Consider the following 57671-nt stretch of genomic DNA (forward strand, 5'->3'; position numbering starts at 1 on the left):
CAAGTGGCATTGATATTGGCGTTAGCCAAGCCAGTTTCTAGATTACCTTTTTGTTCTTCATTAACAGTAAACAAAAGTTCGTAGTCATCACCGGAACTAAGGGCATATTGAATGGCTTGATCAATATCAACCGTTTCCTTTAAAGCCACCGATAAGGGAAGGTCTTTAACATGAATTTTAGCACCACACTCAGATGCATTGAGAATATGTTGTAGATCTTGTACTAAACCGTCAGAGATATCGATACAAGAGCTTGCCGTGCGACGCAAGGCGGTACCTGCAAGTAATCGTGGAGCGGGATAGTTCAAGCGATTTAATAAATAATTAGCCGCTAGCTCAGAGCTGGTCAGTTTGCCCAATTTAATATCTAACCCAGCACCGGCATCTCCGATGGTACCAGTGACATAGACTAAATCTCCTGGTTTTGCAGTACTGCGCATTAGCGCTTGTTCATTGGGGACAAAACCTTGGGCGGTAATGGTGATTGCTAAAGGACCTTGAACCGTGTCTCCACCAATTAACTGAATTGAATAATATTTGGCAACTTCAAATAGTGATTGAGAAAACGCCTCTATCCAGTCTTCGTCAATGTTGGGCAAAGACAGAGATAAACTAAACCAAGCCGGCTCAGCTCCCATGGCAGCTAAATCACTTAAATTAACAGCCAGGGCTTTGTGTGCAATGGCTTCAGGAGGAGTATCTTCTGGAAAATGTACACCACTGATTAAGGTATCAGTGGTGATGGCTAAGTTTAAACCTTCGGGCACACGAGTGATTGCACAATCATCTCCAATGCCATGAATTACGTCCTTGCGTGTTTCTCGCGCTTGTTTAAAAAAGCGATCAATAATGTCAAATTCTTTCACGTTACTCTTTTGAAGATAATTCGTGTTTTCTAAGGGTTTTAATCGCTTTATCAAGCACACCGTTTATAAACTTATGACTCTCGTCAGCACCAAATGATTTAGCTAATTCAATGGCTTCATTAATCACGACTTTGTATGGGACGTCAATTCGGGCAGTAAGTTCAAAAGTGGCGATACGTAATATCGCTTTTTCAACGACATCTAATTCTTCAGGTAAACGTCCTAGATAAGGTTTCATCGTCTTATCTAAGTTTTCGCAGTCTTTGACGACATTGCGCAACAATTCTTGAAAATAAGCCATATCGACTTTTTCCATATTGTTACTGGTCGCTATTCCTAGTTCAATTTGCTCAACAGGGTTTTTACTCATTTGCCAAGAATAAACAGCTTGTACCGCAAGTTCTCTTGCTTTTCTACGTGCAGATGGCTTCACGTTTATGCCTCTTCTATTTGAGCAATAACATTAACCATTTCCAGTGCACCCATGGCTGCGTCAGCACCCTTGTTACCGGCTTTGGTACCTGAACGTTCTATAGCCTGTTCAATGCTGTCGGTAGTGATAACACCGAAGGAAATGGGTATGCCGTATTCTAATGAAACTTGCGCTAGACCTTTATTGCATTCACCAGCAACAAAATCAAAATGTGGGGTGCCGCCACGAATAACCGCACCTAAGGCAATTATCCCATCATATTTTTTTTGTTCAGCCAATTTCTTAGCAACAATAGGTAGCTCGTAAGCACCAGGAACTCGAACCAAGGTAATATCTTGATCACTGACTTCACCCACACGCTCTAACGTGTCTAATGCCCCGTCAACTAAGCTTTCAACAACAAAACTGTTAAAGCGAGATACAACCAACGCAAACTTTTTACCTGTTGCGCGAACATTACCTTCAATGATATTCATGTTTGTGAAGCCCTGTAAGAAAAACGGCGCGGATTATAGCACAACCCAGTGGAAACCCAAATGGATTAATATATGTAATCCACAACTTCTAAACCAAAACCTGATAAAGCGTGATATTTTTTCGGTTTACTTAACAAACGCATTTTACGCACACCAAGCTTCCGCAGAATTTGACTTCCAACACCAACCGTTCTTGACGTTCCTTGGTATGTACCCGCTACCGCTCGGCTGCCCATGTCTTCAGCCTCAAATTGTTTAACCTGGGCAATCAGATCCTCTTCCTTACCCAACAAAACCAACACGCCACCTTGGTCAGCGATTTTTTCCATGGCTTGTGGTAATCCTAAACTACGTTGAGCTGATCGTTCTGAGCCAAATAAATCGTTAAAAGTATTATGCAAATGCACACGGACTAGGGTCGCTGAATCCCCATCTATTTCACCTTTGCACAAGGCAAAATGCACCTGATCATCAATCACATCTTTAAAGGTATGCAGATCAAATTCGCCATAACGCGTGGGTAACTTACAACTTGCCACCTGTTCAATGGTCGTTTCATTCAAGTTTCTGTATTCAATTAAATCGGCAATAGTGCCCATTTTCAAATTGTGCTTTGCGGCAAATACTTCTAATTCAGGCCTGCGCGCCATGCTGCCATCTTCATTTAATATTTCGACGATGACGGACGCAGGTTCAAGGCCAGCTAACCTAGCCAAATCAACGCCCGCCTCCGTATGACCGGCGCGATTTAATACTCCACCTTCTTTGGCAATTAATGGAAAAATATGACCTGGCTGAACGATGTCTTCAGCTTTCGCGTTTTTATCCACAGCCGCTAAAATGGTTTGCGCTCGATCTGCTGCAGAAATACCCGTAGTCACGCCCTGAGCCGCTTCAATTGATACAGTGAAATTAGTTGAGAATTGGGCGTTGTTATTATCAACCATCAGGGGCAACTTCAAACGTTCGCAACGCTGTGCAGTCATAGGCAAACAAACAAGTCCCCGGGCATGGGTAACCATAAAATTAATCGCCTCAGGTGTCGCATGTTCTGCGGCCATAATCAAATCACCTTCATTTTCCCGATCTTCATCGTCCATCAGGATTACCATCTTGCCTTGTTTGATGTCTTCGATTATTTCTTCGATGCTGTGCATTGCCATTGTAGGGGGTACTCTGTTCTTTTATATTAAATTAGGGTTATTTTAAATAACCATTTTCCGCCAAAAATTGCAGATCTATGCCTTGCGACTTTTGACTATGTGCGGCTTTATCTCCTAAAATCAAGCGTTCCAAATAACGGGCAATCAAATCGACTTCCAAATTCACTAAGCTGCCGACTTGGTAGTTGCCAATAATAGTTTCTTGCAATGTATGTGGAATTAACGTGAGCATAAATTTGGCACCGTCCACGTCATTTACCGTCAGGCTAACACCATCTATGGTTATAGAGCCCTTTTCGGAGATATATTTGGCGAGTTCATCTGGTGCTTGAATCCAAATTTCTAACCAGCGATCGATTGGATTGATAGCCACGATTTTGCCTACCCCATCCACATGCCCACTGACAATATGACCACCAAAGCGAGAACTGGCTTGCATGGCTTTCTCAAGGTTGACTTTGTCTCCCACCGTGTAGTTGGCAAAACCAGAACGTTTAATGGTTTCCGGAGAGACATCAACGCTGTAGTGTTTATCTGAAAAGTCCACAACCGTTAAACACACCCCATTAGTGGCGATACTGTCACCCAACGCCACATCAGACATATCCAGTTTTTGCACTGCAACGGTCAAACGAATATCGTCACCCTTAGGTTGCAATTTAGCGATATGACCAACGTCTTCTATTATTCCAGTAAACATGTTTTATAATCCGATATTTGCAGAAGTTTATTCTTCTATTCAGTAGTTTGATTAAAATGCGCAACCATTTTTAAATCGTCACCAACCATTCTAACGCTAGACCATTTTAATCGTTTAGCTTGATTCATTTGGGTCAGCTCATCCATCACAAACAAATTCTGTCCCTTGTCCCCTAATAGTTTGGGCGCTTGGTATAAAATCAATTCATCCACTAGATTTTGTTGCACTAACGCCCCTGCGAGCATGCCACCGGCTTCAACCCAAACCTCATTTAATTGTTTGTCAGCTAAAACCCGCAACATGGCTGCTAAATCGAGTTTATTCCCCACACTGGCGATCTGCACTTGTTCTACGCTGGCTCTTAATAGCGGGTTGGGTTTACGATTAATAATTAGGTTTTGACCAGGCAGGTCAAACATTTTCAAATTGTCATTCAGTTGATTTTTACCATCCAGAATAATTCGTAAGGGCTGACGAAGTTCAGACTCTTGGATCAGGTTTTTCGCACTATTTAATTCGTTGTACCTGACATTTAAACTTGGATTGTCAGCTAACACCGTTCCTGAACCAGACAATATTCCACAGCTTCTAGCGCGATGTGCTTGCACATCCGCCCTTGCATCTGGACCAGTAATCCATTGGCTGAGTCCATTCGCTAATGCCGTTTTACCATCTAAACTTGCGGCTAATTTTACGCTCACCCAAGGACGATTATTTTGCATGCGTTTAATGAAACCACGATTTAACTCTTGTGCTTGCTCGCTGAGAAGCCCGAAAGAGACATCTATGCCATGTTCGGATAACCGCTTTAACCCACTCCCTGCCACAGTAGGATTGGGATCAACCATAGCAGCGACTACTCGTTTCACACCGGCTTGAATTAATGCATCAGCACAGGGGGGAGTTCTACCGAAATGGCTACAGGGTTCTAAGGTAACGTAGGCAGTTGCCCCTAGGGCTTGCTCCCCTGCTTGCTTAAGGGCATGCACTTCAGCATGGGGAGTTCCCGCTTTATGATGCCAACCTTGGCCTATTACCCCACCATTTGTATTAGCAATAACACAACCAACATTTGGATTGGGTGTTGTCGTAAATTGCCCTTTACGAGCCAACTTAATGGCAAGACTCATCAAATGATGGTCTAGCGTCGAAAAATGAAAAGCAGACATGGTGTCGCAAACTTCCTAAATAAATACGCTAATCAGGGTTTCTCACCTAATTTAGCAATTTCTTCACCAAACTCCCGAATGTCTTCGAAGGAACGATAAACCGAAGCAAAACGCACATAAGCCACCTTATCCAGTTCTTTGAGGGCATCCATGATGAGGCCTCCTAAGAACTCACTACTGATTTCTCGCTCTCCGGTTGCGCGCAACGATGACTTCAATTGACTGATGCAATGTTCGACTTTTTCCGTACTCACAGGACGCTTTTCTAAAGCACGTAATAAACCTGCACGAAGTTTATCTTCATTAAATGGTTCTCTGGAACCATCACGTTTAACCACTCTTGGCATGACTAACTCGGCGATTTCAAACGTCGTAAATCGCTCGTGACAGGTTGTGCACTCGCGTCTGCGGCGTACTTGATGACCTTCGGCAACCAACCTGGAGTCGATAACTTTAGTTTCTTGTTCTGAGCAGAAAGGACAAAACATAGTCGTATTTTCTTTTCACTACCTATAGATGCTGGCTAAACTAGCATAAAAAAGTTAAAAGGTGATACATGCAACGTTTAATTTATCTATTATCATTAGTGATAATAACGCTTAGTTGGTCAGCGACAGCTGCAGACTCGAAATGTGATGGGCTGCTTAAACTGCAATGGATTTTGGGTGACTGGGAAACCCTTCCGGATGGCAACACCCAAGAAAATTGGTTAAAAATCAGCGACGATACCTTCACCGGCTCTGGCAGCAGCCGTGATGTTTCTGGCGTCCTTGAGCAGCAAGAAAGCATGCGTTTAGTACACATGCAAAGGGAAGTCTTCTATTTGGCAAAAGTCGGCCACAATAGTCTACCTGTGGCCTTTAAAGCTAAAAATTGTGACTCGAATACCGTTACTTTCGTCAATCCAAATCACGACTTTCCCAAGCAAATAGTATACTTACGCACAGATAATAAATTGGTCGTCAATGTAACAGGTAGTAATGGCAAGGGATTTACTGTGCATTATCAATTGAAGTCCAATAAAAATGCGCCCTAACAGGCATTTTCTTTACTCATTAATGACGAGCTTGAACCCTTCATCTAACCAGCCTGTTATTCCGCCTATGAGTTTCTTAACAGGGCGGCCGAGCTCAGCAAGTTTAAGGGCGGCTTTATCCGCGCCATTACAATGGGGACCGGCACAATACACGACAAAGAGAGTGTCACTGGGATATATCTGAATGGTTTCAGCCTTGATATTTTTATGGGGTAAGTTTAATGCGTTGGGCAAATGCCCTTCTTCAAAAAGCATTGAGCTTCTCACATCCAGTAACACAAAATCTTGGCGATTATTGCTGATCGCAAAATGCGTATCCCAGCAGTCTGTTTCTAAACTGAGTAAACTTGCAAAGTGGGCTTTAGCAACTTCCGCTGAAGCTGCAGGGACTCTTGACACAACTGATGACATACACGCCTCCATTTAAAGTTGAGTTTTATTATCAACAACTTAATTGAAAGCACCAAGTAGCTAGTCAGCCAATTACCGATTATTTTGAGACAAAAAAGCCGCTTAAAAAGCGGCTAAGTGACGATTAACGTAAATACTACCCGTAAACAGGGAATTTTTCACATAGGTCAACCACTTCTTTCTTGACCCTTTCGATAGTTTCAACGCTTGAGATGTCATCAAGCACATCACAAATCCAGTTGGCGACTTGCTTCGCCTCCTGTTCACCAAAACCTCGACGAGTTATGGCTGGAGAACCAATGCGTAAGCCACTAGTGACAAAAGGTGAGCGAGGATCATTAGGTACTGAATTCTTATTAACGGTAATATTTGCACTGCCTAAGGCCGCATCAGCGTCTTTGCCAGTAATATCTTTATCAATGAGATCAAGTAAAAATAAATGATTATCTGTGCCGTCAGAAACAATTTTATAACCACGTTCTTGCATCACGCTGACCATGGCTTTTGCATTTGCCACCACTTGTTTTTGATATTCTTTAAACTCTGGCTCTAACGCTTCTTTAAATGCGACCGCTTTTGCCGCAATCACGTGACACAAAGGACCACCTTGATTGCCAGGAAACACTGAGCTGTTTAACTTTTTATAAATAGTCTCATCACCGCAAGCAGAAAGGATCAATCCGCCACGAGGACCGGCTAAGGTTTTATGGGTAGTTGTAGTAACAACATGGGCATGAGGTAATGGATTCGGGTAAATCCCCGCCGCCACTAAACCAGCAACGTGGGCCATATCAACCAACAAGTAAGCGCCGACTTTGTCTGCAATCTCACGAAACTTCTGCCAATCAACAATGCCCGAGTAGGCAGAGAAACCACCAATAATCATCTTAGGTTTATGCTCAAGTGCTAAGGCTTCTACTTGTTGCATATCAATTTCGCCAGTGTCTTCATTCAGACCATACTGAACTGCGTTGTATGTTTTACCTGAAAAACTCACGTGGGCACCGTGGGTAAGGTGACCACCATGAGCAAGGCTCATTCCTAATACAGTGTCACCAGCGTCTAATAATGCCATAAAGACCGCCGAGTTGGCTTGAGAGCCTGAATGGGGCTGTACATTAGCATAGTCAGCGCCAAACAACTGCTTCGCTCGTTCTATGGCCAAATCTTCGGCGATATCAACATATTCACATCCGCCATAATAACGTTTGTGAGGATAGCCTTCTGCATATTTGTTGGTAAGTTGAGAACCCTGAGCTTCTAAAACGCGCGGACTACAATAGTTTTCCGAAGCAATAAGCTCGATATGATGCTCTTGGCGTTGAGTTTCATTTACAATCGCATCATATAACTCGGGGTCAAAGTCAGCAATATTCATATTACGTTTCAGCATGGTGTCTCCTCAACAACTCGGCACAAAGTTCGGGTGAAACATCTATCTTCACCTTCGTAGGGATAAAAAATGAGCGCTTATTCTAGTCATTTAGATTATTTTGTACATACCTTTGGGGAAAAATGATCCAAACCCTTAAGTATAATTTATAGCTGTTAGATTGGCGCTATTGAAATTACTCAACTTCGCAACTTGTATGACCAAATATTTAATCAAGGGACTCGATGCATTCTGGATAGTTAAGAGTTATTTGTTGGCGTATGACATCTAAGGTTTGCATCACGTTAATACTGTCTGCATGATTCATTCTTGGGTCGCAGCGTCTGCCGAGCAGGATTGACTCCATGGTGGACTCTATTTGATATTCAAAACCATTCACTGGATGAGGAAAATCCACCGTGCGGATCAATTTCTCGTTTTGGTATAACTGCGCTTGTCGGCCGTTCCAAAAATAGGCTGGAACACAAATATAGCCTTCTTTGCCATGAATACTCATGATATTGGAACACTCGGCCGCCATGGTACAGGTAAATTGGCTAATCACACCGGATGGATAGGTCAAATTCACCATTGTATTTTGGTCTACGCCGTCTGCAGACAGCTTGGCCACAGCCTGAACGCGAGTGGGATACTCGGCCAACAAATACTGACTTAAACTCACACTGTAAACACCTAAATCTAGTAAAGCGCCACCAGCTAAAGCGGGATCCGTCAAACGATGATTTTTCAGGTGCGAAAAAGCAAAGCCGATTTGTGAGTTAATGTATTCTAATTCGCCAATTTCCTGCTGCTCAATCCACTCTTTAAGTTGCTCGAAACAAGGCATAAAACGGCTCCACATTGCCTCTTGAAACACACATTTATGCTGTGCTGATAGACTCACCAGCACCTCAGTTTGCTGTGCATTTACAGTCAGGGGTTTTTCCATAAGTAGATGTTTACCTGCCTGCAAACATGCTCTGGCTATAGGAAAATGATGGGAATGGGGTGTCGCAATATAGATCACATCAATATTGGGATCTGCAATTAGAGATTCATAGTCCCCATAGGCAACAGTGGCTCGGTATTGTTGAGCAAATGCCTCCGCTCGTGCTAGGTTTCGACTGGCAACCCCATATAACTTGCCTTGCACTGAACTTGCCAACGCAGTAGCAAATTGATTTGCAATGCCACCTGGCCCAATGACTCCCCAATTCAACATTCTTCTTCCTAGTTTAAGTCCTGTTGTTAGTTATTCTGAAGTCAGAGAATAAAAATTCAAGCTTTAGCGCCTTCATTTTCAACATTAATCGATTTTAGCTTGGTTAAACAGCGCTCTATTTCTAACCAGATTGCACCTAAGGATATGCAAAAAATTTCTGTTCGCCATTGGACTGTGAGCCGGTCTGGATTACACTATCGTTTTATCCTTCATTAAATTGGCACTATGGCACAATACGTATATAGCATGCACAGGGTGGGAAAAATTGTCCCCCCAAATAGACACATACTAAAAAATATTTCTCTTAGCTTTTTTCCCGGCGCAAAAATTGGAGTGTTGGGTTTAAACGGTGCAGGTAAATCCACCCTGCTGCGCATCATGGCTGGTATTGACCAAGATATAGAAGGTGAGGCTAGACCTGCGCCAGATTTAAAAATTGGTTATCTTCCTCAAGAACCTCAGCTAGATGAAACTAAAGATGTGCGTGGCAACATTGAAGAAGCCGTTGCAGATGTTGCCCACGCGTTAAAACGCTTAGATGAAGTCTATGCAGAATATGCAGAAGAAGATGCAGATTTCGATGCCTTAGCAAAAGAGCAAGGTCAACTAGAAGCCATCATCCAAACCAAAGATGGTCATAACCTTGAAAATGCTTTGGAGCGCGCAGCTGATGCTCTTCGACTTCCTCCTTGGGATGCAGATGTTAGTAAACTTTCTGGTGGTGAAAGGCGTCGAGTCGCCCTTTGTCGACTACTCCTAGAAAAACCGGATATGTTGCTTTTAGATGAGCCAACTAACCACTTGGATGCAGAATCAGTAGCATGGTTAGAACGTTTTCTTCACGATTACGAAGGGACTGTAGTAGCCATAACCCACGATCGTTATTTCCTTGATAATGTAGCGGGTTGGATTTTAGAACTAGACCGAGGTGAAGGTATTCCTTGGGAAGGTAATTACTCCTCTTGGCTTGAACAAAAAGATCAACGTCTTGCCCAAGAAGAGCGTACCGAAAGTGCACGTCAAAAGTCCATTCAACAAGAGTTAGAATGGGTGCGTTCAAATCCCAAAGGGCGTCAAGCTAAAAGCAAAGCCAGAATGGCAAGGTTTGATGAATTAACTACTGGTGATTATCAAAAACGGAATGAAACCAATGAGTTATTTATTCCCCCTGGAGAACGTTTGGGTGATAAAGTTATTGAGGTAACAGGTTTATCTAAATCTTATGGTGATCGTTTGCTGATTGACGATTTATCTTTCAGCATCCCCAAAGGGGCAATAGTCGGTATTATTGGCCCTAACGGAGCAGGTAAATCCACGCTATTTCGCATGCTGACTGGACAAGAGCAGCCTGATTCAGGAGAAATAGTACTTGGCGACACTGTGCAATTAGCAAGTGTTGACCAATTTCGCGATCATATGAACGAGAAGAACACCGTTTATAAAGAAATCTCCGACGACTCAGATATTATTCGCATTGGTAATTTTGAACTAAACAGCCGTGCTTATTGTAGCCGTTTTAATTTTAAGGGGACTGATCAACAAAAATTCATTAAAGATCTTTCTGGTGGTGAACGTAACCGGGTTCATCTGGCAAAATTGCTCAAAGCTGGTGGTAACGTGCTTCTGCTCGATGAACCGACCAATGACCTTGATGTTGAAACTTTACGGGCACTGGAAAATGCAATCCTGGAATTTCCAGGTTGTGCCATGGTTATTTCTCACGACCGTTGGTTTTTAGATAGGGTCGCCACGCACATTATGGATTACCGAGACGAAGGAAAAATCAACTTTTACGAGGGTAATTACACAGATTATGAAGCCTGGTTAAAAGACACCTTAGGCGAAGACGTGGTGGAGCCACATCGACTTAAATACAAAAAAATTAGTAAATAGTCTCAGATCCTTTCATATTGATAGCGTGTAATTAAACACTTGGGTAAAATCTTGGGCGAAATTACACGTTTTTTATGCTTAAATATTGTTATTAAAGGCAACGTTGAGGATCACTATGGAAAAACGTCAATTTAATCGCGTAGACTTTTCAGCTCCTGCCATTTTATTTCAGCAAGATCGCCATTGGCATACCCACATTATTGATATTTCATTAAATGGGGCGCTTATTGGCTATCCAGATGAGTTTATTGGCAATTTAGAGCAAGAATTTGAATTAAATGTAGAAATTGAAGGCACTCGCAAAGTGATCACCATGTTCGGTGAAATTGTGCACAATGCTAATCACTGTTTGGGTTTCCACATTAAGTGTATGGATATCGATAGTATTTCAGATTTGCGCAAGTTAGTTGAATTGAATTTAGGCGATATGTCACTTTTACAGCGAGACTTAACCTCACTAGTTTCCTAATCCTAAGTATAATAAACATTCGGTTAATTTTTAGATAAACTACGCAGAGAATAAGGTTAAAGTTTAATCCACACGTAAAAATGTTTTGTTGAATATGCTTAACAAAGGAGTTTGAGTTATCTTCAAAGTTGTTGATCAGTTATATGAAAAGGATAAAGTTTTAATTCTTATTGTAGAAGATGAACCCATTAGTGCATTAATTGCGGCTAAAGCCCTTTCAGATAATTTTATTACCCATCATGTGAGTTCAGGGCAAGAAGCGCTGGATTTTTGTGATCAAAAGCTACCTGACATCATATTGATGGATATTAATATGCCTGTTATGGATGGGTTAACCGCGTGCAGAAAACTCAAAGATAACGATAATACCCAAGAAATACCGATTATATTTGTCAGTTCTCACAATTCACCAGAAGCGGAAGATGAATGTTGGGAAGCGGGCTGTACAGATTTTATCACCAAGCCTTTTTCAGTCACAACATTACGACATAGGGTTAACTCACATTTAGCAGCTAAGCTGATGTCTGACAAATTAAAACGTTTGGCGACTGTCGATGGTTTGACAGATGTGCAAAATCGCCATTATTTTGATGGTTTCTTAGCGGATCAAATGAAATTATGCACCCGCTTGAAACATCATATAGGTTTAATCTTAATCGATATTGACAATTTCAAGCTTTATAATGATACCTATGGACACATTAAAGGCGATGAGTGTTTGCGGCAGGTAGCAAGTACTCTGAGAACCGTACTAAAGCGCCCTACCGATTGTTTAGCAAGGTATGGGGGGGAAGAATTTGCAGTTGTACTTCCCCATACTGATGCGCGTGGCGTTGAGCACATTGCCAATAGCATGCTAAGTGCAATTCGCGCTCTAAACTTACCTCACAAACTTTCAAGCTTAAGCCGGGTCACTATTAGTGCAGGCGGCATTTGCGTTTCACCTCAAAATCTTAGTCAAATCGCACTCATCCAAAAAGCCGATCAAAATTTGTATTCGGCAAAAGATGCGGGGCGTGACCAATTTGTTGTAGCCTAAACCTTAGATAAAGGTTTTAGAGGGCCTCCAGAGCCTCTGACAGACGTGAGACTGCCACTACTTCTATACCAGGGATGGATTGTTTCGGTTTATTTCCCTTAGGAACAATGGCGCGTTTAAAGCCATGTTTGGCCGCTTCTTGTATACGTTCAGTTCCATTCGGGACAGGCCGAATCTCACCTGCTAAACCGACTTCTCCAAATGCAATTAATTCTCTGGATAGAGTATGGTTTCTAAAGCTGGAGATCATTGCTAGCAGTAAGGCTAAATCAACACTGGTTTCTGCAACACGAACCCCACCCACCACATTAACAAACACATCCTGATCGTTCATTTGCACATTTCCATGGCGATGTAAAACAGCAAGTAACATAGCTAAACGATTCGCTTCAGTTCCCACCGCGATACGTTTGGGGTTTGCCATTTGAGAGTAGTCAACTAAGGCTTGAATTTCCACTAACAATGGTCGTGTCCCTTCCCAAACCACCATAACAATGCTGCCTGGTGACTGTTGCTCTTCGCGACTTAAAAAGATAGCTGATGGATTGCTGACCTCTTTAAGACCTTTGTCTGTCATGGCAAACACGCCCAACTCATTTACTGCACCAAAACGATTTTTATTTCCCCGCAACGTTCGATAACGACTATCACTTTCCCCTTCAAGCATCATTGAACAATCTATGCAATGCTCCAGCACCTTAGGACCTGCCAAATTTCCTTCTTTGGTGACATGTCCGACCAAAAACATTGCAATATGATGCTGTTTGGCAAAGCGCGTTAAAAACGCGGCACTTTCTCGCACTTGGGAAACACTGCCAGGTGCGGATTGAATATCACTCACGTGCATGACCTGTATGGAATCAATTACCATAATGTCGGGTTTGTGCACTAACGCCAATTCACAAATGGTTTCTACATTCGTTTCCGCCAACACTTTTAATTTAGATGTGGGTAATCCTAATCGTTGCGCTCGCATCGCCACTTGTTGTAAGGATTCCTCCCCCGTGACATAAAGCGTATTACGTCCTTGGGCCAAATGACACATTACCTGCAGCAACAACGTACTTTTACCTGCCCCAGGCGAGCCGCCAATTAACATTGCAGCACCAGGCACTACACCTCCCCCAAGAACGCGATCGAGTTCTTTGAAACCCGCACTGAATCGCGGTAATGCTTGTAAGTCAATTTGATCTAAGGTTTCCACTTTCGCGTGGGTTTGCCCTGCGTAGCCTTTTAAATTCCGTTCAGGTGCATGTTTATCATTACTAAGAACAACTTCAGAAATGGTGTTCCATGCCTGACAATCATTACATTGTCCTTGCCAGCGAGGGAACTCTGCTCCACAATCAGTACATACAAAAGCGATTTTACGTTTAGCCATAAGTTATTGAACTACATTAAATTAGGGCTAGTTGATTAATTCAACTAAACCGGTAAGTTGGGATCAAAGGTTATTTATTCGTTGCCGATAAAAGAATATCATAACGACGCCTTAACCATAGCGAACATTTGATTGGCATGAGTCAAGATTTAGAAAAGTATCACGACATTATAGAACAGTTAAAACCAATGATAAATGAACCTGAATTTAATCAGGTTCTATCACAGGTTGCATCTGGCATCCCGAAACAAAAACGCTTTTTAATCAAAATGGAATTAAAGCGCCTATCTCGTCCATGCCTCCGCCTCATCGACCTCAGAGGGCAGGTAGCTGGCGATTGCCGCGAATTTACTTATCAGGATAAAACTCATTTTTTAGACGATACTGCCATTGATGTTTTCGAAAAGCAGGTTCGACTGTTTGGTGAATATACCATGGGAGTATATGAGGCAGTTAAAAATACCGAAAACAGTTATCGTGTTATTTATCAAAAGCAGCGGGAAGAAGCTGAAAAAGAAGGGGTTGTGGTAGAAGAACGTAAACCCCATCACGCCACCGTTTTACGCTTCGGTGAATATGCTAAACGTTGCGAAGAGCGCATGAATTTCGCAGTGAATATTGAGTTATTTACAGAGTTAAATAAAAGTATTCAAGCAACCACAATAGATGTATCAGTAAGTGGTTTAAAAGTTAAAGTGGCGAATGAACACTTATTTAAAGTCGGTGATAGGATTACTGTCCAGTTTCGAGGGTTAGAAGGCGAATACTCAATAGATCGAAAGGCTGGCGTGGGATACAACATTGTTAATGTTGAAAGTAGCAAACGAGAGCAACGTATTTCATTACAGAAAAATGAAGAACACACTCAACACTCGTTTAAAGACTTTTTTGAAAAGTTCATACACGGCAACAAACGTCGCTATAAAGTTAATATGGATAATACGCTCACGGCGATTAACCTAAAGACCTACGAACAGTATTTTATTCCCAATGTGTCCTCTGTCCCCATATACATTGAAAAAATAAAAGATCTTTATGTTCCCAAATACGCCCTAATCAATAACTGCAATAAAGATCCCTTGTATTATTGGAGTGATGAGCTATTTGAATTGCGCCTTGGTTATGTCTTAGGACATCAGCGTATTGCAAGGCTATTAAGCCAACCTGAAAATTATCAGGAAACCATTGTTTATTCGTTCAATCACATTAAAGATGACAAAGTTTATTTTTATTCTGCTACTCAAGAAGAGTTGTTCGACCGTCCAGATTTGATGAAGGTGTTTCTGGGCTATGGCGGTAGGAAAGCAAGTTGGCGGGTTTTCAAATTACAAATTACCAATGTAGATCTCAACCAAGTACATATACCACTGTCTTTACCCGACTCTGTTAGCAGTGCGGTGAAACGTCAAAATCATCCACCCGCACCGAGGTTGATGTCACGCCTTAAAAATGTGAGATACATGGCGCTCCTAACCGATATTACTGATGAAGTTGGTACTCAAAATTATGAAAAAGTACCCATTCGCCGTGGAGAAATCTCACAATTAAAAGTGTTTGGACACCCAAGAAATAAACTGCCTCCAGCGGTGCAGATGTTCAGGTTTAAATATCACAATCAACGCAAAGAGACCCGCTATCAATTGCGAAGTAAAGTGCAATTAAATTTTGGTGATATAACAATTGAAGGAAGCAGTGAAGATGTTTCTACGCGAGGAATGCGCGTTGAGTTGAATGACTTTTTTCATGGTGAAGAAAATGATTTGGTCAAACTCAGTTTTCCACTTTTACAAAATGTTACCAAGAAATTTAATTTGTCTAATCTGCCATACGTCGTCAAGGGAATTTCCTATGGGCGCAATGTTTTGCACCTTCAAGCCGTTGTAGATTCAGTCAACAAAACTGCACAACGATTTTTTGAAGAGCTTATTCGTAATAACCGCGGAAAACTAAAAGCCCATAGTGAAGAAGAAGAAATACCTGGGATTGGCTCAGCATTGCGAAATTTATTTGCGAAGAATGTCTTAAACACCGCATTTTTTATCCGCAAAGAAGGGATTGATTTTCTCCCCGATGCCATTGTTACCAGTAATCCCAATAGTCGTTTGAATAATCTATTGGCTTTCGATGCGGAAAACGGTCAATACAATATGCACTTTTTGTATTCAACTTATGGGGTTGAATTAGACTTTATTCAGTACACGTTAAAACGAATTAAAACCAATAAAAAGCCAGTAATGCGCGAGATATTCGTCGCTTTTGATCCAAGCCGAGAATATATTGACGAAGCTATAAAAAGCCGTTTTTCCGATCAATTCCATGGTGATAAAGAACGTAAAAACTTCATTAATCAAGCTCGTGAATCAGGCCAATTTATAGCGGTGAAAGTGTTCTTAGCCAGAGCGGGACGTCCGGATATTGAACGCTTACAAGCAGAAATTAGTTATGTGGGTATTTATGCAATCCACAAAGCAAAAATACTCGAAGAGCAGCTTTGGAATATTATTGGTGTGGGCGACCTAATTGATGTGACTGATGAAGTATTAATACGACACAATTTCAGCCAACAACAGATTATAGATAATCAGCAAATGCCGGCTTATCACAAAGTCAATTCGGACAAAATTGAAAATTTATTAAAAGCCTAATCTACGGTACTACCAAGAATTTGATTGCATCTACAGGCAAAACTGGTAGACTTCGCGGCGAAATTTTGTGCGGCCTTGAAATCAATTAATAAGCCAAGGCTGCTCGTCCGTTCTTTTAAAAATTGGTGGTAACTTATGCATCCTATGCTGAATATTGCGGTGCGCGCTGCTCGCGCTGCTGGAAATGTGATAACTCGTGGTTTTGAAAATCGTAATGATTTGTTGTTGGAAAAAAAAGGTGAGAACGACTTCGTCACTAAAATCGACAAAGAAGCCGAAAAAATCATTATTGAAAAAATTCAGCAATCTTTCCCCGACCACTCATTTTTAGGTGAAGAAGGCGGCATAGTCGAAGGCAGTGACGAATTTAAATGGATCATTGACCCCCTTGACGGTACCACTAATTTTATCAAAGGTATTCCCCACTTTGCGGTTTCGATAGCCCTAATGCACAGAGGTCGTATAGACCAAGCCGTGGTATTTGACCCAATTCGTGGTGAACTTTTCACTGCAAGTAAAGGCGCTGGTGCACAATTAAATGGTTTCAGGATCCGCACCGGTAAAGCAAAAGACTTAAACAATACTGTGCTTGCCACTGCGTTCCCTTTCAAAGCGAAAGAAACATCTGATGAAGCTATACAACGTTTCTCAAACATATTTAAACAATGTGGCGATGTCCGCCGTTGTGGCTCTGCAGCGTTAGATTTAGCTTATGTTGCTGCAGGTCGATATGATGGTTATTGGGAACGCGGCATCAAACCTTGGGACGTTGCTGCTGGAGAACTACTGGTACGTGAATCTGGTGGCTTGGTTACTGACTATAAAGGCGGTAATGATCCCCTCGATAAAGGTGAGATAGTCGCAGGCAACCCGCGCGTAGTGCAGTCGTTGGTGAAACACTTAAAATAATCGATAATGAAAAAGGCATAGGTTTAATTTCGTTCTCGAAGATCTAAAAAGGAAGCATTTTGCTTCCTTTTTTTGTGCCTCAAGCCAGCAAGTATAAATACAACACAACAGGGTTGCTTGGCATTTTCTGCACGCCTTTTCATTAGATTTTCTGCCTGCGCTACAACTACTAATTTAAAAACGAGGGAATAATCTCGTGAGTACGTTTAGTTGTTGATTGCATTGCACTGTCCAAATCAAGTTTGAAGGGTGTCAACGCTCTTTAGGGCGGGTCGCAGACATAAAAAAAGCCGGGTAAACCCAGCTTTTTTTAAAATCGAAAATCTTAAGGAAGAGGATCTAAATCCGCCCCTTCTTTTTCGACAACAGTAGGCATTAAATCTTCGCGACTGATCCCCAGCATCAATGCAACTAAACTTGCTACATAAATAGAAGAATAAGTACCAATAATAACCCCAAATAATAACGCTGTAGCGAAACCATGTATGAGTGCGCCACCTTTATAAAATAACGCCATCAAAACCAATATAGTGGTTAATGATGTGATGATGGTTCGATTTAAGGTTTGCGTCAATGAGGTGTTAATAATCTCTTCGGGTCCACCTTTGCGAATTTTTCGAAAGTTTTCACGAATACGATCTGAAACCACAATAGTATCATTGAGTGAGTAACCTATTACAGCCAATACCGCAGCCATTACCGTGAGGTCGAATTCAAGTTGTAAGACTGAAAACAAACCTAAGGTTAAAATAACATCATGGGCCAACGCAATAACGGAACCCAAAGCAAATCGCCATTCAAATCGCATTGCCACATAAATGAGAATACAGATCAATGCAACCAACATAGCAAGTCCGCCTTGCTCTGCTAACTCTTCACCCACATTTGGACCAACAAACTCGATTCGACGCATGTCAACATTGTCACCAGAGCTGCGCAAAGTACTCAGTACTTGATCACCCACCTCTTGGGCTTTTACGCCGTCACGCGGAGCTAAGCGAATTAACACATCTTCACTACTACCGAAGTTTTGCACTACCGCATCACCGAAATCGGCAGCTTCCAGTTGCAAACGAATTTGTTCTAATTGAGCAGGTTTATCATAGCCTACTTCGATCAATGTACCACCGGTGAAATCTAATCCCCAATTGAGCTGATTAACCCCCAAAGAGACCAACGAACCGATAATCAGTATTCCCGATATAATCATGGCGGGAATGCGCATTGACATAAAATCAATACTTTCTTTTAGTTTAAAAAATCGCATGTCCGGCTCCTAAATCGACAGTTTCTGAAGACGTTTACCACCCCAAACACCGTTAACGATTACACGGGTTAGAATAATTGCAGTAAACATCGAGGTAGCTATACCTATCATTAACGTGATAGAAAAGCCTTTGATTGGACCGGTTCCAACAGCAAAAAGAATAATTGCTGCGATAAAGGTCGTGATATTCGCATCTAAGATGGTAGAAAACGCACTATCATAACCGTAGTGGATAGCTTGTTGAGGGCTTCTTCCTTCACGAATTTCTTCGCGAATACGCTCAAAAATCAATACATTGGCATCAACTGCCATACCCACAGTCAGCACAATACCGGCCATACCAGGTAAGGTTAAAGTTGCACCGGGTATCATTGACATAACGCCAACAATCATGACCAAGTTGGCCGCTAGCGCAAGATTTGCTACTACGCCAAATGATCGATAATAAAACAGCATAAAGGCTAATACTAAGGCAAATCCCCAAATAATGGCTTGCATACCCAAGTCGATATTTTCTTGACCTAAGCTAGGCCCAACTGTACGTTCTTCAACAATAGTAATGGGCGCAATCAAGGCTCCTGCACGCAGCAACAATGATAAATCCCGAGCTTCTTTTGGTGAATCTAAGCCAGTAATTTCGAATCGACTTCCAAGTTGAGCTCGAATAGTCGCCACACTGACGACTTCACGTTCAGGTACAAAAATGAGTTTACCTTTTTCATTCTTTTCACCCGTTGCTTTGTATTCAATAAATACGGTTGCCATAGGATTACCGATGTTGCCTTTGGTGGCCAATGACATTTTGCTACCACCAGCAGAATCTAACGAAATGGACACCTTAGGCATACCATATTCATCTACACCCGCGTTAGCATCAATGATGTGACTTCCTTCAAGCATAACTTTTTTGAGAAGTAGTTGCGGCACACCTTGCTGATCTTCAACGATTTCAGAGCCTGGCGGGATGCGGCCATTTAGGGCATCACGTATATCGTGTTCTTGATCTAACATTTTAAATTCTAAAGTAGCAGTCGCATTCAAAATTTCTTTCGCCCGAGCAGTATCTTGAATACCAGGCAACTGGACAACAATGCGATCAGCACCTTGGCGCTGAATAAGAGGCTCAGCCACCCCGAGTTGGTTGACCCTGTTGCGCATAATGGTGATATTTTGTTTTACTGCATAATCGCGAATTTCAGACAGCTTCTGTTCTGACATTTTAGCTACCAGAACTAAGTCACCTTGTTCTACTAAGGTGATATCCCGGTTGCGATTTTTAAGGAAAAATTCAGCCTTATCTAAGGTATCCTGATCGCGAAAACGGATTTGCACAGACTCATCAACAATACTCACCCGTGAATAACGAATTTTTTCTTCCCGCAATGAGGTTTTAAAGTCACCTTCCATGTCGGTTAGGGATTTGGTAATTACCGAGTTCATATCCACTTCCATTAAGAAATGGACACCACCGCGTAAATCCAAACCTAATTTCATGGGTGTACCGCCTAAGCTGTCCAACCATTCAGGAGTATCAGGGGCTAAATTCATCGCCACTGTGTAGTCTTTGCCTAGTGATTTGGCGAGGGTTTCGTTAGCTAATCTTTGTGCGCTATCATCGTAAAGACGAACCAGTATTTGCTCATCTTCAAGTACAATGGACTTCTTCTCGATGCCCGCATCTGCTAAGTCTTGATTAACTTTATCTATCAAAGGCAAATCTAGAACTGCGTCACGACCCGCAGAAATCTGCACAGCATAATCTTCACCATAAAGATTAGGAGAGGCATATAAAGCGCAAACGGCAACAACCATCAACACCATAATATACTTCCACAAGGGAGTTTTATTTAACACTTGCTATTCCTTTTCTACTTAAACGAAAAAGGCAAACTTGCGTTTGCCATTTTCAATTTAGTTAGATTGATTTCATTGTACCTTTAGGTAGCACAGCAGTTACTGCACCTTTTTGAATTACAATATTGGTATTGTCATTTAACGAAATCTCAATAAAGTCCTTTTCGTCAGAAACTTTTGCAACTTTACCCACCATACCACCTTGAGTAAGAACCTCATCACCTTTACCAATAGAGGCAACTAGGTTTTTGTGTTCTTTAACGCGTTTTGCTTGTGGACGATACAGCATAAAGTAGAAAATTAATCCGAAAACACCCAATAAGATCAGCATTTCAAAACCACCGCCCTGTGCGCCAGCGTCTTGTGCATAAGCATTAGAAATAAAAAAACTCATAAATTCCTCATATATTTTTAGTTATAAAGCCGGTACCGGCATATCTTTTTGTGCGTAAAACTCTTCAACAAAGTCATCAAGCTTTTGTTCAGCGATAGCGTCACGCAACCCCTGCATGACTCGTTGATAGTAACGAAGGTTGTGTATGGTGTTTAATCTAGCACCGAGTATTTCATTACATTTGTCTAAATGATGTAAGTATGACCGTGAATAATTTTTACAAGTATAACAATCACATTTCTCATCTAAAGGCCCAGTATCTGTTTTGTGTTTGGCATTGCGTATTTTAATAACGCCATCGGTAACAAATAAATGACCATTTCTAGCATTCCGCGTCGGCATAACACAATCAAACATGTCGATTCCGCGGCGAACCGCTTCAACGATGTCTTCTGGTCGCCCTACTCCCATCAAATAGCGCGGCTTTTCAGCGGGAATTTTATCTGCGGTATGATCCAAAACTCGAATCATATCTTCTTTTGGCTCGCCGACAGATAAACCACCAATGGCGTAACCGTCAAAACCAATATCTTCAAGACCTTTCAAAGATTGATCACGCAATCCTTCATACATACCACCTTGAATAATCCCAAACAACGCTGACGGGTTACCTTCATGGGCTTGTTTACTGCGTTTCGCCCAACGTAATGACAATTCCATGGAACGACGAGCTTCAGGCTCTGTGGCAGGATAAGGAGTACACTCATCAAATATCATGACGATATCAGACCCCAGATCACGTTGAACTTCCATTGACTTTTCCGGGGTAAGCAGTATTTTCTCGCCATTAATTGGCGATCTGAAGGTGACCCCTTCTTCGGTTATTTTACGTAAATCACCTAAACTAAACACCTGAAAACCGCCACTGTCCGTGAGTATTGGTTTATGCCAATGCATGAAATCATGTAAATCGCCATGCTGTTTCATGATTTCAGTACCCGGACGTAACATCAAGTGAAAGGTATTACCCAAACAGATCTGTGCTCCTGACTCTTCTATCTCTTCAGGCGTCATCCCTTTAACCGTGCCATAAGTACCAACAGGCATGAAAGCAGGTGTTTCTACAACACCTCGGTCAAACGTTAATCTACCGCGGCGGGCTTTGCCATCGGTTGTATCTAATTCAAATTTCATTTTTAACCTTTTAAAATTTCTGCATACCGGAAAACAGTCCAGTGCTGAAAAACAGCGGGGATTATAAAGGAATAATGAGCAAGCTGAAATCATCAAAAGGTAATTTCAGCTTGAAAGTTGCCTTAATAAGCGAAATGCGTGGATTTATCGCTGCGATTTCCTCGTCAACGGTTAAGATTTTTCGATAAACATGGCATCACCATAACTGAAAAATCGGTATTCTTTAGCGATTGCTTGCTGATACGCCTGCATCACGTTTTCTCTACCGGCAAAGGCACTAATTAGCATAATTAGGGTGGACTCTGGTAAGTGAAAATTCGTCAGCATTGCATCTACTATTTCAAACTGATAACCAGGATAAATAAAAATATCGGTATCTTCAAAAAAGGCTTCAAGGGGCTTACCTTTTTTAATACTTGCTGCAGCGGCCGACTCCAATGAACGCACAGACGTTGTCCCTACAGCGATAACTCGTTTTCCCTTTGCTCTGGCTAAATTAATTGCATCCACAACATCTTGCGGTACTTCTGCATATTCGGAATGCATATGGTGGTCTTGAATATTATCTACGCGGACGGGCTGAAACGTCCCTGCCCCTACATGTAAAGTAACAAATGCGGTATTCACCCCTTTTTGTTGCAAGGCTTCAAGGGTTGCCTCGTCAAAATGCAACCCAGCCGTTGGCGCAGCTACGGCACCCGGTTTTTCAGAATAAACAGTCTGATATCGCTCTTTGTCAGAATCTTCATCTGGTCGGTCAATGTAGGGAGGTAGGGGCATATGTCCGAATTTTTCTAATAGGCTAAGCACAGGTTCATCATTCACAACCCGTAATTCGAACAATTGATCGTGACGAGTCACCATTTCCATTTGGATATGCTCTTCTAATATCAGTAATGCTCCTGGTTTGGGTGACTTGCTTGACTTCACGTGGGCTAACACGGTTTTTTCATCAATAATTCGTTCAACCAATACTTCGACTTTTCCACCGGTTGATTTTTTGCCAAGTAATCTGGCTGGGATCACTCGGGTATTATTAAAAATAAGTAAATCCCCCTCATCCACTAAATCAAGAAAAGCAGAAAAATGTGTATCTTTTAAATTGCCAGTTCTACCATCTAAACACAGTAATTTGCTGGCAGTTCTTTGTTCTGTGGGGTATCGAGCGATTAGCCGCTCAGGTAAATCAAAATGGAAATCAGATAATTTCATGGCGTTTGGTTAGCCCAACTGTAAGTTAATATTCGTTATTTTACGTATTAAAAAATATACCTGCAACGCTTTATCCATACTCGCTTTTCCTTGAGTTCTGGTTGTAACAGTATAAATTATAACCATCTTATTTTTTCGATGTTTCTCCCAAACATAGTTTCCCCAGCCGCCCTAGCTGGGTTTTTTTTGTCTGTTTTTCAAACATCGTCTTCATCTAGCGATATTTGCATGTCAGCAAATATCTCAATGATATCCTCACGTTCAATTTTACGCATTTTTAAAACATAAACGATTTGCAAAAGTAAATCGGCACCTAAAATCCCCTTATTTACTTTGTTGCGTAAATTATCAGCACTCTGGACAACACCAATTGTGTTCAATCGCTCACTGAGATCTTGGTATTTCACGCCACGTTTAGACATTTCTGCCTTTATGATTCGCTGCACGACTTGTCGCCAGTTTGCATTATCTTGTTTTTTCGCCACTTCACACCCACTAAAAATAAACCATTTTGTGAATTATAATTCACAAAAATAAACCATACAACTCAAAAAGGTAAAATAAAGTTTGACATTAAAAATCATTTGTCAGTACAATTCGACTCGTTGCGAAAAAACTTACAATTCATTTTGAACTGATCATGTTTTTTCGTTTACAAAGGTAACATACTATAGTCATTACACTGACAGGAGAGTAGGCATATGACTTGGGACCTTGATCAACTTGAGACCCTATTATCAGATAACGACAACATTGTTGTCACCCGTGAAGAAAATTGTTTATTGATCGGAAATGGTGATGGTTTAGATGCATGGTTAGCACTCAGTGGAGAGCAAATTATTATCGAATCCATTTTATTTTCAAGTTCAGAAGTCAAAGATAAAGCAGCTTTGAACGAAGAGATATTGAAAACCCATATGTTGTTTCCGTTAACAACTATTGGAATATCTCAAGTTGCTGAACAAGACTATTACACTGCATTTGGTGCCTTGAGCTCACAATCTAAAGCAGAAAGCATCAAAATTGAACTCGATGCTTTATTCCACAATGTGGCTGCATTCTTAGACGCTTATCAAGAGCATTTGCACTAAAACATTAAGGTATTTTGGGAGAAGATTATGTCGGTTTGGAGAAAGTTAGTTACAGCGGTAAAAGGTGGCGCAACAGAAGCGGCTCAATCAGTTGTAGACAGTCAAGCCATTCGAATTCTAGAACAAGAGATTCGCGATGCAAAAGAAGAGTTACGTAAATCAGACCATGCACGTACTCAAATTTTAGCAAAGTGTAAATTGGCAAAACAAAAGGTTGATAGCCTGAAAGTATCAATTGGTCAATATGAAGAGCACGCTCGTAAAGCCATTGAATCTGACCGTCAATTGGCTTTGGATTGTGCACAAAAAGTTGCGGACTTAACCGCAGAAATGGAAACCGAACAGGAGTTTCTTGATCAATTCACCCAATCAGAAAAACAGCTTGCTGCCAATATTAACCAAGCTAAAGACAATTTGAAGCGTTTGGAACAGCAAGTCGATATGGTGAAGGCGACGGAATCAGTGCAAAAAGCCCAAGTAGCGGTTTCATCCAGACACATGGGCGCAAACAGTAAAATGAAAACCGCGACTGAATCGCTAAATCGTATTCAAGACAAACAGAAATTGCGCAGTGCAGAATTAGAGGCGGCTGAAGAACTTGCCTCTAGCGACTCAACCACTGACTTAGAAAAGCGGTTGGCTGAGGCTGGAATTAAAGGCGGAAAAAGCTCAGCTGATGATGAACTCAAACGTATTTTAGGCGAATAAATTGGTTAGCGTATAAATGCTGTTAGTCCTTAAGGTACGTAAAGTACTCACCCGAGTCTTTTCTGAGATGCGCTGGTACACCATTGTACTAGCGCTTTTGTTTTATGCCCTAACTACATGGCTTTTACTGTATGCCTCTGGCGAGCATGACCTACTCAATGTAAATGATTTTGTTTATTGGTTAGTCGTTACCGGTTCTACCGTTGGATATGGTGATATGTCACCGGTGACAAGTGCAGGAAAATATATAGTCTCGTTTTATGTCATCCCATTAGGGTTGAGTATATTTGCCTTAGTCCTTGGGCGGATCGCGGCTTGGGTGTCTATGCAATGGCAAAAAGGAGTGAAAGGTTTGAAACCATTAGATCTTGAAAACCATGTTTTGGTAATTGGCTGGAATGGCCAGCGCACTATTCAACTGCTTAACTTGCTACTTAAAGAACGAGCAGAAACGGAAAATAAACCCGAAATTGTGTTATGTGTTAAAGCTGATATCGACAATCCAATGCCCGACAAGATTGAATTCATCAAAGTCATATCTTTTAACAACGATAAAGAAATGGATAGAGCTTGTGTGGATAAGGCTGCGGTTATTGTGATGGACAATGAAGAAGATGATGTCACTATGACCACCTCTTTGTATTGTAGTAAAAGAAATAACAGCGCCCACCTTCTTGCTTATTTTAAAGATGAATCTTTAGTCGACTTGCTGCAAACCCATTGTCCCAATATCGAATGTACCCCCAGTGTCGCCGTTGAAATGTTGGCTAAGTCAGCATTTGATCCAGGCTCCAGCCTGCTGCAACACGACTTATTGACGGTACAAGAAGGTCAAGCTCAATTTTCAATTGAAGTACCTGATTCCGTGCAGCAGATATCTGTTGAAAAACTATTTATAACCTTAAAACAGCGCTATAACGCGACTTTCATTGGCTTTGTTGAACCAAGTATTCCGGCAAAAGTGACTTTAAACCCTAATTTTGATGTAACTATCCTGCCCAAATACAAACTCTTTTATATTGCTGAACAACGCATCAATCACTTCGATTGGCAACTATTGTCTGAGTAATAAAGCAAGTAACAGGTAAGATAAAAAACGGAGAAATCATGTTTTCAAAATGGTTTACCAAAAAAGATAAGCAATCTGAAATAACAGCGCCGGAAATAATGGGCCTATATTTAGGGGGCTCCTTCGAGCTTGATGATCTAAAACTCAAACTTATCGAACCTGAATTGGTGATTGAAGGTGCTGCTAGACACCACTTAATCCAGGCTGTAGGCGAAGCCCATTTAGATACAGGTGGAAAAATTTTGCGTTATTACACCGATGACGACGCATTTTTACAGGTTGTATTAGACGGTGGCGACACAGAAAATCACATCACTGATGTGAAGTTATGGTACTTTTACAATACACAGACCGTGGGAACGGACAAGCAATGGAAAGACTTGCTCGAAGGCCAGGTTTCTCAACCTCATTATCAAATTGAAAACAATCAGTATAATCGTGTTTGGGACGCTGTTGGCGAGGAATCCCCTCCAGTAGCAATGACAGAGAAAACATTTGAATTGGATGGCGATACTAGTCAAACGGATCAATTCGTTATGCTATATGAACGAGAAATCGGTCAAGAATCCTTCGAAACCTTATTGGTTTGTGCTGAAGAAAAAATTGTAGATAATAACCATGATCGTTGCCTTGTTATCAGTACCGGCTTCGATATTTTGCCTGCCGATATAAAAATAAACGGTTAGCAAATTAACGTATACACAGAAAAGGAAAAATCGATGGATATATTGTTGGATTCAATCGCCGGATTAGGTAATTTTGCAATCTATTTTGTGGTTTCAATAGTGCTGTTATTTATATTCAAAATCGTCTACGCATGGGTCACGCCCCATGATGAATGGAAGCTTGTAAAAGAAGAAAAAAACACCGCTGCGGCAATCGGCTTTGGTGGTGCTATTGTCGGCTTCAGTATTGCTTTATCGGGTGCTGTAACCAATTCAACGTCGCAGTTTGACTTTGCTATTTGGGGTTTCATTGCCCTCATCGCACAGGTCTTGGCTTTTTTATTGTTGCGCTTCACGTTCATGCCCGCCATCGCGGAAAGAATTGATAATCAAGAAGTCTCTGCAGGCGTAATGTTGGCTTCCATGTCCATCGGCGTTGGTTTACTCAATGCGGCTTGCATGACCTACTAGGAGGCACAAGCATGACTCGTAAACGCAGTAAACACATAAATCTAAACAGAATGCGTAAGCAATTTTCTGCCAAACCTTTGGCAATCGGTATCGCTTCTGTATTCTTAGCAGCCTGCACGGATAATCGTCAACAAGCGACGATATACACCAGTGCGCAAGATTGTGCCAATGAGAACCCTGAACAAGCACAAGTTTGTGCAACCGCTTATCAAGAAGCCTTGGCTGAAGCGGAGCGAACTGGGCCTAAATACAACTCTGAACAAGATTGTGAAAGTGAGTTTGGGCCAAATCAATGTCGCCAAGTAGAACGCAGTTCTGGCTCCTTTTTTATGCCATTTATGGCCGGTTACATGTTAAGCAACCTGCTTTCTCCTAATCGTTATCAGTATCAACCCATGTTTACGTCTTATTCCCCTTACTCTCCCTATCGTTACAGATGGATAGGCGCCGGTGGATATGATTATGGTGATTTACGTAAGCGTAATTACAAAGTCAGACCTGATGCGTTTAAACCTAAACCAGCGGTCACTCGAACAATCAAACGAGGTGGATTTGGCAGTTCTGTGCGTGCTAAATCAAGTTGGGGCAGTAAGAGTAGTTCCAAAGGTGGTTGGGGCGGTTAAACGTCCCCCCCTCGGAGAACGACGTTATCCAGCCCTTTGATAAAGCGCAATGAAATCACAACAATTGAGTCTAGATGTTCAGAATACCAAGTGAGCCCCGCAAAAACTGGCAACAAAAAGCAAAAGACTTTGGTTTTTCATTCCATAGTATGTATGGCGAGCCGTATTGGGATGAATCCGCTTATTATCAGTTTAACTTACAACAAATTGAAAATGACTTAGAAGACCCTAGCGTCGAAATTCACCAAATGTGCTTACAAGTTGTCGATAAAGTTGTGAATAATGACGCTTTGTTATCTGCTTTTAAAATCCCCGAACCCTTTTGGCAAGGTGTGAAAGATTCCTGGCGTAAGCACGATCCATCTTTGTATTCTCGACTAGACTTTGCTTACGATGGTAGTGGTCCGGCAAAGTTATACGAAAATAATGCAGACACCCCTACTAGCTTGTATGAATCAGGCTTTTGGCAATGGCTATGGCTGCAAGATTTAGTGGACGGCAATCAACTCTCTCGTCAGGCAGATCAATTTAACTCTTTACAAGAAAAACTGATAGGTCGGTTACATGAAATCGCAGGACATTATCAAACTGAACAGATTCATTTTGCATGCTGTCAGGATACCATTGAAGATAGAGGCACAGTGCAATATTTACAAGATTGCGCCGCAGAATCGGGCATCCTTGGGCCATTTGTTTTCATTGAAGATATTGGTTTGGGAGAATCAGGTCGCTTTACGGATTTAAAAAATAACCCAATAGAGACCTTGTTTAAACTTTACCCTTGGGAGTTTATGCAACGTGAAGAATTTGGTGATTATGTGGAAAGCTCACAAACCAATTGGATTGAGCCCTTATGGAAAAGTGTTTTGTCTAACAAAGCACTTATGCCCATGCTGTGGAAGATGTTTAAAGGACACCCAAATCTGTTGCCTGCTTATTTCGAAGACGAATTACATTTGTGTGACCACACGCGCATCGTAAAAAAACCCCTATTTTCCCGAGAAGGTGCCAACGTTAGTATTTTAGAAAAAGGACAAGAGATAGCCCATGCTGATGGCCCCTATGGTGAAGAAGGGTTTATTTATCAAGCATTCCATCCTCTGCCTAAATTTGATAATAACTACACATTAATTGGTTCTTGGTTGGTAAACGACCAGGCAGCTGGCATTTCAGTGCGAGAAGACAGCTCGCTAATTACCCAAGATATGTCCCGTTATTTACCACATATCATTCTAGGATAACTTCCATGGGCACGAAAACTTCGGTTCTAGCATCTCAATTAAAATTTGTTTGTTACTTGATGCTGTTTTTTACTGTTATTGAAGTCGTCAATATTATTTTTGCTCGCAGCCTCAATGTTTATGGAATTTACCCCCGTGAATGGGTTGGCCTTCGCGGGATCTTTTTTAGCCCATTTTTACACGGTAATTTGGCCCATTTCGCTTCCAATATTATCACCCTTGGGATATTCAGTTTATTGGTATTGCAATACGGAAAAAAAATCTACATTACCGTTAGTCTCTATTTAGTATTAAGTATTGGCATACTGGTATGGTTGTTTGCGCGTCCGGCTATGCATATAGGAGCGAGCGGCATAATCTATGGTTACTTTGGTTTTTTAGTGCTGGGAGGGTTAATATCAGGTCGTATAAAGTTGATTATTATTTCCCTTGTGGTCGGCTTCTTTTACGGCGGTTTAATATTTGGTGTATTCCCTACAAATAGCTTTGTTTCTTGGGAGTCTCACCTGTTTGGATTTATTGCGGGGTTGTGTGCTGCTAAAATATGGGCTAAAAAGCGTTAGGATCCAGCGTTACTGCCAAAAGAATGAACATCTAAGCCTGATTAAAACCATAGTGGATTGGGTGGGAGTTAGATATACTGACAACAGTTAAGAATAGTTTAAAGATTTTATGAATAAGCCAGAAGCAAACGAAACAACACAAAATACGAACAAGACACCACCTCAAAACAATGATTTTTTGGGTAATCTTGCTTTCAATATTGTCATCCCCGTATTGATTTTATCTTATCTCAGTGGCGAAGAATATTTAGGCCCAGCAGTAAGTGTGGTTTGCGCCTTGGCATTCCCGATCGGATACGGTATCTGGGATTTAAAGAAGTCTGGCAAAGTAAACGGTTTCTCCATTTTAGGGATTATCAGTGTAATACTCACTGGCGGTATCACCTTATTAGAGCTTCCCGCTGAATATATTGCCATTAAAGAAGCCGCCATCCCCGGTATTTTGGGTATTGCCGTCTTAATCTCTCAATATACTAATCGTTCTTTAGTGAAAATTCTCATACTCAACGAAAATGTGATCAATTGGCAGGCGTTGAACGAGGCGTTAGCGAAAAAACAAAATACAGCGCTTTTTAACCGCAAAATAACCGTTAGTTCTTATATCGTTGCAGCTTCTTTTTTCGTTTCTTCCTTCCTAAATTACATTTTGGCTAAAATGATTTTAGTAAGCGAGCCTGGCACAACAGCTTATACTGAAGAACTAGGGCGTATGACTGCACTGAGTTATCCGGTGATTATGGTACCAAGCTTAATAATGCTATTTTCTGCTCTCGCCTATTTGATCATTCAAATGAAAAAATTAACTGGCGAAGATTACCTATCCTTTATTCAAGAGGAAGGCTAGTTAACAATTAAATAGTCTGGCGGTACAATGATTAAAATTGAAGCCTTATCCAAGTCCTACCAAGACGGCAAGCAATTCACCACCGTTTTAGAAAATGTCAATTTAACCATTGCCCCCAAACAGCAAATTGCAATTACAGGTGAATCCGGTTCGGGTAAATCAACCTTATTGCACTTGTTGGCCTGTTTAGATAACCCAGATTCAGGCTCAATAAAAGTACATGAGCAAAACATCTGCTTATTTTCACCCCGTCAGCGTGATGCCTATCGGAAAAAGTCCATCGGCATCGTCTTTCAAAAATTTAACCTCATTGAATGTTTGTCAGTTTGGGAGAATATATGTTTTCCTGCTCGGTTAAACCAAAATTTTGATGAGCCTTATCTACTTGACCTGCTGGAACAGCTAGGCATTGCTAAGCATCGACATAAGATGCCAACGGCATTATCTGGAGGCGAACAACAACGAGTTGCCATTGCTAGAGCGTTAGCCCATAAGCCTGAACTGGTATTAGCCGACGAACCCACAGGAAATTTAGATGATAAAAATAGCGGTAAGGTGGCTGATTTACTGTTTATGCTATGTCGTTCCCACCAGGCTATGCTAGTTATAGTCACTCACAGTGCCAAACTAGCTAAGCAAGCCCACCTTCACTATCACTTAAGTAACAAAACGCTGAAACTGCAAACCAATGATTAAGTCAATTCATGAGGTTTTATGGGTAATTTTAAAAAGTTACGATCTGCAAAAGTATCGACTATGTTTAATATTATTAGCGATGATAATGGGCTGTGCAGGACTTTCTTCAGTTTTAGTTATTAATGAAACCGCTAAGCGCAGCTACAGCCAAACCGCTTTTCCCTTTTTAGACAATGTTGAGTACGCAATCTATCCATCCCAAAGCGGGTGGATAAGCAAAGCTGACTACGCCGATTTACGCAAAAACGGAAACCGCAACCTTATTGCAGTATCGACACAACAAGTGGAAAGCTTAGACAATCACAAATTAGACTTCCTAGGGGTCGATTACTATGCACTGATGAGCTTAAACCGAACTAGGCTAGAAAAGGATAATAGCAAATCCGGCTTTCCCCTATTTGCCGCAAACAACCATTCTTCTAACTCAACCCCCACAGAACACAAGTTTGTTATTGATGTTGAATATGCAAAAACATTAGGAGCTAAAAACCAACTTACAACAGATAATTTTCTAAAGCTCAATTCTCAGCTATCCATTGGCCCAGTTGCCATCGTCGAGGCGGCAGGTCTAGGTGAGCAAATTGTATGCGACATTGAAACCTTATATAGTCAATTCAATCCTCAGGGGATTTCTTATATATTAGTGGCGGGTAAATTTAATCACAAACAGCCTTCCCCTTTGCAATTGCAATTACCTTCCCACCTCAAATTAATCAAATTAACCTCAACTGAAGACTTAGACCAACTAACCGCTAGTTTTCACCTTAATCTTTTCGCCATGGGTTTGCTGATGTTCGTTGTTTGCATGTTTGTGGTATTAAATGCGTTAAATTTATTGATTATAAAACGTGTACCCATGTTGACGACTTTGCGGCAACTGGGTATCCCAATAGTTGCTATCTATAGTGCTATCATCATTGAAATGATGACCTTAGCCATAGCTTGTAGCGCAATCGGTGTTACTTTAGGCATTGAAATCGCCAAGTGGCTATCTCCCTCTGTTACCCAGACCCTCGCGAACTTATATAATGTATCAATTAACTTTGAGAATTTTTCTTGGTTTAATTTGTATGCTCAAGTATTGCTGGCAAGTGTTGTTGGTTTGAGTCTTGCCGCAGCGTTACCCTTACGTTCGCTGAATCAGCACCTAACTTCAATACAACCAGTGGCTTCACCCGCTCATAGTGAGAACAAATGGTTAGCATTTTGTGTGCTTCTTCTGCTTATTTGTTTGATTATTTATTTTAGCAACGAAAGTATTTTTAGTTCATTTTTGATTATCGGCTTAGTGATAATCAGTGGCTGTTTCTTGGTTTTGTATATGTTACCTAGATTACTTTGCTTAATAATCCCCATAATTCCACTAACAACACCCAACTTGCGCTGGAGTGTAGCCGACGCTAAGCGGATATCGAACAAAAGTAGTATCGCATTTTGCGCGTTTTTCATTGCCGTGGCCACGAATGTAGGCATGAATTTAATGGTAAATAGTTTTCGTCTTGCCACAGACACTTGGATAACCCAACGACTTGACGCAGATGCTTATGTCAATACCAAGGATGCCGAGCAAGTTGTCACACTGCTCAGTTCGAACTTCCCGAAAACCACAACCTTTGTTAGGCAATCAGAAACTGGCAATTATCAGGGAGATGCCATTCAACTTCGTTCTTATCCTAGTAATCTTGAGCACCAAGAAGCGTTAATGCTAGAACAGAGTATCGCGACCCCTTGGGACACATTTTCAAAAGCTCAAGGGATTTTTATTAATCAACAGTTCGCCCTATCAAAACAGCTTAACTTAGGCCAAAAAATAGTGTTTAGAAGGCAAAATAATCATACATTTACGGTGCAAATTGTTGGTATTTACTATGATTATGGCAACCCTAAAGCACAAGCATTGGTTAGTGAGTCATTAATATTAAATCCTTCATCTGGCAATCAAGTTATCGCCTTATATAATCAAGGGGTTAATCAATCATGGCTACCTGAACTGAAAAATCAAATATCGACACAATTTCCAGACGCGCAAATAGTGGAGACACAGGACCTACTGAAACGCTCAATGCAAACCTTCGACAACACCTTCGTGGTAACCCAGGGTCTGAATATAATTACCTTATTAGTCGCTGCATTTTCTTTAGCTTCGTCCCTCATCGTTATTGATTACGATAATAGACCCCAACGAGCATTGATCCGAGCTATGGGTGTACCTGCACTTAAAATATTGATGCTAACCTTGTTCCAATACACGTTGTTGTGCTTATTCATATGTGCTCTTGCAATTCCATTTGGTATTTTACTCAGTTGGCTTTTGATCCATTTAGTAAACGTGCAGGCTTTCTATTGGTCTTATCCGTTGGTTATTGAGTCGAATACCCTAGTCGAGCTAATCTTATCCGCCTTAATGGTGGTATTTTTAGCGGTGTTATTGCCTGCTGCTCGAACAATATTAATACCACCTATTGAGGATATAAAATGGCTCAATGGTTAAGGCTAGTCAAAATTTCCGCGCTCATAATAAGCATGTTATCCACCATCGTTATGTTGAGCGCCTGTTCAGAGCCTGCTAATTCATTGAAAAGCAATTCATCGACAGGCATGTATGGAGGCTTATTAGATCAAGAAAACTTTTCCAGTGCCAAAGCAACAGAGCAAACCCCTATCACTTTTCCACAGGATCACTTAAGTCACCCTGAATTTGCCATTGAATGGTGGTATTTAACGGCTAATTTGTTTGATAAACAGGGCAATCAATATCCCCTGCAATGGACCTTATTTCGTTTTTCAGGGGGAGGCAACCAATCCAATTGGAGTAACGGCCAATTATACATGAGTCATGGCAAGCTAAGCTCTTATAAACAGGATTGGTTTGAAGAAATATTTGCCAGAGGTGGGGTGGGTAATGCTGGTGTATCACTTGCAGCTGAATCAGGCCATTTTGAAGCTTATTTGGATAATTGGATATGGCGTTCATTATCAACTGAATTATTTCCCGCTACACTTAATTTCACCCTCAACGAACAAGTTAAATTATCGCTGAACATGCGTGCTACTGGCCCCTACGTTTTAAATGGTAATAAGGGTTACAGCATTAAACTGGCCAATGGACAGCATGCTTCGATGTATTATAGTCAGCCTTTTATCAATATCAGCGGAACGATTGAACGCTTAGGTGAAACCATTGATGTTTCGGGAAAAGGTTGGTTTGACCACGAATGGAGTGCAGGGCTTTCTGATCAAAAAACACAAGGGTGGGACTGGTTTTCTATACACTTTGATGATGGTCGCAAGTTAATGCTTTATCAGGTTCGACATAGGGAACTGGGGAATTCATGGTTTGGCAGTTTAATCAGCCCACAGGGCGATAAAACCCATTTAACAAAAAATGATATTCAAGGGTCAATTGATGGTTATTCAAAGGTTGATAGCGTTCAAATACCGCTTAATTGGTCTTTGTCAGTGCCACAACAGCAAATTCATATTCGCGTTTCCCCCTTTAAACAAAATCAATATAACCCGGGAGTGTTTCCCTATTATGAGGGGGCGATTAGGGTTGAAGGCAGTCATAAAGGCATAGGTTTTATGGAATTAACAGGATATTAGCAGTCAAATCAGTGCCCTAATCCGACTGCTAAGTTAAACACCTTTCGGCTACTGGGATTGCATTAATTCAAAAATTATTTTCGGAATCTCAGTATTATCCATGTGCCCAACAAAACGCTCTTTTCCAGCGCCCATAGCAAAAATTTGAACGTCAACCGCGGTGTGACCCGAGCTTGTCCAGCCAGAATTTGAGCGGATATCCAGCAACTTTTTAAGTTGCACGTAAAGTGCTTTTTGATTATTCATATCGACACTTTGCAAAAGTGACTTTTCAGTTTCAGTTAACTCAAAACCCAAGGTAGTCTGAGCAAGCGTAAGAGGTGAATCGCTGCTTGTCATTAATTTTGCCAAAGTGGTTAAAGATTGTGTCAGGTTTTTTAACGGTTCTGGATCCCATTGGTAATCACCGTTGGCCGCAATACTAAAACCACCTGTACTATGATCGGCAGTCACCACCACTAGCGTATCTGGGTTTTCTTGTACATATTGTTCCAACCATTCTAAGGTTAACGCTAGATCATGCATTTCGGTCATTGCCGCGGCAATGTCATTGGCGTGTCCAGCCCAGTCTACTTGGCTGCCTTCCACTAATAGGAAGTATCCCTTATCATTCGTTAGTTGTTTAACTGCTGTTTCAACTAATACTGGCAGACGCTGCTTTCCTGGCATATCTAGGGCCCAAGGCATGCCTTCGTCACCAAATAAACCAATCACAGGCCCAGGTTTAAGCTTGCTCAATTGTGCTAAATCATCAACATATTGATAACCCGCCGCTTTAAACTCATCAACAATATTTCGGTCATCTCGAATAAAATATTTCCAACCACCACCTAACATAACATCTAGAGCAAACTGGTCATTCACTTTGTCATCAAAATAACTATCTGCAATGGCATTATAGTTTCGGCGACTTTCATTGTGCGCAGAAAATGCCGCAGGTGTCGCATGATTAATTTGTGAAGTGACCGCAACGCCAGTTTTTAAGCCATTAATGCGTGCTTGTTCGAGAACAGTTTTGACGGATTGTTTGTTTTCATCCACAGCAATGGCACCATTATACGACTTAACACCTGCAGACAATGCAGTTGCTCCGGCAGCGGAGTCAGTTACATAACCACTCACTCTTGCAGGATAAGTGCTTGCCATTCCCACCAGATGACGATCAAACACGGTTGATTCTATCTCTGGTGATGTTTTTTTATCGGCAAAATAACGATAAGCCGTGGTGTAAGCGGGTCCCATGCCATCCCCAACCACCATAATCACGTTTTTCGGTTTTTCCTGATTAGCCTGCGCTGCGGAAACAAACAGCAATAATGTAACAGCCGGTAGCCACTTCATTTTATCTCCAAATTTCAAAATAATAATTGTCGAAATAATACGTGAAAATTTACGCAATTAAACTGATTTCTAATCGTTTACACAAACTTCTATAGGAAACATTCATCAAAACCTTGATTTAGACCAATATCCAGCCTGACCTACCAACCTAAATCCTTACTACGGGATTCAGATTTCGAATTTTTATACTAACAAGTGATATCTATACTTTATTTAAGGGGCTTATTTTGCGCTAAACAAGTTTTTTATGACGGTGTCAATAATCGAAAGATTGAACTTTACTCTCTGAATTATAAAGAATTACAAAGCAATATTCACCAAATCTATTTCGAAAATCATTAATATACGTTTTTTTTATTAAGCTTGTGGGGCTAGGATAATTGCATCGACACAAAATAATAATCAGGTGAATCGATACCGGTCGTCTAGATGTGTTCACAATAATTATGCACTAGACCTCAGTTCCCTACACAAGTAATAGAAAGAAGGAAAATATGATGTCTCAATATCAAACTGACCTAAACGCTGTAAGCCAGCTTTGCCAAAAAAATGGTTCTGGATGGAATGCGATTAACCCTGAATATGCTGCAAGAATGAAAGCACAAAATCGTTTTCAAACCGGACTTGATATCGCTAAATACACCGCAGCGATTATGCGTAAAGATATGGAAGAGTACGACGCAGATTCTAGCCAATACACTCAATCTTTAGGTTGCTGGCATGGATTTATTGGTCAACAAAAAATGTTGGCGGTTAAAAAGCATCAAGGTACAACTAACAAAAAATATTTGTACCTGTCAGGTTGGATGGTTGCAGCCTTGCGCTCAGAGTTTGGTCCTCTTCCTGATCAATCTATGCATGAAAAAACCACCGTGTCTTCGTTAATTGAGGAACTTTATACTTTCCTACGACAAGCCGATGCAAAAGAGCTAGGTGAATTGTTTAATGAGCTTGATGCGGCAAGAGCTGCAGGCAATAGCACATCAGAGATCCAAGCAAAAATCGATAACTATGAAACCCACGTGGTGCCTATTATTGCAGACATAGATGCCGGTTTTGGTAACGAAGAAGCCACCTATTTATTGGCTAAGCAAATGATTGAAGCCGGTGCATGCTGTATTCAAATCGAAAACCAAGTATCTGATGCTAAACAATGTGGTCACCAAGACGGGAAAGTAACCGTACCCCATGAAGACTTCCTCGCAAAAATTAACGCTGTTCGTTATGCATTCCTTGAATTAGGTGTGGATGATGGAGTTATCGTGGCAAGAACTGATTCATTGGGTGCTGGCTTGACGCAAAAAATCCCCGTATCGACTTCTGAGGGCGATCTTGCGTCTAAGTACAATGCATTTTTAGATACTACCGAAGTAAAATCTGTTGAAGATTTACAAGAAGGTGATCTTGCCCTTCGTCAAAACGGTAAACTGGTTAAACCTATTCGCTTACCTAATGGCTTGTTTAAATTCAAAGACAATACCGGTGTTGACCGTGTAGTGCTTGATTGTATTACTTCACTTCAAAACGGGGCTGATCTGTTATGGATTGAAACTGAAAAACCTCACGTTGGTCAAATCGGCGCAATGGTTGACGAAATCCGTAAAGTAGTTCCGAATGCGAAGTTGGTTTACAACAACTCACCTTCATTTAACTGGACGCTTAACTTCCGTCAACAAGTGTTTGATGCTTGGGTTGAAGAAGGTAAAGATGTTAGCGAGTATAACCGCGACGACCTTATGCAAGTTAAATACGATGACACCGAATTGGCCCAAGTAGCGGATGAAAAAGTACGTACTTTCCAAGCAGATGCTGCCCGCGAAGCTGGTATTTTCCACCACTTAATTACTCTACCAACTTACCACACTGCCGCGTTATCTACTGATAACCTTGCAAAAGGTTACTTCGGTGACGAAGGTATGCTGGCTTATGTAAAAGGTGTGCAACGTCAAGAACTGCGTCAAGGTTTAGCCTGTGTTAAACACCAGGCGATGGCAGGTTCAAACATGGGTGATGATCACAAAGAATATTTCAGTGGTGATCAGGCGCTTAAAGCAGCGGGTGAAGATAACACCATGAATCAATTTGATGTTGCTTAATTCAGCGAACTTTTAACTCAATGCAAAAGCAAGACGTATGTCTTGCTTTTTTTTTGTGGCAACCCTTATAACCATTGGTATAATCAATGACAACTCTATTTAGAAGTGAAGTTAATTTGAATATTGCTAAAGTTGATCTAAATTTATTGGTATATCTGGATGTGTTATTACGGGAAGGAAGCGTAACCAAAGCCGCGAATCAACTCAGTATCACTCAACCCGCTATGAGCAATGGTCTTAAGCGTCTTCGTGATTTGTTTAATGATCCACTTTTAGTGCGAACCAGTGAAGGGATGACCCCAACAAAACGTGCATTAGAGCTTCAACCTGTAGTTCGTGATGTATTGGCCAAGCTAGAAACCACCATTCAACCTGAAACCGAATTTATTCCCAGTAGTAGCCAACGGACGTTCCGTATTATGGCCAGTGATTATGCTGAATCTACATTATTGATTGAAGTCATTCGTCAATTGGGAAAAATAGCGCCCAATATCACGTTAGATGTAATTACACCTAGTGATGTAACTTTCCATGATGTTGAACATGGTAAAGTAGACATGGCCATTAACCGCTTCGACGAACTTCCCCTTTCATTTCATCAAAAAGTCATTTGGTATGATGCCTTTTCCTGTGTGTTAAAAAGTAATAATCCCATGGTGGACCATTTCGACTTGAGTAGTTATTTGTCGGCACAACATATTTGGGTGAGCAAAACTGGATTTGGTGTGGGTGTGGGAGTAGATCCCAACGAAGTTCAAAAGCTTGGTTGGGTTGACGCAGAGTTAACCAAACTAGGCAAGAAACGGGATATTCGGGTATTTACTCGACATTATCACGTCGCCCTACAGTTAGCTAAAGCACAAAATCTGATTGCAACTTTGCCCAGCAAAGCAGCCAACCTTTACCGTAGTGATCCCGACGTTGTAATTTTGGAACCTCCCTTTGATATTCCTCCCATTGGTTTGAAAATGGCGTGGAGCGCACTGTTACATCACGATGCAGGGCATATTTGGTTTCGTCGTCTTATTAGTGAAGTGGCCAATCAACTGAGTTAATTGGCTATTTTAATTCGCACATTCACAGAGCTTATCGCAAAGATAATAACCATAAATTAAACATATTCGTTAGATGTGGGTAGTATTAATCCATTGGACAGCTTTGGAGTATTACCATGCAAAATTATATATCACGCGGAAAATTACAAATTGCAGAAGAGTTAGATTGTTTCATTAAAGATGAAGCAATAAAACAAACCCAAGTAGAGTTGGATGTTTTTTGGGATGGGTTTGAACAGTTGCTAACTGAGTTCATGCCAAAAAATCAAGAGCTCTTAAAAAAACGTGATGATTTACAGGTAAAAATAGACAATTATTGTCAGCAAAACCCGCAATATAAATTATCTGACTACAAAGCGTTCCTTGAAGAAATTGGTTACCTTTTACCTCAACCTAAACCATTTCAAATTACCACCGAAAATGTTGATCCTGAAATCGCAACGATGGCGGGCCCACAATTAGTTGTGCCAATCAACAATGCGCGTTATGCCATTAATGCGGCAAATGCGAGATGGGGCAGCCTTTACGATGCCCTTTATGGAACCGATGTAATTAGTGAAGAAGACGGCGCTCATAAAAGTGGGCCTTACAATAGTGTTAGAGGTCAAAAAGTTATAGAGCATGGCCGTCAATGGTTAGACGTTGCGGCCCCCCTTGAAACTGGCAGCCATCAAGATGTAACCGCCTATTCAATTGAAGCTTCAACCTTTACGTGTACTTTGAGTAATGGCGAACAGACTGGTCTTAGTGACCCTAAACAATATGTTGGTTTTGTGGGTGATATAAGTAATCCAACATCTGTTTTTCTAACCCATAACGGGCTGCATATTGAGTTACAATTCGATCGCTCTCACCCAGTAGGCGCTGCAGATCCGAGTGGCTTAAAAGATATCGTACTTGAAGCGGCTTTAACTACCATTATGGATTGCGAAGACTCAGTTGCCGCCGTTGATGCTGAAGATAAAACCCTGGTTTATCGAAATTGGTTAGGCTTGATGAAAGGAACACTTTCCACTTCAGTGCAAAAAGGCCAAAAAACCATTGAAAGAACCCTCAGTAGCGATAAAGTTTTTACCAATTTAGATGGTAAAACAACTAGCTTGAAAGGTCGCAGTTTGATGTTTATTCGAAATGTTGGCTTGCTAATGTCAAACGATGCAATTTTGTTTAATGGTGAGGCGATACCAGAAGGCATTATGGACTGCATGATCACCTCTTTGATTGGTAAACATGATTTATTAGGACATAGTCCATTTTCCAACAGTGATAAAGACAGTATTTATATAGTGAAACCTAAGATGCATGGCCCTGAAGAGGTCGCGTTTTCAAATGCCCTTTTTGCAAAAGTAGAGAAAATACTGGGCTTACAGGAAAACACCATCAAGATGGGGATTATGGATGAAGAAAGACGCACCTCTGTTAACCTCAGCGCGTGCATAGAAGCAGCGAAAACACGGGTAGTCTTTATTAATACTGGATTTTTAGACCGTACAGGTGACGAAATTCATACCTCTATGCAGCTAGGCCCGTTTGGTTTAAAAGGTCAGTTAAAAACACTACCTTGGATCACTGCATATGAAAAAGATAATGTTGGTCATGGTTTAGCTGCGGGATTATCTGGCAAAGCGCAGATTGGGAAAGGCATGTGGCCAATACCAGATCATATGGCTGAGATGATGAAAGCGAAGATACAACATCCTAAAGCTGGTGCAAACACGGCTTGGGTGCCCTCGCCTACGGCAGCCACTTTACACGCCTTGCATTATCACCAAGTTGACGTATTTGCAGTTCAATCGACACTTAAAGAACAGCATAGTGACGGTTTAGACGATATTCTTACGGTTCCATTAATGGAAGCCGGTACAAATTTGGATAATGAAGCTAAAACCCGCGAATTAGATAATAACGTTCAAGGTATTCTAGGTTACGTTGTGCGCTGGGTAAACCAAGGTATTGGCTGTTCTAAGGTTCCCGATATCAATAATGTCGGGCTCATGGAAGACAGAGCGACTCTTAGAATTTCTAGTCAACATATTGCCAATTGGTTGTTACATGGCATTGTTGATGAATCACAGGTAAATGCGTCTTTAAACAGAATGGCAAAACTAGTAGATGAACAGAATGCTGGAGATCCTGAGTATATTAATATGTGTCCAGATCTGGATAAATCTATCGCCTTTGAAGCAGCAAAAGCACTGATATTTGAAGGAGTAGCTCAGCCGAATGGATACACCGAACCCTTGCTGCATGAAATGCGTCGTAAAATGAAACAGCAGTTAGCTTCATAAGGCTGATTGAGAGACAAATAAAAACGCAAGGTGACTTATATTAAGTACCTTGCGTTTTTTATTGCAGATTAAGCTATTGTTTAATTTACGTTGAAATAATCTTTATACCAACCTACAAAGTTTTTAATACCGGTTTGAATTGTGGTCTGTGGCCGGTAGTCAACATCTTTTACTAATGCTTCCACATCAGCATAAGTATCTGGAACATCGCCCATTTGCAAAGGTAAAAGCTCTTTCTCTGCGGTTTTACCAAGGTTATCTTCTAAGGTCTCGATATACTCCATTAACTGAACAGGTGATTGGTTTCCAATATTGTAAACCCGCCAAGGGGCTTTACTTGTGCCAGGATCTGGATTCTTACCAGACCAATCTGGATTAGACTCAGCTGTGTGATCAAGAGTACGGATAATACCTTCGACTATGTCATCAATGTAGGTGAAATCACGTTTATGATTACCGTAGTTAAATACCTTAATGGGTTTATCTTCTAGAATTGCTTTAGTAAATAAGAACAGCGCCATGTCTGGACGCCCCCAAGGACCATACACAGTGAAGAAACGCAATCCCGTTGTCGGTAGGTTAAACAAGTGACTATAGGTATGGGCCATTAGTTCGTTGGCTTTTTTACTCGCAGCATATAAAGATACAGGATGGTCAACGTTATCGTGCACAGAAAAAGGCATAGATTCGTTAGCGCCATAAACTGAGCTAGACGATGCGTACACTAGGTGTTTAATTTTATTATGTCTGCAACCTTCTAATATATTCATAAAGCCAACAATGTTAGCGTCAATATAGGCATGAGGGTTTTCTAGGGAATAACGCACGCCAGCTTGGGCTGCTAAATGTACAACTTTGTCAAACTGGTGTTCTTCAAACAACGCAGCCATAGGCTCTTTGTCTTCCACAGACATTTTAACAAAGGTAAAGTTATAGCTATTTTTATGTTGCTCTACTCGTTTCAATCTGTCTAATTTGAGGTTCACGTCATAATAATCATTGAGGTTATCTAATCCTACAACCTCATCACCTCGTTCAAGCAAATATAAACTTACATGAGATCCAATAAAACCAGCTGCCCCAGTCACTAAAATTTTCATTTACTTTTCCTAAAGTCTTAAATCAACAATTTCTTTATCAATAATATATTTCAAGTCAAACACGACACAATTGTCTTTACCTAACCCTCGCAGTTCTTGACTAGACATTTGTTTAAACTCTTGATGAGCAACAGCCGCAATAATTGCGTCATACTTGCCAACCTCTGGTTGCTTTATTAATTTCAATCCATACTCATCATCCACTTCGTCTGACTCTGCCCATGGATCGTAGATATCAACATTGACATGATAGTTATCTAGTTCAGTGGCAATATCCACCACTTTAGTATTGCGGATGTCAGGACAATTCTCTTTAAAGGTAATTCCCATTAATAGAACATTTGCTCCATTAACCATAATTTTTTTGTTTAGCATTTTTTTGACTAATCGGCTGACTACATATTCGCCCATTTGGTCATTTATGCGACGTCCAGCCAAAATCACTTCTGGGTGATAACCAATTTCTTCTGCTTTGTGGGTCAAATAATAAGGGTCAACACCAATGCAATGACCGCCGACTAAACCTGGTCGAAATGGTAAAAAATTCCATTTGCTGCCGGCTGCCAGTAACACCTCTTCTGTATCTATCCCAAGCCGCTCGAATATCATTGCCAATTCATTGATTAAGGCAATGTTCAAATCTCTTTGGGTATTTTCAATCACTTTGGCCGCTTCAGCGACTTTAATGGAAGAAGCTCTATGGGTGCCTGCCTCAATTATACTTAAATATAATTGATCAACTAAATCACCAATTTCAGGGGTAGATCCACTGGTAACTTTAATAATACTTTCCAGGCGATGAGTTTTATCCCCTGGATTAATCCGCTCAGGACTGTAACCAGCAAAAAAATCTTGATTAAACTTTAAGCCAGAATGCGCTTCTATAAGAGGAATACAGACTTCTTCAGTGGCACCTGGATATACCGTAGACTCATAGATAATAGTGGCCCCAGATTTAACCACTTTGCCAATCATCTCACTGGCTTTTTTCAAAGGCGTTAGATCAGGTTGACGGTTTTTATCAATTGGCGTTGGAACGGTAACAATAATAAAATCACAAAGGGACAAGTCTTCAGGTGTAGATGAAAAAGTTAATGAGGTAACACTTTGCAATTCTTCAGGCGACACTTCAAGAGTGTGATCTTCACCTCGATTGAGCTCTTCAATGCGCTGTTGATTGATGTCGAAACCAAGGGTCGAAAATTTTTTACCAAATGATACTGCCAGGGGCAAGCCTACATATCCTAACCCAATGATGCCTATGCGCTTTTCATAGATATTATCCGTCAAACCCAACCTCTCTTTTACGCCCAGAAAATGATTACTATTATCCCCATAGTTTGCACTTAAATTAACTGAATTAGTAGTGCTAATTGAAATACCTAGGTATCTATTTTAACTGACCAACAATTAGAATCTTCCGCGGTTAGCTTTAGCTATGTTATTGAAAGTATATGATTAAGTTTAAAATTGTACTTGATTAATAAAATGCGAAGTTAACGCTAGGTGAATCCTAAAAATTGAATTCACCAGTTGGGGTTTTCAGGCAATTTAGGGTCAAAATGGTGTTTCCCCATTATTTGATCTCGAATCGCAAAAAATGACTTAAATGCAAAATGTTTAATAAGCACGTTAAATGGCATTTTTATCCAGTGACCACGAAAATAAACCAGCTTTTTAGCCCAACGGATTTTAGGCGTTAATAGCAAATCATGCTCAGGACAAATAGCGGGTAAAATAGCGTGTTTCATTAACCAAGCTTGCGTCTTAGTCATTTTATAATGAGCTAAGTAAGACTTTGCTATATCAGGAATAGCGATATTAGAGTACAATTTAAGCGCATTCATACAACATACAAACTCAAATTCAAAATCTGTCTGTTTCGACAAATCAATTAACGCCTGCCAAAATTCGTCATTCTCATATTCCTTTATGAGTAAGGTAATATCAAATAAGTCCCTTATCCAACTACTACTATCTTCGTTAGCAAATAAATGGATAATGCTATGCATTACTGTGGTTGCAGGTTCCAATACAAAACAACCGGAGGACGTCTTTAAACGTGATGAAATGAATTGACTTATGTTTGTAGTTCGTCCACTAATTGGAGGATATAAATTATGGTGCATATCAACGACAGTGGCTCGATTTATATGAATTAAAGGCGGCACTTCATGAGCCCATTGACGATAGTACTTCTCGTCGTAATCACTTAGCACTTCTGACTGCCATCGATTGTTCTTAAGATGTGCCTCTGCAACACTCAAGTCTTTTTTATTTACTAAGACATCAATATCGGAACACACTCTTCCGTGACTGTTTAAACTGTTCCGCAGTGTATAACCTGCCCCTTTTAAAAATACGGCGGTAATACCAACTTGTTCCAATTGTAAGCGAAACTCAGTAGCTTCAAAGAGAATTTGCTGGGCTTGTCGCTTGGCGTAAATCTGCGCTGAACCGAGATGGCGTTTTGCAAATTCGGGGTAATCGTCAAAACATCCATCTCGCAAAGCCACATGATATAGGCTCGCCAATAATTTACTCTCACGAAAAATGAAAATAACCTTCTGCCATTGAAGCAACGTAAAGGTTAGCCCTAAGCGAGGCGATAGTAGCAGTTGAAATAATACTTTAGTGTCTAACAATTAATTACCCAATCACATCTTCACTGAGAAAATCATTCACTTCGTTTAAATCACTATACTCAATTTCAAACAGTCGACAAGATTTAATCACTCTAGCAACAGCATCAAATCCATCAGCTCCAAGCACATTATAATTAAATGCATTTTTACTTAAGGTATTGAAAGCGTCTAACTGTGTTAATTGGTAAATTTTTAGTTCAGATTCGGGCACATACTTTGGGAAAACTACGGCGACAATTTGGGCCTTATCAAACTTTTGATATTGTTCCCATGTTAATACTTTTACGTGGGCCACATCCCCCTTTTGCGTATCTTTACAAATAGGTGAAAAATATGCTTCTGGATGCCAAGCTTTTATAAGATCAATTGAGTTATTTTTTAAACATACTGGTCGAAAAAGTGGATTAACCATAGAAGTCGATGTGTCTATGATGGCCATTTCATCTGAGTAAATATCCCAGTCGGACAACCCCAAGTGAGCAGTTAGTGTGCTTTTCCCCGAGCCAGGGAGTGCTGGAAAAATAATAGCTTTGCCGTTTTTGACTAGCACAGCTGAATGGATTAATAAACGCTCAAACTCATGGGCAGCTATACACCAGTTCATTCCCCATTCAAGAACAGCTGCAGCTTGAGATATTGGTAAAGGTTTAAAGGGGGAATGTTGATCTGAATAAAAACTAATTTGCGGTTTAATAAATCGTCTTAATAAAGACTCGTAAACGAGACGGATTGAGAAATCAACAGGACCGTCTAAATCCCAAGAATCTGAGTACAGACTCTTAGCAACGGTTGAAACATGTTTCACATCTGATTTTAACGAAAAACGGTAAAGACCTGTGTCAATAATCTGCATCGAACTCCACTACTTCCCGAAGAACTTTCTTCTCAACTAAATCGTGGAAAACGAACTCTGCTTCAGACTGATCTAGTCCAAGAATGGATTGAAGTAAACTTGCATCGAAGGTTGACTCTAAATTGAGTTCAACCTTCTTGACATTTTCTAACTGTCTAGAATTAATGAAAAAGGTATTACTATCGTAACCAGAATAAATCCCGATACCGCTTCCATCTTCAAAAAGATAAACCCGCGAACCTGGGGTGAGACTATAGTAACTCACGTCTTTTTAATTTCTTAGGAAGGTTCCCAGTTACTCAACCTATGGTTGTCAGTCATACCTAATTCATTATCAGTAACCAAAGAGCCGGTTTTATCTTTCACGTACAAGTAAACAAATACTTCCTTGCACAAGTCTTCAGCTTGAGAGAGACCTTCATAACCTGGATAAAAACCAAAACACGCATTCAAAAATACCGCACCCAGTTTTTGATAACTGCTACCACAGTTACCGCTCAATAAATTTCCACAACTATCATCGCTATAGCGGAAAAATTCTTTTGGTAAATTTAGCGAGCAACTTTTAACTGCGTCGATACTAGCGTTATACTTTTCTCTTTCTTTTTTACAATCATCGTCGTCTCTTCTGTGTCGACCATGATTCATTTCCTTCAACTTATCAAACATGTCATCACAATTGCTGTCTGAGTCTTTCCATTTGTGAGGACGGCAACCATAATTCAAATCTGGAATAGTACATGTTTTTTCATGGGTACTTGTAGACAAATTACCTGACAAATTACCTGACACATTACAGGTAGTTCCCCATACTGATTTAGCTGGAAGGCTAACAATCACTGCTCCGGTGGCCGACTTTTTAAGAAAATTACGGCGCTTGTTCACAGCAGAAACATCCTTTTTATACGACTTATCGAATTCATTCATTGATTAAAACCCTTTTTATGCGACTTCTAAAACGCAATTAACTTTATTGAGATCGTAGAAGCAAAAACCACGCCAACACAACAATCCATTGATTTATATATGTTTAATTTGTGTAATATAGTGGAACTGTAAATTTTTTCGACAAGCTAATTTATATCTATATTAGCCGATCGTAAAAGCTGCTTGACGTATTTTACAGGTATTGAGTAAGTAATTCCACTAGGCTCGGATAAAATAGTTTCTTTTGTTTCCTTTACAAACACTTTATTAATAACTGCAACGACTTTCCCCGTCTCTACTTCGTATACTGCACTACCGCTATTACCTGGATACGCTGTTGCATCCATTTGGTAAACCAAATACGGATCTCGTAGCCGTCTTAGTGTTTTTGCGTCTAATTGACTCGAATGTTCAGTAGGCACAATAACCGGCGTTGACGATGCAATAATACCGCGATGGGTTGCAGGATATAGTCCTAAAATAGCACCTATGGGGAACCCCGTAAACGCGACCTCTGTTCCGTCAGGAATCATATTACTACCCGCTAACTGAAAAGGCTTTAGTTTCGTACTAATTCGCAATAATGCTAAGTCATGTAATTCATCAACTTTAACTACGTATGCCTCATACATTTTTGGATAGCGGCCTACTCCAGCCAAAACCACTCGCTTTTGTTTAGCCGTCTCATCTAAAGGTTTAGCAATAACATGATTATTAGTCACAATATATTGCCCATTGGCTACAGCAAACCCAGTACCATGTAAACTGGTTTGCGGCGCTTTAATTGGGTCATATACCCCAATACCAACCACTGATTGTTTGGCAACCTTGACAATATCGACAATATTGTGGGCGTAACTTGCAGAATGTGAAAATAAAATTGCAAAGGCAAACAAACTTTTCGTCAAATTAGACATAACAGACTTGTTCCAATAAATAAGTTGTGCAAAAAACTGAATTCTAAGCCATATTTGAATGAAAACCAGCTTTAAACCAAGTGAAGTAACCATGTCTTATTCAATCAACTCCCTTAAGACCCAAATCGTTCCTATTTTCTCAGGAGGAGGCACTCGTCTATCCTGCCATATTGGGATACTACAGGCTTTACTTGAAATGAATCTATCTTTTAACCACATAGTAGGAATATCAGGCGGTTCAATTATCAGTGCTTTGTATTGTAGCGGAATGCCATTGGAAAAAATATTATCCTTATCTTTAGAAACTGATTTTAAGCAATTTAAGGGCTACTCGCTATTTCGCTTATTAAAAGAAGGAGGCTTGAGTTCAGGAAACCAATTCGAGAAATGGATGGATAAACAGCTAGAAGGCAAGACATTTTCGCAACTATCGACAGAACTCAGCATTGTTGCTACCGACGTCAACGGAGGAGGTCCGGTTATTTTCAATAAAGAAACCAGTCCGGATTTAAAGGTTTCACAAGCCGTTCGATTCTCAATGTCTATTCCACTGATTTTTAGTTTTAAAACCTATGGTGATCATCTACTCGTTGATGGCGCAATTTTAGCGGAAGATGCACTGTTTCGAAATTGGACACAGAGCGATGCAAAAAATGTTTGCTTCAGGTTAAAAAGCCAACAAATACAGCAGGTACGGAAAAGACAGGCTTTTTTCCACTTACCGGAATATATTTTTATGTTGATAAAAACGTTTATGACAGCCCTATCAAGGGAGTATGTGCACGCCGAGCATTGGCATAACACGATAATTGTTGAAACAGGAACCTACTCTTCAGTCGATTTTTCGTTAACGGTAGAACAAAAAAAAGAGCTTTACCAAATTGGCTATGACACTGCCCATGAATTCTTACCCAAAAAGATCACTCCGATACAGTAAACATAATTGTTTAATTTTCCCTTGAGCGTTATTCAGTTCAAAACGTAAAAAACCTGAAGTTACTTATCTAACATAGCACTTAGTGGCAAAAGCACAATTTGCGCCATAAATAGGGGGACATTTCCTTTTAAATAACCAACACAGATGTGGCTCACCTTAGCGCTATTACCAGACATGGCAATCTCTGGCGTGACGACAATATTCAAAACGTCGTTACTACGTAAACTTTCCAATTGTCGTTTATCAATACATAATTTATGTGACGAATAAATCATCGGATCTTTTATTAAGTCGTGACCGATGGCTTGGGCGCGCTCCAACAATGCGGAGGATAGTAAACTCATGGGATACATTTGTGGAAAGCGAACTTTATCAGCAAATTCATCTATATATTCTGATTGCTCTCCAAAAGCACTGGTTAAGAAGTTTTTTGCATTGCCTACAATCATATATTTGCGTTTCAAAAAGCATTGGCTTGCTTGATCAAATGTGCGGTCAGCGCGCATTCCCCAATCAACGCTTTCTGGAAAATTATCTGGCAGTTGAATAGGATTAAATTCAGACTCACGCTTAAATCCCAAAATCACCGCTTTGTCGTTTGCTTTTAACAAAAGACGATTAGAGTGCAACTCTCCGTCATTACTCTGGGTCTTTTTAGTGGCTTTAATATCTAAACTTAGGGTATCACCAGGGTTAACAACGCCTGCAAAAGTAAATTCAAAAATACTGAAAGGTAGCCTTTTAGTGTCCGCGTCGATATTCAATTCAACTTGTCTATGCTGAAATTGAGTCTCGATAAAACACCCAAGTTGAAATCCTAAAGCGATAGGTCCCGCAAAGGGATTATTGACAATCCAGTTCCAACGGTTCTTATCATGAAACAGATTAAAATCGTCAGTTGAGTTCCTAGCTGTTTCAATGTGAATTTGAGATAACTGATAGCTTTTCAATTAAAATCCTCTCTCGAATTTATATCCAGACGATGTTTAAACTAAGGTATAACACAGAAAATGCGGTATTTGTTTGACAATTAAGGACTTTAACCCGACACTTTAGTATTAACGTAATTTACATTTTATATAGTTTCCCTATTAATAATGGTCAATAAACATAACAAAGGAAAGTTGTAATGACAGAAATTTCTGCAGACAGTATTTCGGGTCATTTTTCCGATTATTTAAAACCGGTATTTTCAGAGTCCGAAGAGCATAAAAAGCACTCTTATGGTATACGCCATCAGGTGTACTGTGAAGAACTGCACTTTGAACCTGAAAACGAACAAAAAATTGAAACCGATAATTTCGATGATCATGCATATCATTGTTTAATCCAACATAAATCTAGTCAGCAATATGCAGGCACGGTGAGACTAATCACCTCAGCAAACGACTCCCAGAAATTACCCATTGAGCTTTATTGCCAAAATGCGATTCAGCGGCCAGAACTTTTCCCGAATAATTTTGATCGAGATGATATTTGTGAAATATCACGTTTAGCTGTCCCTTTAGAGTTCAGACGAAGAAAAATGGATAATTTCGATGGTGCAGCTCTAGGGGTTATTAATAAAGAAATTTATTCAGAAACAGAACTTCGCTGTTTTCCTTTTATCGCCGTTGGATTATATCTATCAGCTACAGCAATTCTATTGAACAAAAACATTCATCATTGTTACGTCATGGTGGAACCTAGGTTAGCCAGAAGTATGCGATTTGTTGGGTTGCCTTTCGAACAAATTGGCCCCGTGATCGATTACCATGGAAAACGCGCGCCATTTTATATCCAACCACAGTCTGTCGAAGGTAATCTTAAACCGGATTTTAAAGCGTTATTGAATAATATTACGGCTGAAGTTACCCCACAGATATAAATTACTAATAGAAACTTAAGCTCCTAAAATTGGCGCTTTGCAAATACATAGCGGGAAATTGAAAAATACCGTTAACGAGCTACGAAACTTTATACTTTGAGAGTAAGAGTTATGTTTGATTATAAAGAAGCATTTTCACGTAATATAGGCTGGATGACCGAACAAGAACAAGAAGTTCTTAAGAATACGAAGGTCGCTATTGGTGGTTTGGGTGGCGTAGGTGGCGACCACGCCATAGTCTGTGCAAGACTTGGCATTGGTAACTTTCACATTTCTGACATGGATCAATACGATTTAGTTAATTTCAACCGTCAAGCCGGTGCGTCAATGAAAACTTTAGGTCAAGAAAAGTCTAAAGTTATGGAAGATATCTTGGCGAATATCAATCCTGAATCAAGTGTAAAAAATTTCGACAAGGGAATTAATGATGAAAACCTTGAAGACTTTTTGGACGGCGTGGATCTCTATATTGATAGCTTGGATATATTCGCCATGGATATTCGTAGAAAGGTTTTTAAACGCTGCTATGAAAAAAATATCCCCTGTATTACTGCAGCACCAATGGGAATGGGAACGGCTATGTTGGTTTTCATGCCTGGAAAAATGTCGTTTGAAGAATATTTTTGCCTTGAAGGATTAGAACCTGAAGATCAGTTCTATAATCTAATCATGGGGTTGTCCCCTGCTATGCTGCAATTAAGTTATTTGGTTGATAAAAGTAAAGTAGACTTTTGGGCAGGGAAAGTGCCTTCAACTCCCATGGGAATCTCGATGGCAGCGGGTGTGTTAAATTCAAATGTAGTGAAAATAATACTAAAACGCGGAGAGGTACTTCATGCTCCTTGGGGATGGCATGTTGATGCTTATAAAAATAAGGCGAAGAAAACGTGGCGTCCTTGGGGAAACAAAAACCCTATTCAAAAGTACATTATGTTTCCAATGGTGAAAAAAGCAGTCGGTAAAGCAAAGCCTAACTAATTTTGCGATGCCTTGAGCACTAAAACGTTCTGTAACCTTAACATCATTCAGCACTGTTTAATTAGCCCTCCGTCGTTCTGACACTGGGCTTGCAACCTTCTAAGCTCCAGTCAAATTTCAAAATATTAGCTAATAGATATATTTAAGGCCAGCCTTATACTTAAAGGTAGAAAGCCTCGTAAGTAATAATCCGCTTCAACAAAGAGTTATTAAACCAACCAAGCTATAAGTCACAGCTTCAGAAGTATAAGTTAATTTCACTCAAGCCTTTGTGGGTGTAGCTATGCCCCAAACCTAGGCTATTTAGAGTTAATTGGAACAATGGATGTGCATGCCAATTAAATTGACAGGAGAGCGATAGAATGGACGAGGTGAAGTTGATAATCTGCTTTTATGATAATATTGAAGCAATAAAAAAACCCGGTATTAAACCGGGTTTTTATAAAGTTTCAAAGCAATCTTAGCTTTTACGTCTGCGAGCTGCGCCAGCAAGACCTAGAAGACCAAGGCTCAATACCGCTAAGCTTGAAGGCTCAGGGATTTGGAATGAAAGAGAACCGTCATGGTTACCTGTAAGTGTATAAGTACCGTCACCGTTATTAACAGTTGTAACATCTGCAGGGTTAGTATTAAAGTCAATGAATTCAAAGATATCAACCATGTTGCCTAAAAGATCAGTCATTGAACCATCAGCAAAGTTAAATACATCACCAGCAGCAACACCGTTAACAGACCCAGCGCCAACCGAACTAACTAAAGTTTTAAGAGATGGACCACCTAAACTTTGAGTCACAGTTAGCAAATCAACACTAAACAACTCTATAAAGTCAGTAGTTGCACCCATACCACTATCATAGTAGAAAAATGTAACGTCGCCAGACGTATAGTCAGTTGCTAGAGCTGGGCCAAGTGAACCAGATAAAGAGAACTGAAAGGTAACACCCCAAGGAGAACCAATATCATTATCGCTTGGTCCACCAAAAACAGGAGATGGGCTTAAATCTGAAAACAAGTTAGTTTGTACTGATAAAAGATCACCATCAACAAAACCACCCATAGTTGATATAGCATCGCCATTATCAGGGCCGTTACCATCTGAATCAGTAACAAGAGTTACAGACTCATACTTGAAAAGTGCTTCATCTACCCAACCAGTAGTAGTTGCGCCAGCAGCTGTGTTTGCGTTGCCGCCGAAATCTATACCAGCGTCAATGTAAAATTGGTCAGCGAAGGCAACAGTTGAACTTGTTGCTAAAATGATCCCTGCCAATACGGATTTAGTTTTCATATCATTATCTCCATTGCTCTTAACATTTTTAGTGTTGTAAAGTAGCAAACGTTGCCACCCTTACTTGTTACTCTACACAATGCACTTCCCGTGCCAAAAAATAAACCGCTGATTTTAATAGCTTTTTTAAAACATCGAACTAGTAAGTGTTAAAAAATCCGACACTTTTTTTAGGCGAAGCACTAAATATTATAGCTGGCTCTTCTGGGCTTCTTCGTAGTGAATACGGTAAGTTTGATTGCTCGGCTCAAGATCAAAGGCTTTTTTACTCACCTCAATCGCTTTTTCAACGTTTCCATTCTTTAGCAATGCAACACCAAGGGTATCTAACAACTTAGGGTTTTGGGGGCGTAATACAACTGCACTTTCTGCATATTTGACTGCTTTTGACGTCTCGCCAGTTATTCCATGTAGCCAACTCAAATTATTTAACACCATAAAATTTTCAGGCAGTGACTTTAAAACAATCTCATAGTGAAATATGGCTTTCTCAGGCATAGAATCCATGTATCGCTCGGCTAAAAAAGCACGAGTATTAAGGTCTGTCGGAACTTTAACTAAGTGTTTTTCGAGAACCGCGAAACTATCACTAACTTGATTAAGGTTAAGTTTTGCATCAGCTATTAGTAAAGCCATTCGTCCATCTAGACTCGCATCATATGCTGACTCCAACAACGGAATAGCGTTTTTGAAGTCTTTTTGTGCAAAATAAATCTGACCTTCCAGTCCTTTTACTATGCTATTGGATTTAACCTTTTCTGGTAAGTTAGTTAACAACCTCTGTGCTACCAGTACCTTACCAATAGCTAAACTATAATGTACTTCCATCACTCGGAATTCACCATCTTCATTATGGAAGCTAAGTGCTCGCTTGACGGTATCTAATGCACTAGAAAAATCTTTAATTTTATCATTGATATGCACTGCTGCTAACCAAGGCTCTCTGCGGTTTGGCTCTAATTGTTGCCAGCGAGAATATACATTGAGTGCATCTTTAGGTTTGTCTAAAGCCAGATAACTATCAGCTTGTCCCTTCCAAAAGAAAAGAGGCATATCTTTAATTGGTTCGATACTTTCGAGAATCGTGAGGGCTTGTTGTGGCTTCCTATGTAATATTAAGGCTCTAGCATAATTAAGCTTTTTCATTAAGTCATCGGGTTGCTTCTCATAGATTGACTCAATTAAAGAGAAGGCTTCTATGGCTTCTTGATCTCCTTGCATTATTGCCTGTACGAGATAATCAAATGTCCCTTGTACATACTCTGGATTATTTTCAGCAGCACTCTTAAGTAAGCTCAGTGCTTCTTCTGGTTTCCCGTTGCTATTCGCTTCATCTGCAAAAAATTTTAACGATGCAGGATTATGAGGAGCGCGCTTAAGAATATCGTTATGAGTTTGTTTAGCTAAAACTGTTTGACCAGATATTTCATAAATTTCTGCTAATAAATTGTAGGCGGTTACTTGTTCTGGGTCGAAAGCAATCCATTCTTTTGCAACATTAGCGGCACTCTCAAAATCTTCATCCCCTAAATACGCCTGAGCTAAAAACAATCTAGCGGTTTCAACTTCAGGATCTAATTTGATAGCTTTAATAAGGTTGTCTTTACCACTTCGATCTTCTAAAGATAACTTTAAAATGCCTATACGAGTGAGTTCTTCAGCGTTGTTAGGAACCGATTTTTTTGCCAACTCAAGCATTTCTTTGGCTTTTGAATTATCTCCACTTTTAATTAAATCAAAGCCTGCCTGGGTAAACAATGTCACATCATTCAAGTTATAATTGCCCATACCTCCAAGCGTCTGAGCAGCATCGGTGCTATAGCCTAAACGCAATTGAATTTCAGCAAAGAGTCTCTTTGCTGGGTGTGATTGAGGAAGTACACTCTGCACTGCGGCTAAATGGTTATGCGCTTGTTCCAACTTCTGCAGGTTATAAGAAGATACACCTGCGATAAGACGAGAAGTAGGCGAGTTAGAACCAGAAGAAATTGCTTGCTCCATCGACGTTTTTGCTGCTGAGTAGTCTTTATTATGGAATTGTACGATGCCTATGAACTCATTAAGTTTAGGGTTATCAGGCAGCTTTTTAAGCAAATCGACAGTAAGTGATTCAGCTTTATCATATTGCTCATCTCTCAATAAAGCATCAATTAGTAAGAAGTTTCCTTGGGCATCACCCGGCTTTTGCGCAACGTATTCTGTAAAATCTTTAATAGCAGTTGCATAATCTTGTTGCTGCATACTCAGTTGCCCTTGCAACAACACCGCTTCCATAAACTTAGGATCGTCAGCCAACAACTCTTCAAGAATAATTAATGCATCTGTCACTTCACCATCGTTTAATGCGTGGTGAGCTCTTCCTAACCGGCTGTATGAAGAGTCAGGATAAAGTTCTGTGGCTCGCTTGATAGCTAATTTAGCGCGAGAAACTTCATTTTTACGGAATAAAGCCAAACCTTTATACATCTGAGCAATGGCTTCTGTTTCACTTGTCAGTCCGGTTAAACGCTCTACCTCTTGGATGATTTCATCATCTCGATGTAAGAAATTAAGTGTCCCCAAATAAAGCGGTAAAACTTCGTTTTTAAAATAGCCGCCTTCGAAGGCTATTTTAAGTTCCTTTTCCGCAGATTCAGAGTTACCACGCTGAAAATACACCGAGCCTAATAAAAATCGTGCACGCAAGTTTTTTGGATCCGATGACAGAGCGTTTTTTAGGACGATTACGGCACTTTCAGTGTCATTTTGTAAAATCGCTTTTTCTGCTTCATCGATGTATTCGGAAGGTGTTTTTTGACTACACCCCATCATTACCAGAACAACAAGCAATACTCCGTATTTTTTAATTGAACACATATGTTTCTCTTTAACGTTGGTATGAAATTTAATAAACAAGAAGACCCTTAAAAGGGTCAAACTATGATGATGTTAGCATTGAAATAGCTCAACAACTAGGCAATTAACCCACTAGAATCTATTAGTACTTTGGTATTTAAATGGGTTTTATCAAGACCTTTAAATTGCTTATGATTAACTAATACAACCACGATATTTGCCTGCTCTAACGCTGAATCAATGGGTAGCAATTCTATATCTGCAGCAACCAGTTTTTCGGGTAAGGCTTTTATATTAGGCTCAACAGCAAGCACCTTACCTAAGCCCATTTGCGCTAATTTAAGGGTAATGTCTAGTGCAGGGCTTTCACGCAGATCATCAATATCGGGTTTAAACGCTAATCCCAGACATGCGATAACCGGCCGTTTAAATTCGTCAGCAGCTTTTTTTATTTTATCAATGACAAATCCCGGTTTACCGTCATTCACTTCCCTAGCGGTGCGGATCATTCTGGCAGTTTTCGGGGCTGAATCTACGATAAACCATGGGTCAACAGCTATACAGTGTCCACCGACACCTGGCCCTGGCGTTAAGATATTTACCCTTGGATGGCGGTTCGCTAAAGCGATTAGGTCCCAGACATTAATGTGCAACTCGTCGCATATCATCGACAGCTCGTTAGCAAATGCAATATTCACATCGCGGAAGCTGTTTTCAGTGAGCTTTGCCATTTCCGCCGTCCGAGCAGTGGTTTTTAAACAATTACCACGCACAAAAATATCGTAAAGCTCAATGGCTTTATCACTACATTCAGCAGACATCCCGCCGATAATGCGGTCATTTGATACCAGTTCTTCTAATACTCGTCCTGGCAATACTCGTTCTGGACAATGTGCAACAAACATATCAGGCTCTTGACTACTATGCCCAGGAAAGTGCAAATCTGGACGTAATGCCTGTAACCAAGCTGTCAGCTTTTCTGTTGCCCCCACCGGTGATGTTGACTCTAAAACGATTAAATTGCCTTTTTCTAACACAGGAGCAATGGCATTAGCGGCTTTTTCAATAAAACTTAAATCAGGTTTTTTACCTTCTTTAAAGGGGGTCGGTACGGCTATCATAAAAGCGTCAGCGGGTTCAGGTGTAAGAGAAGCTCGAAGTTTCCCCATGGTCACAGCTGCTTGAACAACCATATCTAAGTCTGGCTCCACAATATGAACCTTACCTTGATTAATTGTATCAACGGCTTTTTCAGAAACATCTATACCAATGACTTCGACACCACGAGAAGCTATTACCGCGGCGGTGGGCAAACCAATATAACCCAAACCAATAACTGAAACTTTAGCAAATGCCATGTTTATCCCTTAGTTATTTATTATTAAATTCGCTATTCTTTGACATGCTTTCCCATCTCCGTATGGATTATGGGCAAAAGACATGGCCTGATACGCTTTTTCATCATTTAATAGCGAAAACGCATTTTCAACTATTTTGTTGTAATCTGTTCCAACCAATTTAACTGTTCCAGCTTCTACGGCTTCAGGCCTTTCGGTTGTGTTACGCATTACCAAAACCGGTTTGCCAATGGATGGAGCTTCTTCTTGTACTCCTCCAGAATCGGTAAGAATAATGTGTGCCCGACTCATTAGGTAAACAAAAGGAAGATAATCTTGAGGGTCGATTAAAAATACATCTGGCGTGTTGGCAAGTAAACGATTGACGGGTTCTTGTACATTTGGATTTAAATGCACCGGATAAAGAACTTGAACATCTTCTTGTTCAGCCAGGGTTTTTAGCGCTCTACAAATATTTTCAAAACCATCACCGAAGCTCTCACGTCGATGTCCGGTAACCAATATAAGCTTTTTAGTTGGATCTAAGAATTCGAAACGGCTGGCTAGTTCACGGTTTAAAGAGTTATC

54 protein-coding genes (2 of these 54 cut by a window edge) are annotated in these 57671 nt (G+C 40.5%); 24 read left to right on the top strand and 30 right to left on the bottom strand.

The window, feature by feature from the left end:
- The 7 genes from thiL to nrdR all read right to left on the bottom strand — a co-directional run.
- Positions 1-866, bottom strand: the 5' portion of a protein-coding gene (gene thiL / locus Q4574_RS11765; protein ID WP_303474334.1) for a thiamine-phosphate kinase. 100 nt of this gene lie to the left of the window's left edge; the window shows 866 of its 966 coding nt (coding positions 1-866); its start codon is at positions 864-866; its stop codon lies off the left edge, out of view.
- A 1-nt stretch (position 867) separates the two neighbouring features.
- Positions 868-1299, bottom strand: a complete 432-nt coding sequence (gene nusB / locus Q4574_RS11770; RefSeq protein ID WP_303474335.1) for a transcription antitermination factor NusB — start codon at positions 1297-1299, stop codon at positions 868-870.
- Positions 1300-1301: 2 nt separating this feature from the next.
- Entirely contained in the window at positions 1302-1775 is a 474-nt protein-coding gene (ribE, locus tag Q4574_RS11775; RefSeq protein WP_303474336.1) for a 6,7-dimethyl-8-ribityllumazine synthase, read from the bottom strand.
- Positions 1776-1840: 65 nt separating this feature from the next.
- On the bottom strand, positions 1841-2938 hold the full coding sequence (gene ribBA, locus Q4574_RS11780; RefSeq protein ID WP_303474337.1) for a bifunctional 3,4-dihydroxy-2-butanone-4-phosphate synthase/GTP cyclohydrolase II: 1098 nt from the start codon (positions 2936-2938) through the stop codon (positions 1841-1843).
- 37 nt (positions 2939-2975) lie between these two features.
- Positions 2976-3638: a riboflavin synthase gene (locus Q4574_RS11785; RefSeq protein WP_303474339.1), complete on the bottom strand. Its 663-nt coding sequence runs from the start codon at positions 3636-3638 to the stop codon at positions 2976-2978.
- 35 nt (positions 3639-3673) lie between these two features.
- The gene (gene ribD, locus Q4574_RS11790; protein ID WP_303474340.1) at positions 3674-4807 is read right to left on the bottom strand and encodes a bifunctional diaminohydroxyphosphoribosylaminopyrimidine deaminase/5-amino-6-(5-phosphoribosylamino)uracil reductase RibD; all 1134 of its coding nucleotides are present in this window, start codon (positions 4805-4807) and stop codon (positions 3674-3676) included.
- 32 nt (positions 4808-4839) lie between these two features.
- Positions 4840-5295, bottom strand: a complete 456-nt coding sequence (gene nrdR, locus Q4574_RS11795; RefSeq protein WP_303474342.1) for a transcriptional regulator NrdR — start codon at positions 5293-5295, stop codon at positions 4840-4842.
- 68 nt (positions 5296-5363) lie between these two features.
- Here nrdR and Q4574_RS11800 point away from each other — a divergent pair, with 68 nt between their 5' ends.
- Positions 5364-5843 carry a DUF6265 family protein gene (locus Q4574_RS11800; RefSeq protein WP_303474343.1) on the top strand — a complete coding sequence of 160 codons (480 nt, stop codon included), beginning with the start codon at positions 5364-5366 and terminating at the stop codon, positions 5841-5843.
- A gap of 12 nt (positions 5844-5855) precedes the next feature.
- Here the strand turns inward: Q4574_RS11800 and Q4574_RS11805 are convergent, their stop codons facing one another.
- The 3 genes from Q4574_RS11805 to Q4574_RS11815 all read right to left on the bottom strand — a co-directional run bounded on the left by Q4574_RS11805 (position 5856) and on the right by Q4574_RS11815 (position 8848).
- Positions 5856-6254, bottom strand: a complete 399-nt coding sequence (locus Q4574_RS11805) for a rhodanese-like domain-containing protein (RefSeq protein ID WP_303474345.1) — start codon at positions 6252-6254, stop codon at positions 5856-5858.
- A gap of 136 nt (positions 6255-6390) precedes the next feature.
- Positions 6391-7647, bottom strand: coding sequence for a serine hydroxymethyltransferase (glyA, locus tag Q4574_RS11810; protein ID WP_303474346.1), 1257 nt, complete (start codon positions 7645-7647; stop codon positions 6391-6393).
- A 208-nt stretch (positions 7648-7855) separates the two neighbouring features.
- Complete coding sequence (locus tag Q4574_RS11815) at positions 7856-8848, bottom strand: Gfo/Idh/MocA family protein (RefSeq protein ID WP_303474347.1); 993 nt, start codon at positions 8846-8848, stop codon at positions 7856-7858.
- A gap of 225 nt (positions 8849-9073) precedes the next feature.
- On the opposite strand from Q4574_RS11815, the gene ettA reads away from it, so the two are divergent.
- The 3 genes from ettA to Q4574_RS11830 all read left to right on the top strand — a co-directional run bounded on the left by ettA (position 9074) and on the right by Q4574_RS11830 (position 12249).
- Positions 9074-10741 carry an energy-dependent translational throttle protein EttA gene (gene ettA, locus Q4574_RS11820; protein ID WP_303474348.1) on the top strand — a complete coding sequence of 556 codons (1668 nt, stop codon included), beginning with the start codon at positions 9074-9076 and terminating at the stop codon, positions 10739-10741.
- Positions 10742-10856: 115 nt separating this feature from the next.
- Entirely contained in the window at positions 10857-11210 is a 354-nt protein-coding gene (locus Q4574_RS11825; protein ID WP_303474349.1) for a PilZ domain-containing protein, read from the top strand.
- A 169-nt stretch (positions 11211-11379) separates the two neighbouring features.
- Complete coding sequence (locus Q4574_RS11830; RefSeq protein WP_303474464.1) at positions 11380-12249, top strand: diguanylate cyclase; 870 nt, start codon at positions 11380-11382, stop codon at positions 12247-12249.
- A gap of 16 nt (positions 12250-12265) precedes the next feature.
- On the opposite strand, the gene radA is transcribed toward Q4574_RS11830, so the two are convergent.
- Positions 12266-13630: a DNA repair protein RadA gene (gene radA / locus Q4574_RS11835; RefSeq protein ID WP_303474350.1), complete on the bottom strand. Its 1365-nt coding sequence runs from the start codon at positions 13628-13630 to the stop codon at positions 12266-12268.
- Positions 13631-13767: 137 nt separating this feature from the next.
- Here radA and Q4574_RS11840 point away from each other — a divergent pair, with 137 nt between their 5' ends.
- Together Q4574_RS11840 and suhB are read left to right on the top strand one after the other, a co-directional pair.
- Entirely contained in the window at positions 13768-16275 is a 2508-nt protein-coding gene (locus Q4574_RS11840; RefSeq protein ID WP_303474352.1) for a PilZ domain-containing protein, read from the top strand.
- 135 nt (positions 16276-16410) lie between these two features.
- Positions 16411-17184, top strand: coding sequence for an inositol-1-monophosphatase (gene suhB, locus Q4574_RS11845; protein WP_303474353.1), 774 nt, complete (start codon positions 16411-16413; stop codon positions 17182-17184).
- Between the two features lie 325 nt (positions 17185-17509).
- On the opposite strand, the gene secF is transcribed toward suhB, so the two are convergent.
- From secF to Q4574_RS11875, 6 genes are all read right to left on the bottom strand, one after another.
- A complete protein-coding gene (gene secF / locus Q4574_RS11850) occupies positions 17510-18451 on the bottom strand; it encodes a protein translocase subunit SecF (protein ID WP_303474354.1) in 942 nt (313 codons plus the stop codon).
- A 9-nt stretch (positions 18452-18460) separates the two neighbouring features.
- Entirely contained in the window at positions 18461-20305 is a 1845-nt protein-coding gene (gene secD, locus Q4574_RS11855; RefSeq protein ID WP_303474355.1) for a protein translocase subunit SecD, read from the bottom strand.
- A 61-nt stretch (positions 20306-20366) separates the two neighbouring features.
- On the bottom strand, positions 20367-20699 hold the full coding sequence (gene yajC, locus Q4574_RS11860; RefSeq protein ID WP_303474357.1) for a preprotein translocase subunit YajC: 333 nt from the start codon (positions 20697-20699) through the stop codon (positions 20367-20369).
- A 21-nt stretch (positions 20700-20720) separates the two neighbouring features.
- On the bottom strand, positions 20721-21833 hold the full coding sequence (gene tgt / locus Q4574_RS11865; protein WP_303474358.1) for a tRNA guanosine(34) transglycosylase Tgt: 1113 nt from the start codon (positions 21831-21833) through the stop codon (positions 20721-20723).
- Positions 21834-22004: 171 nt separating this feature from the next.
- A complete protein-coding gene (gene queA / locus Q4574_RS11870; RefSeq protein ID WP_303474359.1) occupies positions 22005-23045 on the bottom strand; it encodes a tRNA preQ1(34) S-adenosylmethionine ribosyltransferase-isomerase QueA in 1041 nt (346 codons plus the stop codon).
- A gap of 197 nt (positions 23046-23242) precedes the next feature.
- Positions 23243-23530 carry a DUF6471 domain-containing protein gene (locus tag Q4574_RS11875; RefSeq protein WP_303474360.1) on the bottom strand — a complete coding sequence of 96 codons (288 nt, stop codon included), beginning with the start codon at positions 23528-23530 and terminating at the stop codon, positions 23243-23245.
- Between the two features lie 216 nt (positions 23531-23746).
- Between Q4574_RS11875 and Q4574_RS11880 the strand changes: the two genes are divergently transcribed.
- From Q4574_RS11880 to Q4574_RS11935, 12 genes are all read left to right on the top strand, one after another.
- Entirely contained in the window at positions 23747-24136 is a 390-nt protein-coding gene (locus Q4574_RS11880) for a DUF2170 family protein (RefSeq protein WP_303474361.1), read from the top strand.
- A 27-nt stretch (positions 24137-24163) separates the two neighbouring features.
- Positions 24164-24844, top strand: coding sequence for a PspA/IM30 family protein (locus Q4574_RS11885; protein WP_303474363.1), 681 nt, complete (start codon positions 24164-24166; stop codon positions 24842-24844).
- 16 nt (positions 24845-24860) lie between these two features.
- Positions 24861-25913 (top strand): potassium channel family protein, encoded by a 1053-nt coding sequence (locus Q4574_RS11890; protein WP_303474364.1) that lies wholly within the window; start codon positions 24861-24863, stop codon positions 25911-25913.
- Positions 25914-25951: 38 nt separating this feature from the next.
- Positions 25952-26599, top strand: a complete 648-nt coding sequence (locus tag Q4574_RS11895) for a YjfK family protein (RefSeq protein ID WP_303474365.1) — start codon at positions 25952-25954, stop codon at positions 26597-26599.
- Positions 26600-26632: 33 nt separating this feature from the next.
- Entirely contained in the window at positions 26633-27049 is a 417-nt protein-coding gene (locus tag Q4574_RS11900) for a DUF350 domain-containing protein (protein ID WP_303474366.1), read from the top strand.
- Between the two features lie 11 nt (positions 27050-27060).
- Positions 27061-27672 (top strand): DUF1190 family protein, encoded by a 612-nt coding sequence (locus tag Q4574_RS11905; RefSeq protein WP_303474367.1) that lies wholly within the window; start codon positions 27061-27063, stop codon positions 27670-27672.
- A gap of 74 nt (positions 27673-27746) precedes the next feature.
- Positions 27747-28913: a glutathionylspermidine synthase family protein gene (locus tag Q4574_RS11910; RefSeq protein WP_303474368.1), complete on the top strand. Its 1167-nt coding sequence runs from the start codon at positions 27747-27749 to the stop codon at positions 28911-28913.
- Between the two features lie 5 nt (positions 28914-28918).
- Complete coding sequence (locus tag Q4574_RS11915; protein ID WP_303474369.1) at positions 28919-29476, top strand: rhomboid family intramembrane serine protease; 558 nt, start codon at positions 28919-28921, stop codon at positions 29474-29476.
- Positions 29477-29585: 109 nt separating this feature from the next.
- Entirely contained in the window at positions 29586-30320 is a 735-nt protein-coding gene (locus tag Q4574_RS11920) for a VC0807 family protein (protein WP_303474370.1), read from the top strand.
- 27 nt (positions 30321-30347) lie between these two features.
- Positions 30348-31016, top strand: coding sequence for an ABC transporter ATP-binding protein (locus Q4574_RS11925; RefSeq protein ID WP_303474371.1), 669 nt, complete (start codon positions 30348-30350; stop codon positions 31014-31016).
- The gene (locus tag Q4574_RS11930) at positions 31009-33507 is read left to right on the top strand and encodes an ABC transporter permease (RefSeq protein ID WP_303474372.1); all 2499 of its coding nucleotides are present in this window, start codon (positions 31009-31011) and stop codon (positions 33505-33507) included. Before Q4574_RS11925 ends, Q4574_RS11930 begins: the two co-directional genes overlap by 8 nt.
- Entirely contained in the window at positions 33492-34619 is a 1128-nt protein-coding gene (locus tag Q4574_RS11935; protein WP_303474373.1) for a lipocalin-like domain-containing protein, read from the top strand. The genes Q4574_RS11930 and Q4574_RS11935 overlap by 16 nt, the downstream gene beginning before the upstream one ends.
- A 48-nt stretch (positions 34620-34667) precedes the next feature.
- Here Q4574_RS11935 and Q4574_RS11940 read toward each other — a convergent pair whose 3' ends face one another.
- A complete protein-coding gene (locus Q4574_RS11940; RefSeq protein ID WP_303474374.1) occupies positions 34668-35960 on the bottom strand; it encodes an alkaline phosphatase in 1293 nt (430 codons plus the stop codon).
- A 497-nt stretch (positions 35961-36457) separates the two neighbouring features.
- Here Q4574_RS11940 and Q4574_RS11945 point away from each other — a divergent pair, with 497 nt between their 5' ends.
- From Q4574_RS11945 to Q4574_RS11955, 3 genes are all read left to right on the top strand, one after another.
- The gene (locus Q4574_RS11945) at positions 36458-38056 is read left to right on the top strand and encodes an isocitrate lyase (RefSeq protein WP_303474375.1); all 1599 of its coding nucleotides are present in this window, start codon (positions 36458-36460) and stop codon (positions 38054-38056) included.
- Between the two features lie 116 nt (positions 38057-38172).
- A complete protein-coding gene (locus Q4574_RS11950; protein ID WP_303474465.1) occupies positions 38173-39111 on the top strand; it encodes a LysR family transcriptional regulator in 939 nt (312 codons plus the stop codon).
- 116 nt (positions 39112-39227) lie between these two features.
- Entirely contained in the window at positions 39228-41399 is a 2172-nt protein-coding gene (locus tag Q4574_RS11955; RefSeq protein WP_303474376.1) for a malate synthase G, read from the top strand.
- A gap of 80 nt (positions 41400-41479) precedes the next feature.
- Here Q4574_RS11955 and Q4574_RS11960 read toward each other — a convergent pair whose 3' ends face one another.
- From Q4574_RS11960 to Q4574_RS11990, 7 genes are all read right to left on the bottom strand, one after another.
- Positions 41480-42499, bottom strand: coding sequence for an NAD-dependent epimerase (locus tag Q4574_RS11960; protein WP_303474377.1), 1020 nt, complete (start codon positions 42497-42499; stop codon positions 41480-41482).
- Between the two features lie 9 nt (positions 42500-42508).
- Entirely contained in the window at positions 42509-43789 is a 1281-nt protein-coding gene (gene tviB / locus Q4574_RS11965; RefSeq protein ID WP_303474378.1) for a Vi polysaccharide biosynthesis UDP-N-acetylglucosamine C-6 dehydrogenase TviB, read from the bottom strand.
- Positions 43790-44025: 236 nt separating this feature from the next.
- The gene (locus tag Q4574_RS11970) at positions 44026-45144 is read right to left on the bottom strand and encodes a nucleotidyltransferase family protein (protein WP_303474379.1); all 1119 of its coding nucleotides are present in this window, start codon (positions 45142-45144) and stop codon (positions 44026-44028) included.
- 4 nt (positions 45145-45148) lie between these two features.
- A complete protein-coding gene (locus Q4574_RS11975; protein WP_303474380.1) occupies positions 45149-45997 on the bottom strand; it encodes an HprK-related kinase A in 849 nt (282 codons plus the stop codon).
- The gene (locus Q4574_RS11980; RefSeq protein ID WP_303474381.1) at positions 45984-46262 is read right to left on the bottom strand and encodes a hypothetical protein; all 279 of its coding nucleotides are present in this window, start codon (positions 46260-46262) and stop codon (positions 45984-45986) included. The genes Q4574_RS11975 and Q4574_RS11980 overlap by 14 nt, the downstream gene beginning before the upstream one ends.
- Before the next feature lie 14 nt (positions 46263-46276).
- Positions 46277-46924, bottom strand: a complete 648-nt coding sequence (locus Q4574_RS11985; protein ID WP_303474382.1) for a hypothetical protein — start codon at positions 46922-46924, stop codon at positions 46277-46279.
- 146 nt (positions 46925-47070) lie between these two features.
- A complete protein-coding gene (locus tag Q4574_RS11990) occupies positions 47071-47841 on the bottom strand; it encodes a serine protease (protein WP_303474383.1) in 771 nt (256 codons plus the stop codon).
- Between the two features lie 91 nt (positions 47842-47932).
- On the opposite strand from Q4574_RS11990, the gene Q4574_RS11995 reads away from it, so the two are divergent.
- Positions 47933-48778, top strand: coding sequence for a patatin-like phospholipase family protein (locus Q4574_RS11995; protein WP_303474466.1), 846 nt, complete (start codon positions 47933-47935; stop codon positions 48776-48778).
- A 59-nt stretch (positions 48779-48837) separates the two neighbouring features.
- On the opposite strand, the gene Q4574_RS12000 is transcribed toward Q4574_RS11995, so the two are convergent.
- On the bottom strand, positions 48838-49728 hold the full coding sequence (locus tag Q4574_RS12000) for a hypothetical protein (RefSeq protein WP_303474384.1): 891 nt from the start codon (positions 49726-49728) through the stop codon (positions 48838-48840).
- Between the two features lie 179 nt (positions 49729-49907).
- Here Q4574_RS12000 and Q4574_RS12005 point away from each other — a divergent pair, with 179 nt between their 5' ends.
- The gene (locus Q4574_RS12005; protein WP_303474385.1) at positions 49908-50645 is read left to right on the top strand and encodes a PEP-CTERM/exosortase system-associated acyltransferase; all 738 of its coding nucleotides are present in this window, start codon (positions 49908-49910) and stop codon (positions 50643-50645) included.
- A gap of 111 nt (positions 50646-50756) precedes the next feature.
- A complete protein-coding gene (locus Q4574_RS12010) occupies positions 50757-51623 on the top strand; it encodes a ThiF family adenylyltransferase (RefSeq protein WP_303474386.1) in 867 nt (288 codons plus the stop codon).
- Positions 51624-52083: 460 nt separating this feature from the next.
- Here Q4574_RS12010 and Q4574_RS12015 read toward each other — a convergent pair whose 3' ends face one another.
- From Q4574_RS12015 to wecB, 4 genes are all read right to left on the bottom strand, one after another.
- A complete protein-coding gene (locus tag Q4574_RS12015; RefSeq protein ID WP_303474387.1) occupies positions 52084-52911 on the bottom strand; it encodes a PEP-CTERM sorting domain-containing protein in 828 nt (275 codons plus the stop codon).
- A 189-nt stretch (positions 52912-53100) separates the two neighbouring features.
- The gene (prsT, locus tag Q4574_RS12020; RefSeq protein WP_303474388.1) at positions 53101-55767 is read right to left on the bottom strand and encodes an XrtA/PEP-CTERM system TPR-repeat protein PrsT; all 2667 of its coding nucleotides are present in this window, start codon (positions 55765-55767) and stop codon (positions 53101-53103) included.
- A 95-nt stretch (positions 55768-55862) separates the two neighbouring features.
- Positions 55863-57104 (bottom strand): UDP-N-acetyl-D-mannosamine dehydrogenase, encoded by a 1242-nt coding sequence (wecC, locus tag Q4574_RS12025; RefSeq protein ID WP_303474389.1) that lies wholly within the window; start codon positions 57102-57104, stop codon positions 55863-55865.
- Positions 57105-57113: 9 nt separating this feature from the next.
- Positions 57114-57671, bottom strand: the final stretch of a protein-coding gene (gene wecB / locus Q4574_RS12030; RefSeq protein ID WP_303474390.1) for a non-hydrolyzing UDP-N-acetylglucosamine 2-epimerase. 567 nt of this gene lie beyond the right edge of the window; 558 of the gene's 1125 nt are visible here — the last part of the coding sequence; its start codon lies off the right edge, out of view; its stop codon occupies positions 57114-57116.

This window comes from Aliiglaciecola sp. 3_MG-2023, assembly GCF_030548205.1.
Classification (GTDB): Bacteria; Pseudomonadota; Gammaproteobacteria; order Enterobacterales; family Alteromonadaceae; genus Aliiglaciecola.

Excerpts from the sequence above, each read along its gene's own strand:
- ettA (WP_303474348.1), top strand. The coding sequence starts at position 9,074 with ATGGCACAATACGTATATAGCATGCACAGGGTGGGAAAAATTGTCCCC.
- Q4574_RS11910 (WP_303474368.1), top strand. The coding sequence starts at position 27,747 with ATGTTCAGAATACCAAGTGAGCCCCGCAAAAACTGGCAACAAAAAGCA.
- suhB (WP_303474353.1), top strand. The coding sequence starts at position 16,411 with ATGCATCCTATGCTGAATATTGCGGTGCGCGCTGCTCGCGCTGCTGGA.
- ribE (WP_303474336.1), bottom strand. The coding sequence starts at position 1,775 with ATGAATATCATTGAAGGTAATGTTCGCGCAACAGGTAAAAAGTTTGCG.
- Q4574_RS11960 (WP_303474377.1), bottom strand. The coding sequence starts at position 42,499 with ATGAAAATTTTAGTGACTGGGGCAGCTGGTTTTATTGGATCTCATGTA.
- secF (WP_303474354.1), bottom strand. The coding sequence starts at position 18,451 with ATGCGATTTTTTAAACTAAAAGAAAGTATTGATTTTATGTCAATGCGC.
- Q4574_RS12005 (WP_303474385.1), top strand. The coding sequence starts at position 49,908 with ATGACAGAAATTTCTGCAGACAGTATTTCGGGTCATTTTTCCGATTAT.
- Q4574_RS11915 (WP_303474369.1), top strand. The coding sequence starts at position 28,919 with ATGGGCACGAAAACTTCGGTTCTAGCATCTCAATTAAAATTTGTTTGT.
- Q4574_RS11805 (WP_303474345.1), bottom strand. The coding sequence starts at position 6,254 with ATGTCATCAGTTGTGTCAAGAGTCCCTGCAGCTTCAGCGGAAGTTGCT.
- prsT (WP_303474388.1), bottom strand. The coding sequence starts at position 55,767 with ATGTGTTCAATTAAAAAATACGGAGTATTGCTTGTTGTTCTGGTAATG.
- Q4574_RS11840 (WP_303474352.1), top strand. The coding sequence starts at position 13,768 with ATGAGTCAAGATTTAGAAAAGTATCACGACATTATAGAACAGTTAAAA.
- Q4574_RS11815 (WP_303474347.1), bottom strand. The coding sequence starts at position 8,848 with ATGTTGAATTGGGGAGTCATTGGGCCAGGTGGCATTGCAAATCAATTT.
- Q4574_RS11930 (WP_303474372.1), top strand. The coding sequence starts at position 31,009 with ATGATTAAGTCAATTCATGAGGTTTTATGGGTAATTTTAAAAAGTTAC.
- nrdR (WP_303474342.1), bottom strand. The coding sequence starts at position 5,295 with ATGTTTTGTCCTTTCTGCTCAGAACAAGAAACTAAAGTTATCGACTCC.
- Q4574_RS11985 (WP_303474382.1), bottom strand. The coding sequence starts at position 46,924 with ATGAATGAATTCGATAAGTCGTATAAAAAGGATGTTTCTGCTGTGAAC.
- queA (WP_303474359.1), bottom strand. The coding sequence starts at position 23,045 with ATGAAATTATCTGATTTCCATTTTGATTTACCTGAGCGGCTAATCGCT.
- Q4574_RS11785 (WP_303474339.1), bottom strand. The coding sequence starts at position 3,638 with ATGTTTACTGGAATAATAGAAGACGTTGGTCATATCGCTAAATTGCAA.
- Q4574_RS11885 (WP_303474363.1), top strand. The coding sequence starts at position 24,164 with ATGTCGGTTTGGAGAAAGTTAGTTACAGCGGTAAAAGGTGGCGCAACA.
- Q4574_RS11890 (WP_303474364.1), top strand. The coding sequence starts at position 24,861 with ATGCTGTTAGTCCTTAAGGTACGTAAAGTACTCACCCGAGTCTTTTCT.
- Q4574_RS11920 (WP_303474370.1), top strand. The coding sequence starts at position 29,586 with ATGAATAAGCCAGAAGCAAACGAAACAACACAAAATACGAACAAGACA.
- Q4574_RS11935 (WP_303474373.1), top strand. The coding sequence starts at position 33,492 with ATGGCTCAATGGTTAAGGCTAGTCAAAATTTCCGCGCTCATAATAAGC.
- yajC (WP_303474357.1), bottom strand. The coding sequence starts at position 20,699 with ATGAGTTTTTTTATTTCTAATGCTTATGCACAAGACGCTGGCGCACAG.
- Q4574_RS11995 (WP_303474466.1), top strand. The coding sequence starts at position 47,933 with ATGTCTTATTCAATCAACTCCCTTAAGACCCAAATCGTTCCTATTTTC.
- wecC (WP_303474389.1), bottom strand. The coding sequence starts at position 57,104 with ATGGCATTTGCTAAAGTTTCAGTTATTGGTTTGGGTTATATTGGTTTG.
- glyA (WP_303474346.1), bottom strand. The coding sequence starts at position 7,647 with ATGCTGAAACGTAATATGAATATTGCTGACTTTGACCCCGAGTTATAT.
- ribBA (WP_303474337.1), bottom strand. The coding sequence starts at position 2,938 with ATGGCAATGCACAGCATCGAAGAAATAATCGAAGACATCAAACAAGGC.
- Q4574_RS11940 (WP_303474374.1), bottom strand. The coding sequence starts at position 35,960 with ATGAAGTGGCTACCGGCTGTTACATTATTGCTGTTTGTTTCCGCAGCG.
- Q4574_RS11990 (WP_303474383.1), bottom strand. The coding sequence starts at position 47,841 with ATGTCTAATTTGACGAAAAGTTTGTTTGCCTTTGCAATTTTATTTTCA.
- Q4574_RS11895 (WP_303474365.1), top strand. The coding sequence starts at position 25,952 with ATGTTTTCAAAATGGTTTACCAAAAAAGATAAGCAATCTGAAATAACA.
- Q4574_RS11975 (WP_303474380.1), bottom strand. The coding sequence starts at position 45,997 with ATGCAGATTATTGACACAGGTCTTTACCGTTTTTCGTTAAAATCAGAT.
- tgt (WP_303474358.1), bottom strand. The coding sequence starts at position 21,833 with ATGAAATTTGAATTAGATACAACCGATGGCAAAGCCCGCCGCGGTAGA.
- radA (WP_303474350.1), bottom strand. The coding sequence starts at position 13,630 with ATGGCTAAACGTAAAATCGCTTTTGTATGTACTGATTGTGGAGCAGAG.
- Q4574_RS11905 (WP_303474367.1), top strand. The coding sequence starts at position 27,061 with ATGACTCGTAAACGCAGTAAACACATAAATCTAAACAGAATGCGTAAG.
- Q4574_RS11825 (WP_303474349.1), top strand. The coding sequence starts at position 10,857 with ATGGAAAAACGTCAATTTAATCGCGTAGACTTTTCAGCTCCTGCCATT.
- Q4574_RS11945 (WP_303474375.1), top strand. The coding sequence starts at position 36,458 with ATGTCTCAATATCAAACTGACCTAAACGCTGTAAGCCAGCTTTGCCAA.
- Q4574_RS11925 (WP_303474371.1), top strand. The coding sequence starts at position 30,348 with ATGATTAAAATTGAAGCCTTATCCAAGTCCTACCAAGACGGCAAGCAA.
- ribD (WP_303474340.1), bottom strand. The coding sequence starts at position 4,807 with ATGTCTGCTTTTCATTTTTCGACGCTAGACCATCATTTGATGAGTCTT.
- Q4574_RS12010 (WP_303474386.1), top strand. The coding sequence starts at position 50,757 with ATGTTTGATTATAAAGAAGCATTTTCACGTAATATAGGCTGGATGACC.
- Q4574_RS12015 (WP_303474387.1), bottom strand. The coding sequence starts at position 52,911 with ATGAAAACTAAATCCGTATTGGCAGGGATCATTTTAGCAACAAGTTCA.
- Q4574_RS11900 (WP_303474366.1), top strand. The coding sequence starts at position 26,633 with ATGGATATATTGTTGGATTCAATCGCCGGATTAGGTAATTTTGCAATC.
- Q4574_RS11800 (WP_303474343.1), top strand. The coding sequence starts at position 5,364 with ATGCAACGTTTAATTTATCTATTATCATTAGTGATAATAACGCTTAGT.
- Q4574_RS11955 (WP_303474376.1), top strand. The coding sequence starts at position 39,228 with ATGCAAAATTATATATCACGCGGAAAATTACAAATTGCAGAAGAGTTA.
- Q4574_RS11880 (WP_303474361.1), top strand. The coding sequence starts at position 23,747 with ATGACTTGGGACCTTGATCAACTTGAGACCCTATTATCAGATAACGAC.